60 protein-coding genes and 1 pseudogene (1 of these 61 only partly in view) are annotated in these 54,081 nt (G+C 67.6%); 28 read left to right on the forward strand and 33 right to left on the reverse strand.

Annotation, left to right across the window (positions count from 1 at the left end):
- The 5 genes from BMZ25_RS16875 to BMZ25_RS20955 form a co-directional block, all read left to right on the forward strand.
- Positions 1–971: BCCT family transporter (locus tag BMZ25_RS16875; RefSeq protein WP_177190507.1), on the forward strand; the 971-nt coding region annotated here is incomplete at its 5' end.
- A gap of 285 nt (positions 972–1,256) precedes the next feature.
- The gene (locus BMZ25_RS20545; RefSeq protein ID WP_143071551.1) at positions 1,257–1,541 is read left to right on the forward strand and encodes a hypothetical protein; all 285 of its coding nucleotides are present in this window, start codon (positions 1,257–1,259) and stop codon (positions 1,539–1,541) included.
- A gap of 93 nt (positions 1,542–1,634) precedes the next feature.
- A complete protein-coding gene (locus BMZ25_RS16885; protein ID WP_092695771.1) occupies positions 1,635–2,609 on the forward strand; it encodes a DUF1775 domain-containing protein in 975 nt (324 codons plus the stop codon).
- A 5-nt stretch (positions 2,610–2,614) separates the two neighbouring features.
- Complete coding sequence (locus BMZ25_RS16890) at positions 2,615–3,208, forward strand: SCO family protein (RefSeq protein ID WP_235859918.1); 594 nt, start codon at positions 2,615–2,617, stop codon at positions 3,206–3,208.
- 768 nt (positions 3,209–3,976) lie between these two features.
- Positions 3,977–4,261 carry a hypothetical protein gene (locus tag BMZ25_RS20955; protein WP_177190506.1) on the forward strand — a complete coding sequence of 95 codons (285 nt, stop codon included), beginning with the start codon at positions 3,977–3,979 and terminating at the stop codon, positions 4,259–4,261.
- A 308-nt stretch (positions 4,262–4,569) separates the two neighbouring features.
- Here the strand turns inward: BMZ25_RS20955 and BMZ25_RS16895 are convergent.
- The 6 genes and pseudogenes from BMZ25_RS16895 to ugpB all read right to left on the reverse strand — a co-directional run.
- Positions 4,570–4,812, reverse strand: a pseudogene (locus BMZ25_RS16895) (integrase core domain-containing protein); the annotation flags it as partial.
- A gap of 289 nt (positions 4,813–5,101) precedes the next feature.
- Positions 5,102–5,314, reverse strand: a complete 213-nt coding sequence (locus BMZ25_RS16900; RefSeq protein ID WP_092695775.1) for a hypothetical protein — start codon at positions 5,312–5,314, stop codon at positions 5,102–5,104.
- A 304-nt stretch (positions 5,315–5,618) separates the two neighbouring features.
- Positions 5,619–6,701: a sn-glycerol-3-phosphate ABC transporter ATP-binding protein UgpC gene (gene ugpC / locus BMZ25_RS16905; protein WP_092695776.1), complete on the reverse strand. Its 1,083-nt coding sequence runs from the start codon at positions 6,699–6,701 to the stop codon at positions 5,619–5,621.
- 2 nt (positions 6,702–6,703) lie between these two features.
- Complete coding sequence (gene ugpE / locus BMZ25_RS16910; protein ID WP_092695778.1) at positions 6,704–7,552, reverse strand: sn-glycerol-3-phosphate ABC transporter permease UgpE; 849 nt, start codon at positions 7,550–7,552, stop codon at positions 6,704–6,706.
- 11 nt (positions 7,553–7,563) lie between these two features.
- On the reverse strand, positions 7,564–8,448 hold the full coding sequence (ugpA, locus tag BMZ25_RS16915) for a sn-glycerol-3-phosphate ABC transporter permease UgpA (protein WP_092695780.1): 885 nt from the start codon (positions 8,446–8,448) through the stop codon (positions 7,564–7,566).
- A gap of 85 nt (positions 8,449–8,533) precedes the next feature.
- Positions 8,534–9,850: a sn-glycerol-3-phosphate ABC transporter substrate-binding protein UgpB gene (ugpB, locus tag BMZ25_RS16920; RefSeq protein WP_092695782.1), complete on the reverse strand. Its 1,317-nt coding sequence runs from the start codon at positions 9,848–9,850 to the stop codon at positions 8,534–8,536.
- Between the two features lie 384 nt (positions 9,851–10,234).
- Between ugpB and BMZ25_RS20960 the strand changes: the two genes are divergently transcribed.
- The 5 genes from BMZ25_RS20960 to BMZ25_RS21360 all read left to right on the forward strand — a co-directional run bounded on the left by BMZ25_RS20960 (position 10,235) and on the right by BMZ25_RS21360 (position 13,065).
- Positions 10,235–10,834 carry an SH3 domain-containing protein gene (locus BMZ25_RS20960; protein ID WP_177190508.1) on the forward strand — a complete coding sequence of 200 codons (600 nt, stop codon included), beginning with the start codon at positions 10,235–10,237 and terminating at the stop codon, positions 10,832–10,834.
- Positions 10,831–11,136: a hypothetical protein gene (locus tag BMZ25_RS16930; RefSeq protein ID WP_092695784.1), complete on the forward strand. Its 306-nt coding sequence runs from the start codon at positions 10,831–10,833 to the stop codon at positions 11,134–11,136. Before BMZ25_RS20960 ends, BMZ25_RS16930 begins: the two co-directional genes overlap by 4 nt.
- Before the next feature lie 12 nt (positions 11,137–11,148).
- Entirely contained in the window at positions 11,149–11,487 is a 339-nt protein-coding gene (locus BMZ25_RS16935) for a hypothetical protein (RefSeq protein WP_092695786.1), read from the forward strand.
- On the forward strand, positions 11,484–11,765 hold the full coding sequence (locus BMZ25_RS16940) for a hypothetical protein (RefSeq protein ID WP_092695788.1): 282 nt from the start codon (positions 11,484–11,486) through the stop codon (positions 11,763–11,765). The genes BMZ25_RS16935 and BMZ25_RS16940 overlap by 4 nt, the downstream gene beginning before the upstream one ends.
- 301 nt (positions 11,766–12,066) lie before the next feature.
- Complete coding sequence (locus BMZ25_RS21360) at positions 12,067–13,065, forward strand: helix-turn-helix transcriptional regulator (RefSeq protein ID WP_177190509.1); 999 nt, start codon at positions 12,067–12,069, stop codon at positions 13,063–13,065.
- Between the two features lie 82 nt (positions 13,066–13,147).
- Here the strand turns inward: BMZ25_RS21360 and BMZ25_RS16950 are convergent, their stop codons facing one another.
- Together BMZ25_RS16950 and BMZ25_RS16955 are read right to left on the reverse strand one after the other, a co-directional pair.
- Positions 13,148–14,302 carry an AI-2E family transporter gene (locus tag BMZ25_RS16950; RefSeq protein WP_092695792.1) on the reverse strand — a complete coding sequence of 385 codons (1,155 nt, stop codon included), beginning with the start codon at positions 14,300–14,302 and terminating at the stop codon, positions 13,148–13,150.
- Positions 14,303–14,455: 153 nt separating this feature from the next.
- Entirely contained in the window at positions 14,456–14,677 is a 222-nt protein-coding gene (locus BMZ25_RS16955) for a hypothetical protein (RefSeq protein WP_092695793.1), read from the reverse strand.
- A 151-nt stretch (positions 14,678–14,828) separates the two neighbouring features.
- Here BMZ25_RS16955 and BMZ25_RS16960 point away from each other — a divergent pair, with 151 nt between their 5' ends.
- Positions 14,829–16,466 carry a tetratricopeptide repeat protein gene (locus tag BMZ25_RS16960; protein ID WP_092695795.1) on the forward strand — a complete coding sequence of 546 codons (1,638 nt, stop codon included), beginning with the start codon at positions 14,829–14,831 and terminating at the stop codon, positions 16,464–16,466.
- 13 nt (positions 16,467–16,479) lie between these two features.
- Here BMZ25_RS16960 and BMZ25_RS16965 read toward each other — a convergent pair whose 3' ends face one another.
- The 6 genes from BMZ25_RS16965 to BMZ25_RS16990 form a co-directional block, all read right to left on the reverse strand.
- A complete protein-coding gene (locus BMZ25_RS16965) occupies positions 16,480–17,193 on the reverse strand; it encodes a maleate cis-trans isomerase family protein (RefSeq protein WP_092695797.1) in 714 nt (237 codons plus the stop codon).
- 7 nt (positions 17,194–17,200) lie between these two features.
- Positions 17,201–17,644 (reverse strand): universal stress protein, encoded by a 444-nt coding sequence (locus BMZ25_RS16970; protein ID WP_092695799.1) that lies wholly within the window; start codon positions 17,642–17,644, stop codon positions 17,201–17,203.
- A 12-nt stretch (positions 17,645–17,656) separates the two neighbouring features.
- Positions 17,657–18,943: a TRAP transporter large permease gene (locus tag BMZ25_RS16975; protein ID WP_092695840.1), complete on the reverse strand. Its 1,287-nt coding sequence runs from the start codon at positions 18,941–18,943 to the stop codon at positions 17,657–17,659.
- 3 nt (positions 18,944–18,946) lie between these two features.
- Positions 18,947–19,597: a TRAP transporter small permease gene (locus BMZ25_RS16980; protein ID WP_092695842.1), complete on the reverse strand. Its 651-nt coding sequence runs from the start codon at positions 19,595–19,597 to the stop codon at positions 18,947–18,949.
- Positions 19,598–19,703: 106 nt separating this feature from the next.
- The gene (locus BMZ25_RS16985) at positions 19,704–20,714 is read right to left on the reverse strand and encodes a TRAP transporter substrate-binding protein (RefSeq protein WP_092695843.1); all 1,011 of its coding nucleotides are present in this window, start codon (positions 20,712–20,714) and stop codon (positions 19,704–19,706) included.
- A 325-nt stretch (positions 20,715–21,039) separates the two neighbouring features.
- Entirely contained in the window at positions 21,040–22,191 is a 1,152-nt protein-coding gene (locus tag BMZ25_RS16990; protein WP_092695844.1) for an acyl-CoA dehydrogenase family protein, read from the reverse strand.
- Positions 22,192–22,301: 110 nt separating this feature from the next.
- Between BMZ25_RS16990 and BMZ25_RS16995 the strand changes: the two genes are divergently transcribed.
- Complete coding sequence (locus BMZ25_RS16995; RefSeq protein ID WP_218142562.1) at positions 22,302–22,994, forward strand: winged helix-turn-helix transcriptional regulator; 693 nt, start codon at positions 22,302–22,304, stop codon at positions 22,992–22,994.
- A gap of 9 nt (positions 22,995–23,003) precedes the next feature.
- Here the strand turns inward: BMZ25_RS16995 and BMZ25_RS17000 are convergent, their stop codons facing one another.
- The gene (locus tag BMZ25_RS17000) at positions 23,004–23,801 is read right to left on the reverse strand and encodes an aspartate dehydrogenase (RefSeq protein ID WP_092695845.1); all 798 of its coding nucleotides are present in this window, start codon (positions 23,799–23,801) and stop codon (positions 23,004–23,006) included.
- A gap of 166 nt (positions 23,802–23,967) precedes the next feature.
- On the opposite strand from BMZ25_RS17000, the gene argE reads away from it, so the two are divergent.
- Positions 23,968–25,128, forward strand: a complete 1,161-nt coding sequence (argE, locus tag BMZ25_RS17005; RefSeq protein ID WP_092695846.1) for an acetylornithine deacetylase — start codon at positions 23,968–23,970, stop codon at positions 25,126–25,128.
- A 12-nt stretch (positions 25,129–25,140) separates the two neighbouring features.
- Here the strand turns inward: argE and BMZ25_RS17010 are convergent, their stop codons facing one another.
- A complete protein-coding gene (locus BMZ25_RS17010; protein ID WP_092695847.1) occupies positions 25,141–26,037 on the reverse strand; it encodes a LysR family transcriptional regulator in 897 nt (298 codons plus the stop codon).
- A 145-nt stretch (positions 26,038–26,182) separates the two neighbouring features.
- Between BMZ25_RS17010 and cuyA the strand changes: the two genes are divergently transcribed.
- The 7 genes from cuyA to BMZ25_RS17045 all read left to right on the forward strand — a co-directional run bounded on the left by cuyA (position 26,183) and on the right by BMZ25_RS17045 (position 33,636).
- Positions 26,183–27,202, forward strand: a complete 1,020-nt coding sequence (gene cuyA / locus BMZ25_RS17015) for a D-cysteate sulfo-lyase (protein ID WP_092695848.1) — start codon at positions 26,183–26,185, stop codon at positions 27,200–27,202.
- A gap of 95 nt (positions 27,203–27,297) precedes the next feature.
- On the forward strand, positions 27,298–28,344 hold the full coding sequence (locus tag BMZ25_RS17020) for a TRAP transporter substrate-binding protein (RefSeq protein WP_092695849.1): 1,047 nt from the start codon (positions 27,298–27,300) through the stop codon (positions 28,342–28,344).
- Between the two features lie 82 nt (positions 28,345–28,426).
- Entirely contained in the window at positions 28,427–28,933 is a 507-nt protein-coding gene (locus tag BMZ25_RS17025; RefSeq protein WP_092695850.1) for a TRAP transporter small permease subunit, read from the forward strand.
- A 2-nt stretch (positions 28,934–28,935) separates the two neighbouring features.
- Entirely contained in the window at positions 28,936–30,258 is a 1,323-nt protein-coding gene (locus BMZ25_RS17030) for a TRAP transporter large permease (RefSeq protein WP_092695851.1), read from the forward strand.
- Positions 30,259–30,273: 15 nt separating this feature from the next.
- Positions 30,274–31,683: an amidohydrolase family protein gene (locus BMZ25_RS17035; protein WP_092695852.1), complete on the forward strand. Its 1,410-nt coding sequence runs from the start codon at positions 30,274–30,276 to the stop codon at positions 31,681–31,683.
- The gene (locus BMZ25_RS17040) at positions 31,680–32,477 is read left to right on the forward strand and encodes an alpha/beta fold hydrolase (protein ID WP_143071552.1); all 798 of its coding nucleotides are present in this window, start codon (positions 31,680–31,682) and stop codon (positions 32,475–32,477) included. The genes BMZ25_RS17035 and BMZ25_RS17040 overlap by 4 nt, the downstream gene beginning before the upstream one ends.
- Positions 32,478–32,490: 13 nt before the next feature.
- A complete protein-coding gene (locus BMZ25_RS17045; protein ID WP_092695854.1) occupies positions 32,491–33,636 on the forward strand; it encodes a DSD1 family PLP-dependent enzyme in 1,146 nt (381 codons plus the stop codon).
- 32 nt (positions 33,637–33,668) lie between these two features.
- Here BMZ25_RS17045 and BMZ25_RS17050 read toward each other — a convergent pair whose 3' ends face one another.
- The 12 genes from BMZ25_RS17050 to BMZ25_RS17105 form a co-directional block, all read right to left on the reverse strand.
- On the reverse strand, positions 33,669–33,977 hold the full coding sequence (locus BMZ25_RS17050; protein ID WP_092695855.1) for a hypothetical protein: 309 nt from the start codon (positions 33,975–33,977) through the stop codon (positions 33,669–33,671).
- Positions 33,978–34,103: 126 nt separating this feature from the next.
- Positions 34,104–34,748 carry an NAD(P)-dependent oxidoreductase gene (locus BMZ25_RS17055; protein ID WP_092695856.1) on the reverse strand — a complete coding sequence of 215 codons (645 nt, stop codon included), beginning with the start codon at positions 34,746–34,748 and terminating at the stop codon, positions 34,104–34,106.
- Between the two features lie 70 nt (positions 34,749–34,818).
- Positions 34,819–35,670 carry a metal ABC transporter permease gene (locus BMZ25_RS17060; RefSeq protein ID WP_092695857.1) on the reverse strand — a complete coding sequence of 284 codons (852 nt, stop codon included), beginning with the start codon at positions 35,668–35,670 and terminating at the stop codon, positions 34,819–34,821.
- Positions 35,667–36,560 (reverse strand): metal ABC transporter permease, encoded by an 894-nt coding sequence (locus tag BMZ25_RS17065; protein WP_092695858.1) that lies wholly within the window; start codon positions 36,558–36,560, stop codon positions 35,667–35,669. The genes BMZ25_RS17060 and BMZ25_RS17065 overlap by 4 nt, the downstream gene beginning before the upstream one ends.
- Entirely contained in the window at positions 36,560–37,459 is a 900-nt protein-coding gene (locus BMZ25_RS17070; RefSeq protein ID WP_092695859.1) for a manganese/iron ABC transporter ATP-binding protein, read from the reverse strand. The genes BMZ25_RS17065 and BMZ25_RS17070 overlap by 1 nt, the downstream gene beginning before the upstream one ends.
- 2 nt (positions 37,460–37,461) lie before the next feature.
- The gene (locus BMZ25_RS17075; RefSeq protein WP_092695860.1) at positions 37,462–38,367 is read right to left on the reverse strand and encodes a metal ABC transporter substrate-binding protein; all 906 of its coding nucleotides are present in this window, start codon (positions 38,365–38,367) and stop codon (positions 37,462–37,464) included.
- Positions 38,368–38,464: 97 nt separating this feature from the next.
- The gene (locus tag BMZ25_RS17080; protein ID WP_235859919.1) at positions 38,465–39,571 is read right to left on the reverse strand and encodes a PAS domain-containing sensor histidine kinase; all 1,107 of its coding nucleotides are present in this window, start codon (positions 39,569–39,571) and stop codon (positions 38,465–38,467) included.
- 141 nt (positions 39,572–39,712) lie between these two features.
- Positions 39,713–40,465: an ABC transporter permease gene (locus tag BMZ25_RS17085; protein ID WP_092695861.1), complete on the reverse strand. Its 753-nt coding sequence runs from the start codon at positions 40,463–40,465 to the stop codon at positions 39,713–39,715.
- Between the two features lie 4 nt (positions 40,466–40,469).
- Positions 40,470–41,285, reverse strand: coding sequence for an ABC transporter ATP-binding protein (locus BMZ25_RS17090; protein ID WP_092695862.1), 816 nt, complete (start codon positions 41,283–41,285; stop codon positions 40,470–40,472).
- Entirely contained in the window at positions 41,282–42,100 is an 819-nt protein-coding gene (locus BMZ25_RS17095; protein ID WP_235859920.1) for an ABC transporter permease, read from the reverse strand. Before BMZ25_RS17095 ends, BMZ25_RS17090 begins: the two co-directional genes overlap by 4 nt.
- Positions 42,101–42,159: 59 nt before the next feature.
- Complete coding sequence (locus BMZ25_RS17100) at positions 42,160–43,146, reverse strand: ABC transporter substrate-binding protein (RefSeq protein ID WP_092695863.1); 987 nt, start codon at positions 43,144–43,146, stop codon at positions 42,160–42,162.
- 91 nt (positions 43,147–43,237) lie between these two features.
- Complete coding sequence (locus BMZ25_RS17105; RefSeq protein ID WP_092695864.1) at positions 43,238–43,924, reverse strand: FadR/GntR family transcriptional regulator; 687 nt, start codon at positions 43,922–43,924, stop codon at positions 43,238–43,240.
- A 162-nt stretch (positions 43,925–44,086) separates the two neighbouring features.
- Here BMZ25_RS17105 and BMZ25_RS17110 point away from each other — a divergent pair, with 162 nt between their 5' ends.
- Both BMZ25_RS17110 and BMZ25_RS17115 read left to right on the forward strand, forming a co-directional pair.
- Complete coding sequence (locus BMZ25_RS17110; protein WP_092695865.1) at positions 44,087–44,773, forward strand: fumarylacetoacetate hydrolase family protein; 687 nt, start codon at positions 44,087–44,089, stop codon at positions 44,771–44,773.
- Positions 44,774–44,844: 71 nt separating this feature from the next.
- A complete protein-coding gene (locus BMZ25_RS17115; protein WP_092695866.1) occupies positions 44,845–45,684 on the forward strand; it encodes a sulfite exporter TauE/SafE family protein in 840 nt (279 codons plus the stop codon).
- 43 nt (positions 45,685–45,727) lie between these two features.
- Here the strand turns inward: BMZ25_RS17115 and BMZ25_RS17120 are convergent, their stop codons facing one another.
- Both BMZ25_RS17120 and BMZ25_RS17125 read right to left on the reverse strand, forming a co-directional pair.
- Positions 45,728–46,075 (reverse strand): EF-hand domain-containing protein, encoded by a 348-nt coding sequence (locus BMZ25_RS17120; RefSeq protein WP_092695867.1) that lies wholly within the window; start codon positions 46,073–46,075, stop codon positions 45,728–45,730.
- A 13-nt stretch (positions 46,076–46,088) separates the two neighbouring features.
- Positions 46,089–46,340, reverse strand: coding sequence for a glycine zipper 2TM domain-containing protein (locus BMZ25_RS17125; protein WP_092695868.1), 252 nt, complete (start codon positions 46,338–46,340; stop codon positions 46,089–46,091).
- 371 nt (positions 46,341–46,711) lie between these two features.
- Between BMZ25_RS17125 and BMZ25_RS17130 the strand changes: the two genes are divergently transcribed.
- The 3 genes from BMZ25_RS17130 (at position 46,712) to BMZ25_RS17140 (ending at position 49,154) form a co-directional block, all read left to right on the forward strand.
- Positions 46,712–47,374 (forward strand): helix-turn-helix transcriptional regulator, encoded by a 663-nt coding sequence (locus tag BMZ25_RS17130; protein ID WP_092695869.1) that lies wholly within the window; start codon positions 46,712–46,714, stop codon positions 47,372–47,374.
- 233 nt (positions 47,375–47,607) lie between these two features.
- The gene (locus BMZ25_RS17135) at positions 47,608–48,069 is read left to right on the forward strand and encodes a hypothetical protein (protein ID WP_143071553.1); all 462 of its coding nucleotides are present in this window, start codon (positions 47,608–47,610) and stop codon (positions 48,067–48,069) included.
- A gap of 152 nt (positions 48,070–48,221) precedes the next feature.
- Positions 48,222–49,154 carry a DMT family transporter gene (locus tag BMZ25_RS17140; RefSeq protein ID WP_235859921.1) on the forward strand — a complete coding sequence of 311 codons (933 nt, stop codon included), beginning with the start codon at positions 48,222–48,224 and terminating at the stop codon, positions 49,152–49,154.
- 7 nt (positions 49,155–49,161) lie between these two features.
- Here the strand turns inward: BMZ25_RS17140 and fba are convergent, their stop codons facing one another.
- Together fba and BMZ25_RS17150 are read right to left on the reverse strand one after the other, a co-directional pair.
- Positions 49,162–50,205 (reverse strand): class II fructose-bisphosphate aldolase, encoded by a 1,044-nt coding sequence (gene fba, locus BMZ25_RS17145; protein WP_092695871.1) that lies wholly within the window; start codon positions 50,203–50,205, stop codon positions 49,162–49,164.
- 9 nt (positions 50,206–50,214) lie between these two features.
- Positions 50,215–51,237, reverse strand: a complete 1,023-nt coding sequence (locus tag BMZ25_RS17150) for a class 1 fructose-bisphosphatase (protein ID WP_092695872.1) — start codon at positions 51,235–51,237, stop codon at positions 50,215–50,217.
- 138 nt (positions 51,238–51,375) lie between these two features.
- Between BMZ25_RS17150 and BMZ25_RS17155 the strand changes: the two genes are divergently transcribed.
- Genes BMZ25_RS17155 through derI form a run of 3 tightly spaced genes read left to right on the forward strand, consistent with a single transcriptional unit; the run spans position 51,376 to position 53,400 of the window.
- Complete coding sequence (locus BMZ25_RS17155) at positions 51,376–52,143, forward strand: DeoR/GlpR family DNA-binding transcription regulator (RefSeq protein WP_092695873.1); 768 nt, start codon at positions 51,376–51,378, stop codon at positions 52,141–52,143.
- Between the two features lie 2 nt (positions 52,144–52,145).
- A complete protein-coding gene (locus tag BMZ25_RS17160; protein WP_218142563.1) occupies positions 52,146–52,907 on the forward strand; it encodes a triose-phosphate isomerase in 762 nt (253 codons plus the stop codon).
- 28 nt (positions 52,908–52,935) lie between these two features.
- Positions 52,936–53,400, forward strand: a complete 465-nt coding sequence (gene derI / locus BMZ25_RS17165) for a D-erythrulose-4-phosphate isomerase (RefSeq protein ID WP_092695874.1) — start codon at positions 52,936–52,938, stop codon at positions 53,398–53,400.
- A 65-nt stretch (positions 53,401–53,465) separates the two neighbouring features.
- On the opposite strand, the gene BMZ25_RS17170 is transcribed toward derI, so the two are convergent.
- Positions 53,466–54,081, reverse strand: the 3' portion of a protein-coding gene (locus tag BMZ25_RS17170; protein WP_092695875.1) for a DeoR/GlpR family DNA-binding transcription regulator. Its footprint extends 236 nt past the window's final position; only the last 616 of its 852 coding nucleotides appear in the window; the start codon falls outside the window, past its right edge — the gene reads right to left on this strand; the stop codon is at positions 53,466–53,468.

A 54,081-nucleotide genomic window follows, 5' to 3' on the forward strand; every position in this document is an offset into this window, starting at 1 on the left:
TGGGCGACCGCGTCTGGGGCTGGCCGGGGCACGTCATCGACATCATCGCGGTGTTCGCCACGCTCTTCGGCCTGACGACCTCGCTCGGGCTCGGCGCGCAGCAGGCGACATCGGGTCTGCACTACGTGTTCAACGTTCCGGATTCGCTCAACACGCAGATCCTCGTCATCGCCGGGGTGACGTCCATCGCGCTCATCTCGGTGATCCGCGGCATCGACGGGGGCGTGAAGGTGCTCTCGAACGTCAACATGACCTTTGCCTTCCTGTTGCTGCTCTTCGTGTTCCTCGCCGGTCCCACGCTGCAGATCCTCAAGGACACCTGGAACGGCTTCTCGACCTACGTCATGGATATCGTGCCGTTGTCGAACCCGATCGGCCGCGAGGACGACAGCTTCCGCGAAAGCTGGACCTCGTTCTACTGGGCCTGGTGGATTTCCTGGTCGCCGTTCGTCGGCATGTTCATCGCGCGGGTCAGCCGCGGGCGGTCCGTGCGTGAGTTCATCACCTGCGTGATGCTCATCCCGACCCTCGTCGGTGTCTTCTGGATGGCCACCTTCGGCGGCACCGCGATCAGCCAGGTCGCGAACCTGGGCACCGAGAGCGGCGTCTACCAGAACGTGATCGAGAACTATAACGACTCGCTGGCGATGTTCGCGATGTTCGGGGACATGCCGCTGACGATGATCACGTCGACGCTGGGCATCATCCTGGTGCTGGTGTTCTTCATCACCTCGTCGGACTCGGGCAGCCTCGTGATCGACACGATCACCGCGGGCGGCAAGACCGAGGCGCCGACGGCGCAGCGCGTGTTCTGGGCGACGATCGAGGGTATCGTGGCCATCGTGCTGCTGATCGGCGGGGGCCTGACGGCGCTTCAGGCGATGGTGAATGCCACGGGCATCATCTTCACCGTGGTCCTGCTGTTCCTGTGCTGGGCGATCCTCCAGGGGCTCCGGACCGAGCCGCGATAAGCCGGTGCCGGCCATCGTCGCCTCGGCCCGGGGATCGACGGTGGCCGGCGGCGTCCCGCACGGCGGTAGCGACCTCAATCCGAGCTGATCCGAATTTGCGGTTGCACGACCCAGCGCATCAACGAAAGCGGCGCGTCTTCCACACCTTAGCGGGCGCCAAAGCGCCTGCGACGTTTAGCCATTTTGGCGTCACCTCGTCGGGTGTATAGCTGGCGCATGCTTCGCCGTCGCGCCCGAGCGTTCACAGCTGGTTTTGCCGCACTGCTCCTCGCGGTGCTCAGTACCGTGTCCGCGCATCAGATGGCGCCCGACCGTGAGACGGTCGAGCGGCAGGCCGTCCTGCAGGTCATGGGCGCGACACTCGATGAGATTTGCGGCCTCACCGAGGACGGGCACGAGCATCGCTGTCCGTTCTGTCACAAGCTTCCCGACGCCCCCCGCATGTCCGCCCCGGATAACGGCGCGCGCATCGCCCGCGTCATCGAGCATCGCCTGGGGCGCGATCTCGTGGTCGGACCACAGGATGTCCGGTCCCATGCCCCGCCGCGGGCCCCACCGCGCATCGTCTGATCTCTGACATCTTCCCCCGCCCGTCCTCGGCCGGAGCGGGACGTTCCGGGACGCCGCCAACCGTGCGCGATCCCATACCGAATGGAGACAGACATGTTCATCAAGACGACCCTGACCGCTGCGGCGGCCCTTTTCGCCGTGTCCGGCGCAACCTTCGCACATGCCACCCTCGAACAGACCGAGGCCGCGATCGGCGCGACCACCAAGGTCACGCTGCGCGTGCCGCATGGCTGCGACGGCGCGGCCACGAGCGCCGTGCGCATCGAGATCCCCGAGGGCTTCTACTCGGTGAAGCCGATGCCGAAGGCCGACTGGGAGCTTTCTACCGAAACCGGGGCCTACGAGACGCCCTACGACAACCACGGCACCGAGATGACCGAGGGCGTTCGTGCCGTGACCTGGTCCGGCGGCGACCTGCCGGACGGCTACTACGACGAGTTCACGATCCGCGGTACCGTCGGGTCGCAGCTCGCCGCGGGCGAGACGCTCTTCTTCCCCGCCCTTCAGACCTGCGCGAATGGCACCGCGAACTGGACCGATACCAGCGGGTCCCATGACGTGCCGAACCCCGCGCCGTCGCTCAGCCTCGTTTCAGGGGACGTTGGTCACGGGCACGGGGGCCCCGCCATAACGATGGGAGAGACCGCTACGCTTGGCGATCTCGAGATCGCGGCGCCCTTCGCGCGGGCCACGCTGCCGAACCAGCCCGTTGCCGGCGGCTTCCTGACCATCACCAATACCGGCGCGACGGATGATACCCTGGTCGCTGCAAGTTCCCCGGCTGCCGGTCGGACGGAAGTCCACGAGATGACCATGGATGGCGACGTGATGCGGATGCGCGAGCTGGCAGATGGCCTTCCGGTCCCCGCGGGCGAAACCGTGACGCTCGAACCCGGCGGCTACCACGTGATGTTCGTGGACTTGGCCGGACCGTTGTCCGAAGGCGACGCGACCGAGGTCACGCTGACCTTCGAGGACGCCGGAGCGGTGACGCTGACGATGCCGGTCATGGCGCGCGACGCGACCGGGCCGGAGCACGGCGTCCACAGCGATCATGGGAGCCATTGATGTCCATGATGCGCAAAGTCGCGCTCGTGGCGTGGGGAGGGCTGGCCGTGCTTGCCCTTCTCGCCGCGGGCTGGATTTACGTGCTGGAGCCAAGGCTGAACCGGAGCATTTCGGATAGTCTGGGCCACGGCGACTACGAACTCGTCACCACTGATGGGGGCACGTTCACGCAACGCACGCTCGACGGTGGCCCCACCGCGGTGTTCTTCGGCTTCGCCCATTGCCCCGAAGTCTGCCCGACGACGCTCGGCGATATCGGCGTCTGGCAGGATATTCTGGCCGAAGAAGGGTTGGGGCCGATCCGCACCTTCTTCGTCACGGTGGACCCCGAGCGTGACACGCCGGAGATGCTCGGCGATTACGTGTCCTGGGTCGAGGGCGTGACCGGCGTCTCGGGTTCACCCGAAGAGATCGACAAGGCGATCCGCGCCTTCCGCGTCTATGCGCGACGGGTGCCTCTCGAAGATGGCGGCTACACCATGGACCATTCGTCCATGGTGCTGCTCTTCGACGAGGACGGCCGCTTCTTCGAGCCGATCGGCTACCAGGAAGACACGGACAGGGCCGTGGGCAAGATCCGCCGCCTGCTCTCGGGCTGACCGCTCGAACGGGGTCGAGGGTCCCGAGAACAGCCCCGTCCCGGACCGCATGGTAGCGCCGACGTCGCGCGTTTGATGACGAGATCCGTGACGGGCCGCCCCCGATGTCGCCAATGCGAAGGGATGCCGCGCCGATGCGTGCCCTGGCCAGTGCAACTTGCGATCCTGCTCGGGGACGTCCCTGCCTCTCACGGTGCGCAGCTCGGTGACCGATGTCGGGAATCCGCCGCGATGCGTCGCCCGTGGAGTTTGGGTCCGGATCGGATAGGATTATCTAGTGCATCGTAACGATCACCCTTCGCGAAAGAGCGAGTCCGATGCCCGACACCAAGTATTCCAACCCGTTTCCCGACAGCTATCTCCCCGATGGCAGCCTGTTCCGCGCCATCAAGCGCGCGGTCCTGCGGCTCATGAATCGTCGGTCCGCCAAGGCCTGAACCGCCCCGGCAATCAAGGACATGAGGGCCCCGTCTGGCACGACCGGCGGGGCCTTTTGCTGTGCGGCACCTGGCACGAGTTCCCATGGGGACAGCCGGCAGGCAGGACCGATGCAGCTTGGGGTGGATTCCCCACCAAATGGGAACTGAGCCCGTCGGGCGGACGACGTGGCAAATGGCAGCTGGAGTTTGGAAGCAGCCCATTTCACCTAGTGCTGCGGTCAGCATGAACGGGGGCTTCTCCGGATCTCGCTGCGGGTGGACTTTGCGATGGGCCGGGCCGCTTTGTCGATGTTGGCGGTCGGTTATCAACTTCGTGGCGAGCGTTCGCTTGAGCCTCCGTGGCCGGCGCCGGGTCGCGGCGCAAGCCGGACAGATCACCTTCGAGAAGTTCCGCGACGAGCGCCACGGCGGCGAGGCCGCGCCGGAGGAGGTTCAGCCCGCCATCGCGGCCGACCACAAGGCTCGGGACCGAATCGAGGCGGGAGCCATCGCCCAACATGACTTCTCCAACCGCGCCGCCAGCGAGTTACGGACGCTCCTGGCCGGTTCTTCGCTTGCAGCTGGTGGGGTCGTCTTCCGACAGGCATCGGAGCGCGCCCTTGCACGACGTTGATGCGATGGCGCGCCTGCTTGAGCAACTTCTGGAGATCGCCTGCCTCGACGGCGGCGCCGCGTTGGACCTAGAGACACTCGTCGGAGACATTTGCGCAGGTATTGCAAGCGGCCCCTCCTCGTGTCGGAAGGCTGGCCGGTCGAGGCTGGCGGTCTGGACACGCCGGTCCCCGTGATCGGCGATCCGACTTTGATCGCGCTCGCGCTGTGAAATCTGCTGGAGAACGTCCGCAAGCACACTTCGATCGCTCTCATCGCTGCTGCTCGGTCCGCTATCATGCCCACCTGAGTGGTTCGTAATATTGACGGGGAGCCCTCAAGTTGCTCAAGCGTCCGGCTCGCTGCGAGCGGCGTCTGGTTTCCCAGAGACGAGTGCGGCCTGACGGCGTTGTAATCGTAGCGCCAGAGCGCCAGCTTGCGCCGGGCGTCGTCTTGGGTGTCGAAGCTCTCCTCGTTCAAGAGCTCGTCGCGCAAGCTGCCATTGAAGCTTTCGATGAAGGCGTTCTGCTGTGGCTTGCCCGGGGCGATGTAGTGCCAGAGCACCCTGTTCTTGCCATGATGCTCTCTTGTTGGAGTGCGCCAAGTCACGACCTCAACGCACGGCGATCTCGCAAAAATCAAACTGGGTGACAAGCGCATGGTGTGCCGCCGATACGTTTACGGAACGGCGGCTTCGGCCCGGCGGAAGAGCCAAGACACCGGGCTGGTGACTCAACGTCTTGGCCTTGAGGACGTCGCGCGGTCGCGCCATGCGCAGGGCGCGCTGTTGCGGACCCCTTGTGGTCTTTTCTGTCACCGCGGTCGCGAGACAGCCGTGAAGGGCGAAGAGACCCTCCCGGACTCAGCTGTCTTCCTGGAAGCCCATGCTTTCCTCGGCCTGCGCGGTGCGCAGCTGGGTCATAAGGTCGGCGTAGTCGTCGGTCGTCATCACGACCAGCTCATCGCCGCCTTCCACCTCGACGAGTGTGTGACCTTCGTCGACGCTGTCGATCATTTCCCTGACCTCGTCGGTCATTTCGACCTCGATGCTGGTTGCCGGGCGGATGGTGGACATGGCGGGGTCCTTTCTGCGGTTCGCGTTGCGGGCCTGTTCTGTTGGGAGGCGGGTGTGCCGCGTTCGGTTCCGCGGGACAAGCCGGTCGCGGCGCGGAAGGCGGGCCTCGGCCCCTGGGGATTGCGTACCGGGGCGGTTCGATACGACGCAGGCAGGATCGCGCATCGGGACGGGGCGGGAAAGACGGAGGATGTTCTGCCTGCCCGGAACGGTGATCTGTTGTAGATCGGTGACGGTGGCGGACGCTTCGGCCGGCGGCACCGCTTGCACGGTCCGGCTGCGTCACGTCGCCCCGTGGCCGGGCCTATGCCAACGAACGGATCTGCGCCCGCTGCCAAGCGGTGTCCAGCCGCCGCCCCCGTTCCGCGTCGAAGACATGCAGGGCTTCGGGGTCGAGGTCCAGCGTCATGCGGTCCGCGAGCGGGTGTTCGATCCCCATCTGGCAGACGAGCCTCTGGCCTTCGAGATGGCCGTGCAGCAGGCGGGTGCTGCCCAGTTCCTCGACATAGTCCAGCCGGAAGGCGCCGGAGGTGGAGTCCGGCAGCAGGCGGAACGCCTCGGGGCGCAGGCCGGCGGTGACCGGGCCGTCGGGCACCGGCAGGCGTGCGGCGAGGGGCAGGGAGCCCACGCGAAGGTCCCCGCCCGAGACCCTGGCGGACAGGAGGTTCATCGCCGGTGAGCCGAGGAACGAGGCGACGAAGGTGGTGTCCGGGTGCCGGTAGAGATCCAGCGGCCGTCCCGCCTGTTCGATCCGGCCGCCATTCAGCACCACCAACGTATCGGCCAGCGTCATCGCCTCGAGCTGGTCGTGCGTCACGTAGACCGAGGTCGTGCCGAGCCGGCGCTGAAGCTGCTTGATTTCGCCACGCATCTGCACCCTGAGCTTGGCGTCGAGGTTCGACAGCGGCTCGTCGAAGAGGAAGGCAGCAGGCTCGCGCACGATGGCGCGGCCCATGGCGACGCGCTGGCGCTGGCCGCCCGACAGGGCCTTTGGCCTACGGTCGAGAAAGGCGTCGATCTCCAGGATGCGGGCCGTCTCTTCGACGCGGCGGGCGATCTCGTCGCGGGCCATCCGCCGGTTGCGCAGACCGTAGGAGAGGTTCTGGCGCACGGACATGTGCGGGTAGAGCGCGTAGTTCTGGAACACCATCGCGATGTCGCGGTCGGCTGGTTCGGCATCATTGACGCGACGGCCGCCGATGCGGATCTCGCCGTCCGAGATCGTCTCGAGTCCCGCGATCATCCGCAGCAGGGTGGACTTGCCGCAGCCAGAGGGGCCGACGAGCACGACGAAGCCTCCGTCCTCGATCGGCAGGTCGACGCCCTTCACCGCCTCGACGCCGCCGGGATAGATCTTGCGTACGCTGTCCAGGTCGATCCGAGCCATTGCTATTTCTCCTGCTCCACGAGGCCCTTCACGAAGAGCTTCTGCATTCCGATGACCACGAGGACCGGCGGCACCATCGCCAGGATCACTGTGGCCATCACGTTGTTCCATTGGGGGTCGGCATCGGCGACGTTGGCGAGCCGCTTGATGCCCATCACGATAGTGTATTGGCTCTCGTCCGTGGTCACGAGCAACGGCCAGAGATACTGGTTCCAGCCGTAGATGAAGAGGATCACGAAGAGCGCCGCCATGTTGGTGCGCGACAGCGGCAGCAGCATGTCGCGAAAGAAGCGCATCGGACCCGCGCCGTCGATGCGCGCGGCCTCGACCAGCTCGTCCGGCACGGTCAGGAAGAACTGCCGGAACAGGAAGGTCGCCGTCGCCGAGGCGATCAGCGGGATCGAGAGGCCGGCATAGGTGTCGAGCATCCCGAGGTTCGCGACCACCTCGAAGGTCGGTACGATGCGGACCTCGACCGGCAGCATCAGGGTCACGAAGATCATCCAGAACGCCAGCGCCCGGCACGGAAAGCGGAAATAGACGATGGCGAAAGCCGAAAGGATCGAGATGGCGATCTTCCCGATGGCGATGGAGAGCGCCATGATCAGGCTGTTCGTCATCATCAGCCACAGCGGCGGCGCCCCGGATGTGGACACGCCGCTGAAGAGCATCCGCGAATAGGTCTCGCCCATGTGGTCGCCGGGCACGAGCGGCAGCGTGCCCGACAGAAACGCGCTCGACGGATGGGTCGAGGCGACGAAGGCCAGGTAGACGGGAAAGGCCACCACCGCGACCCCGGCGATCAACGCCAGGTGCGCGAGCAGGGTCAGAAGGGGACGGTTCTCGACCATTGGCGGGCCTCTCAGTACTGCACGCGCCGTTCGATCCAGCGGAACTGGACGAAGGTGAGAGCGATGACGATGAACATGAGGATCACGGACTGCGCCGCCGACGAGCCGAGATTGAGGCTGACGAAGCCGTCGCGGTAGACCTTGTAGACGAGGATGTTCGTGGCCTGCGACGGGCCGCCCTCGGTCGCGGCGTCGATCACGGCGAAGGTCTCGAACATGGTGTAGGTCACGTTGATGACCAGCAGGAAGAACGTCGTCGGTGACAGCAGGGGAAACACGACGGTGAAGAAGCGCTCAACCGGCCCCGCACCGTCGATTGCGGCCGCCTCGCGCAGGCTCTGCGGGATCGCCTGCAACCCGGCAACGAAGAACAGGAAGTTGTAGGAGATCTGTTTCCAGGAGGCGGCGATCACCACCAGGATCATCGCATCCGTGCCGTCGAGGTTGTGGTTCCAGTCATAGCCCAGCTGTTCGAGCGCATAGGGCAGGATGCCGATGGTCGGGTTGAACAGGAACCACCACAGGACTCCGGCCACCGCGGGCGCCACCGCATAGGGCCAGACCAGCAGCGTCGTGTAGCTCTGGTTCGCCCGCAGCACCCGGTCCACCGCCACCGCCAGCAGCAGCGCCAGGCCCATCGACAGCGCAGCCACCGAAACCGCGAACACCGCCGTCACCTGGAAGGCGTTCAGGTAACTCGGGTCCGAGAAGAGCCGGAGGTAGTTGCCGAGACCGACGAACTCGGTCTTCAGGCCGAAGGCGTCCTCGCGCAGGAAGGACTGGCGCACCGCCTGCGCCGCCGGCCAGAGAAAGAAGATAACGGTGATCGCCAGCTGCGGCGCGAGCAGCAGGTAGGGCAGCCAGCGATTGTGAAAGATCGTGCGTTTCGTCTGCATCTCGAGGGTCTGTCGAAAGGACGGCGGGCCCGCGTGGTGACGGGCCCGCCAGGGGCTCCGGGGGCGGCGCCCCGGAGCGCGAGGGTCAGCCGTTCGCCTGGGCGAAGTCGTCGATCAGCTGGTTGCCGCGCTCGACAAGGCTGTCCAGCGCCTCCTGGGCGGTCTTGTCGCCCGAGAGGAGGTTCTGGAACTCTTCGTCGATCACGTTGCGGATCTGGACGTAGTTGCCGAAGCGCAGGCCCTTGGAGTTCTCGGTGGGCGCGTTGAGCGTGATCTGCTCGATCGCCGTGTCCGCGCCGGGGTTCTCGTCGTAGTAGCCCTGGTCCCGGCTCAGCTCGTAGGCCGCCTCGGTGATCGGCAGGTAGCCCGAGAACTGGTGCCAGTCGGCCTGGACCTCGGCCGAGGACAGGTAGTCGAAGAAGTCGGCGACGCCGGTGTATTCCTCGTCGGACTGGCCGCGCAGGACCCACAGGGTCGCGCCGCCGATGATCGAGTTCTGCGGCGCGCCCTCGACGTCGTCGTAGTGGGGCAGCATGCCGAAGCCGACCTCGAAGTCGGTGTTCGCCATCACGCCCGCGCGGCTCGCCGACGAGTTCATGTACATGGCACACTCGCCCGCATAGAAGGCCGGCGGGGCGTCGTCACCGCCGCCGGGACCGCCATAGCGGAACAGGCCCGCTTCCTGCCACTCGGCGAGGTTGTTCCAGTGACGGACCTGCGTTTCGCCGTTCATCGTCAGGTCGGGATCGATGCCGCCGAAGCCGTTCTGCTGCGTGCCGATCGGCAGGTCGTGCCACGCCGAGAAGTTCTCGAGCTGAATCCAGCTGATCCAGCCGCTGGTAAAGCCGCATTCGGCCGCGCCGGATTCCATGATCCGGCGCGAGGCCTCTTCCACCTCGGACCAGGTCTCGGGCGGCTGCTCGGGGTCGAGCCCGGCCTCTTCGAAGACGGCCTTGTTGTAGTATAGGATCGGCGTCGACGAGTTGAACGGCATCGACAGCATGTTGCCGTCGGTGTCGGTGTAATAGCCGACGACGGCCGGCAGGTAGGCCTCGGGGTCGAAGGACTGGCCGGTGTCCTCCATCAGCTCGTAGACGGGATAGATGGCACCCTGGGCGGCCATCATGGTGCCGGTGCCGACCTCGAACACCTGCACGATGTCCGGCTGCTCGCCCGCCCGGAACGCCGAGATCGCGGCAGTCATCGTCTCGGTGTAGGTGCCCTTGTAGACGGGCGAGACCTCGAACTGGTCCTGGCTGTCGTTGTAGCCCTGGACGATCTCTTCCAGCTTGGTGCCGAGCTCGCCGCCCATGGCGTGCCACCAGGTGATCTCGGTCTGGGCCGCCGCGCCGCCGGCACAGAGAGCGGCGAGCGAGGCGCCCGCGAGGAAAGTGCGGTACATCAGAATTTTCTCCGATTGAAAACTTCGGTGACCGCGGGCGTAAGAGCCGTGCGTGACAGTTTGGTTGCAGTTTCACGAAGCCCTCGTGAAGCCGACACCGCGCTTGCGCATTTCGCGCTCGCACGGGCCAAGTCATTGCATGGCGCCGGAATTGCGGACTGCGTCCGTTCCGGCTGACCGGTGAGACGCGGAGGCGCGAAACCACCCCGATTTCGCTTTCCGGCTTCGCTTCCTTCGCGAAACGCATAGCCGACCGTGCCGGCGCACGGGACATTGGGGCGTCGAGACGGCGTTCCGGAGGGGGCGATGACGCGGATCAACGGGCGGTGGGTCAGCCGTGCCCAAACAACAGTGAAAAGACCCCGTCGCGGATCGCTCGCCTCGGTGTTCCGTGGGCTCGGCGCCGCGATGCTGGGGGCGTGCCTGTGCGGTGGCGGCGTCCAGGCACAGGACAGCCGCACCGTGTCCTTCGCACCCGGAGCGACGGGCGCCACGATCACCGACACGATCCGCGGGCAGGAGTATCGCGACCATGTGGTCAATGTCCGCGAGGGGCAGGTGATGATGGTATCGCTCGCCGTGACGTCGACGAATGGCGACGGCTCGGCCTCGTTCAACATCGTGCCGGCGGGGCAGGATTACCCCGCGCTCTACAATGGCAGCATGGAGGTGGACAGCCGCGCCGAGGTGACCGTTCCGGAGAGCGGCGACTGGGCCATCCGCGTCTACCTCATGGGCAACGACCGCGACGCCGACAGGACCGTCGGATACGCGATCGACGTCTCGATCCCGCCGATCTCGGGCAGCGCGTCGCAGGGCGAGCGGATGCAGCGGGCCCGTTTCGTTACGCGTGGCCGCGGGCGCCGGGTGCGCAGACCGGCTTGGGCTGGAACAGGGCGGCGGACAGACGCACCGCCGCGCAGGCTTTCGACGTCATCGCCGGCACCGGCTGACGGGATTTTCAAAGGGAAGGGTGAGACATGAAACGGAAGATCGGGATCGTGACAGGCACCGCCGCGCTGCTCGCGCTGGCGGCCTGCGACGAAGAGATGAGCGCGTCGGAGCAGGGGATGCCCGCCGTCGGCAGCGCCTCGGACCTCTCGGAGTTCGAGGGCGCGCGGGCCGGACAGGCCGAAGGTGGCCTTCAGGCACTGGGATACGAGGCGATCCGCAGCGAGGGGCTCACGACATACTGGTTCAACCGCGATACCGGAGCCTGCGCCCGGATCACCACGTCGGAGGGCCGCTATTCCGACGTGACCATGCTGCCCGCCGAAGATTGCTGAGGGAGATCGGTGATGAATTTTCGTCTCGCCACATTCGCTGCCTTTGTCATGGTCGGCCTGCTGGCCGCCTGCGACGAAGAGATGATGGTCTCGGATCCTGGAACGACCGGTTCGACCGAACCGCGTGCCGTTCCGGGCGACTCGATGGAAGGGCAGGCCCGCAGCGCCTGTGCCGCTGCGGTCCGGGCCGAGACCGGCAACAGCGACGTCAGGGTGCAGAGCTCGTCCTTCTCCGAGGCCGGGACCGAGGTCATCCTGCGCGTCGGCCCCACGGGCACCTGGCGCTGCATCGGCTATCGTGACGGCACGACGGCCGGCATCGAGTCCCTGACCGACGAAGGCGCGCTGTGATCGGCCGCGGCCCCGCCCTCGGTCTGGTTCTCGGTGCGTCGCTTGTGGCCTGCACCGAGAGTTCCGTTCCGCCCGCGGGCGGCGCGGGCGGCCAGTTCGCGTCGATGCGGGCTCCCTGCACCGCGCAGGCGGCCCGCTTCGCCACGCCCGTCGAGATCCGCGACGAAATACAGACCGGCGGCGGGCCGATCCTGACGCTCATGGCCGGGGGGACGCGCTATACCTGCCGGCGCGAACCGGACGGCAGTGTCACCGTGTTCAGCGAATACGCGAACTGACCGGATGCGCCGCCGGGGCGTCAGGGGCGCGCCGGTATCGACCTGATGCCGGCTGTCGCCATCTGTGCGGTGGCGTGGCTAGAGCGCGATCCTCGGGCCAATCGACGCCGGCGGGTGTTCCGCCGCGAGGGACCGCCGCCGATCGCCCGGACGATCCTCACATCGCCGCGGCGGAGCGGACGGGCGCGGGCGTCATCATTTCCTAGGGGGTTCCGCAAGGTAATGCTATGCTCTGGTGGTCGTTCGAAGGCGGCTTTCTCCTCTCGCGCGATCATGCCTGCCGATGCCGCGAGGGCCGAGGATGGAACTGCACAGGACCCTTTACGAAGGTTGCCCGGGCGCCGAACGCGCACTGCGGCCCGGCCTGTTCACCGACACGCATGCCTTCCGCTTCACGGGCGCCCCGGCCTGGATGAAGGTCCAGAGCGTCAGCTTTCCCGGCATCGGCGCCACCGCGGCGCGTGTCATCTCGTCCGGGCACGAGATCGAGCTGACAGAGCGCGAGAGGCTGACCCTGCTGTTTCCGCGCAGCGGTGCGCTCGACATCGAGACGTCGCAGGGCCGCCGCGCGGCCCACGGCGGGCAGCCGATCCTCTGTGCGCCGGAGCATCGCATCACGCGGGCCGGCGCCACGCCCGAGGCGGGCTATGATGCGCTCGTCTTGGTGGTGCCGCCGGCCGCGCTCGGCGTCAGTGACGCGCAGGGCGCCGTGTTGGCCTGCGAGCGCCGGGCGGGGGCGGGCGATCCGCTGCACTCGATCGGAGCCTACCTGCGGTTCCTGTTCGACGACCTGACGGGGCCACGGTCTCTGCTGACAGGCCCCCGCGCCATCGCCACGGCAGAACGCCTGCTGGTCGACATGCTGCGCGAGGCGATGCCCTGCGGGCCGGACCCCTCCGAGGGCGCCGGCGCGTCGGACCGGATGATCGTCGCGCGGGCAGAGGATTTCCTGCGGCACTGCGACGTGTCCTCCGCGCGGCTGAGCGACGTGGCGGAGGCCGCGGGCGTCGGCCTGCGGCGTCTGCAGCAGGCCTTCCGCGCCGTCCGCCGGCAGACCCCGCGGGAACAGCTGGTGGCGCTTCGACTGACCCTGGCGCGGCGAAAGCTGCTCGACACGGCCGAGCCGGGATCGGTCACCGTCATCGCGCTGGATTGCGGGTTCGCGCATCTCGGCCGCTTCGCCGCGAGCTACCGGGCCACCTATGGCGAAAGCCCGTCCGCGACGCTGCGGGCGCGCATCGGGCGTGGCCTGCCGCGACACCCCGAGCCTTTCCCCGTCTTCCCTTCGACGCCAGAGTGATCGATACCGACCCCGCGATGCCTGCCGGGGGACGTTCACCCATGATGACGGAACGTGCCCTTGGCCGCCAATCCGCTGCCCCTCAGGCCGAGACCCGTTCCTCGACCTCGTCGACGGGCTCCGAGGCGCCGTATTCCTTCTTGTCGGACAGGAACTCGCCTAGGCCCTGAAGGCTGTCGACGTAGTTGCAGAGCGTGCGCACCGCCACGAGCACGGGGATGGCGACGATCATGCCGATAAAGGACCACGTCCATGCCCAGAACGACACCGATACGAAGACGACGACCGTGTTCAGCCGCAGGCTTTTTCCCACAAAGGTCGGGGTCACGAACTGGCCCTCCACGAAGGTCGCCATGAAATAGCAGGCGGCGATGATCGGGCTCCACCAGACCCAGTCGAAACTCACCAGCGCCACGGCGGCGGCGATGATGATGCCGCCCACGGCGCCGACATAGGGCACGAAGTTGAACAGAAAGCCGATCAGCCCGAACACGGGGGCGCCCGGCATCCCGAACAGCCACATCAGGCAGCCGATGACCACGCCGAGGCCGGCGTTGATGATGGTGATTGTCAGCAGATAGCGCGACAGCTTCCGCTCGATGTCGAAGGCGGCTTCCATCGCCTTCCGCTTGTCCTTGAAGGTGGGCAGGACGTGGACGATCTTCTGGTGGAACATGTCGCCGGTGGCGAGCAGGAAGAACAGCAGCACGAAGGTGAACACGATCTGCGCCAGCATCCCCGGCACCAGCATCGCCATGCTGAGCGCGGGGTTCGAGTCGTCGAGCTGCACCGTCTGCACATCCGCGTCCGAGCTGTTCATCAGCGACTGAATCCGCTCGTTCGCCTCGAAGACCGCGTCCAGCGCGCCGGAGATCTCGCGCAACTGCGCGCGCACGTCGTACATGATCTGCGGCGCGCGCTCGATCCAGTTGGTGACCGGCAGGGCAAGTGCGCCCATCAGCACGAACAGCCCGATGAACAACAGCATCATGATCCCCATCGCCGTGACCGGCGAGGGCACGCCGCGGCGCGAGAAGAAGCGGCGGATCGGCGAAAAGATCAACGCCAGCAGGATGCCGAACACGATCGGCACCAGCAGCGTCTGGGCATAGCTCAGAAGGAAAACGCTGGCATAGATGAACAGGCCGACGACCGCCCATCTCGGCACGACGTGGCGCAGGCGTCGTCCCCAGCCCGGATCGGTTGCCGGGGCGTCGCGCATCTGCTCGTCAGTCATCTATCCGGCTCCAGTCATCATCGGCTGTGGCGAGTCCCATAGAAAATATCCGGATGTTCGCCGTGTCGATGATAAACCGGGAATAATTTGGTCGCGCTTGTCCGACTTTTGCCTGACCGCGCGTCGCGGTCCGGCCGCGACGGCGCAAGGGTCCTACCAGAGCTGCGTCTTCGGCGGCGGTCCCTGCATCCCGCTGGTGCGGCGGTTCGCCGAGGTCCGGGGCGGCAGGCCGATATCCTCCAGCCGGTCGCACGGCATCGCGTCGAGAAGGTGCCCGTCGCGTACAAGGCGGCGCTCTTCGGAGCGGCGGCCGATCCAGGCGGCGAAAAGCTGGCCGAGCGTGGCGGGGCGGGGGGCGAGGCGGGTGTATGCCATGATCAATGTCTCCGGGGTCAAATGTGTCGATGCCCAGCATGCACTGGCGCCGCAAGCGCAGCGCAATGCGCCGGGCCGTCCGGAGCCCCACGCGCGTCAGAACTCCGTAAAAAGGTCCGACGGCGCGTAACAATTCCTGTATGATACGGGGATGGCACAGCTTGTCCTGCACCTGACCGGACCGTTCCGCATGACAGGCGCCGACGGGCACGCTGAAACCGGTCTCAGCCGGCGGGGATGCGGATTGCTGGCCTATCTCGCCTGTCAGCCCGGATACCGCGCGGAACGGGGCCTGCTCGCCGATCTTCTGTGGTCCGACCGGTCCGAGGCGCAGGCGCGGGCGTCGCTGCGCCAGGAGCTGTCGGTCCTGCGGCGCCGGCTGCCCGACGGCGCGCTGCATGCCGACCGGCAGGCGGTCTGGCTCGACGAGACGGTGGAGGTCGAGGGCGTGGTCGGGCCGGGGACGTTCCTGCAGGGCTTCGACCTGCCGTCGGAGGGGTTCGAGGACTGGCTGCGCGCCACCCGCGCGGCGCGGGACGATGCGGTGCAGCCCGCCGCCAAACCGGTCGCGCCACTTGTCGTCCCGGCGCGGACCGAGCAGCCTTCGCTGGCGGTGGTGCCCTTCGACGAGCTGGGCGTCGATCCCGGCGACATGTTCGCCGACGGCATCGTCGAAGAGATCACCGGCGCGCTCAGCCGGGTGCGGGCCTTCCACGTGGTCGCGCGGCAGTCGGTCTATGCCGTGCCGATCCGGTCGCTGTCGCTTCCCGAGACGGCGCGGGCGCTCGGCGTGGACTATCTGATCGAGGGCAGCTTGCGCCGCAGCCAAAACCGCGTCCGCATCTGGGTGCAGCTGGTGCGGGGGCGCGACGGGCACACGCTCTGGTCTGAGCGGTTCGACGACACTCTGGGCGACCTCTTCGACCTGCAGGACCGGGTCGCCATCCAGGTCGCCGGGCAGCTCGCGCCAAGCCTGCGCGCGGCCGAGATCGCCCGCGCCCGCCGCCACGCGCCCGAAGAGCGGTCGGCCTACGAGCTGACGCTGACCGCGCTGCCGCATTTCTGGGTCCACGACCGGGCCGAGAACGAGCGCGCGATCGCGCTGCTCGACGCGGCACTGCGAAAGCGGCCCGATTATGGCCCGGCGCTGGCGCAGCGGGCATGGTGCCACGCTCACCGCTGCTGTTACCTGTGGAGCGCGGAGCCATCAGCCGCGCGACAGGCGGCCCGCGCCGACTTTGCCGCGGCTCTGCCGCTGGTGGACGATCACGCCCCGGCGCTCACGGCGCTCAGCGCGGCGGCGGCGCTGGCGCTCAGGGATTTCCGGCAGTCCGAGGATCTCGTCCGACGCGCGCTCGCGATCGACCCGAACAACGCCTGGGCATGGCTGCGCCTGGGTTGGGCGTCGTGCTATCTCGGGCGGACGGAAGAGGCGCTGGTGTGTTTCGACCGGGCCGAGATGCTGAGCCCTTACGATCCCTTCAGCTTCAACATCGCCTTCGGCCGATCCGCCTGCCTCAGGGCGCGCAAGGACTTCGACGGCGCCATCGCCCTGATCGAAAAGGGCATGCGCGCCGCGCCCCGCGCGCTCTGGGCCTACCGGATGCTGTTCGGCACGCTCTGGCTCAAGGGCGACAAGGCCGCCGCGATCGAGGCCGGGCGCAAGTGGCGCGCGGCGCATCCCTGGCTGTCGCGGCAGGTGCTGTTGGAATCGCTGCCCTCGTGGGACCACGATCCCGACTACATCGATCTGCTGACCCGTTTCGACGAGCTGATCCCCGAGTCCTAGGCCGGCGGGGCCGTCACCACTTGCAGTAGCGGAACAGCGAACCTGGTCCGGGCCGGTCGCCGGGAATGCGGGCGATGTCGAGGGTCGCCCAGAACACAACCTGGTTCGAGCTAAAGACCGGCTTGCCCAACCGCGCCTCGAGCTCGGCGATCAGCGGCACGGCGGGCAGGGCGGTGCAGCTGAGAAACAGCGCCTCGGCGCGTGGGTCGTCGGCGGCCATCACCCCGTCGATGATCTCGCCGGGCATGAGGCGGGCCATGTCGCGGTCGTCGGCATGGCCCATGGCGTGCCGCGCGACGATCTCGACCCCCTTGGATTCCAGGTGATCCGCGACGAGATCCGCCGTCTCGGGCAGGTAGGGCGTCAACAGGCCGATGCGCGAAATCCCCACCGTCTCAAGCGCGCGAAGAAGCCCGCTGATCGGCGTCACCAGCGGCGTGCGCGCGCCGACTTCCTGCGCCACGCGGTCGCCCAGGGCCGCCGCGGCCGAGGTGCAGCCAAAGATCATCCCGTCCAGCGGCACGCCGGGCAGGATCAGGTCGGCCGCCGCGCGCAATAGCGGCCCGGTGCGGCGCAGGCTCTCCGGCGTGGTCGGGTTCTCGAACGCGATGCGGGTGGTGTGCAGTTGCGTGCCCTGCGGCATCAGTCGCGCCGCGTCGCCCTCGATCGTCATGTCGGTGGCCAGCGCGATCAGGCCGAACCGACGGATGGGATCGCCGGGCCGCATGGCGCGGCTACACCACGAGCACGGGGATGTCGGTCAGGCTGGTGACCTTGTGGCTGACCGAGCCCAGCATGTAGCCCTCGGACGATCCCAGCCCGCGAGAGCCCAGGACGATCAGGTCGCAGCCGTTCTCCTTGGCGAAACTGACGATGGTCCGCGCCGAGGGGCCGCCCTGGATGAAGGCGCTGACTTTCTCCATTCCGGTGTCGGTCAGGTACGTCTTGGCCTGCTCGGCCGTCTCGCGTGCGACGTCCCGCATCACGTCGTCCATGTTGGTGTTCGCCTCGGACGAGCCGCGCACCATCGACAGCGACGCCTCGAGCATCGAATGGTGGCGGTAGACGGTCAGCACCCGGACCTCGGCATCGCAGAGCTTGGCCAGCTCGGCGGCCTTTTCCAGCGCAAGATCGGCGCCCTTGGACCCGTCATAGGCGGCGAGGATCGTGTTGAACATCGGCTGCTCTCCTCACTCAGCGAAGGCCAGGTCACGCAGGAACAGCGCGATCTGCGGGAAGAAGATCAGCAGCACCGCGACCGTGATCAGCATGATGATGAAGGGCGGGGTGCCGCGTATGACCTCGGCATAGGGCCGTTTGAACACCGCGATGGCCGTGAAGATGTCGCAGCCGAAGGGCGGCGTCGCACTGCCGATTGCGACCTGCAGGGTGATGATCGTGCCGACCAGCACCGGGTCCAGCCCGGCCGAGTCGACCACGGGGGCGAAGATCGGCACGAGGATCAGGATCACGACGATCGGATCGACGAACATGCAGCCCACGAAGAACGCGATCGAGATGGTGAACAGGATTGCGTACGGGCCCATGTCGTCGATGCCGATGGCGCCCAGCACCTGCTGCGGGATCTGCGCGAAGCTGATGACGTATGAGAACGCCGCGCCCGCGCCGACGAGGATGAACACCACCGCCGTGATCAGGCCCGTCGACTTGGCCGTGGCGTAGAGCTGCTTCACGTTCATCTCACGGAACACGACCATCTCGAGGATCAGCGCGTACAGAACGCAGGCCGCCGCGGCCTCGGTCGGGGAAAAGATGCCGCCGTAGATGCCGCCCACGATGATGACCGGAAATCCCAGCGGCCAGAGTGCGCGACGCACCGCGCCGACGCGCTCGGACCAGCTCGACTTTGCCTCGGTGGGGACGTCGTACCTCTTGGCGTAGAAATAGGAGTAGACCGAGAACATGATCAGGATCAGCACGCCGGGGCCGATGCCGGCGATGAACAGCTCGGAGATCGAGGTTCCCGAAACGACGCCGTAGATGATCATGCCGATCGAGGGCGGGATCAGGAACGCGATGTCCGAACTGTTCACGATCAGTGCCAGGACGAAGCTGTCGTTGTAGCCGGCCTTCAGCATCCGGGGTCGCAGCGGCCCGCCGACGGCCACCACCGTCGCCTGGGTCGAGCCGGAGACCGCGCCGAACAGCGTGCAGGCCGTCGCCGTCGACACCGCGAGCCCGCCCTTCAGATGGCCCACGAAGGCCATCACGAGGTCGATCAGGCGGTTGGCGGACTGCCCGCGCGTCATGATGTCGGCGGCGAAGATGAACATCGGCACGGCGATCAGGCTGGCCGGGCGGATGCCGCCGAGGATCTGCTGCACCATCGTGTCGAGCTGTCCGAACCCGCCGAACAGGGACACGAACCCGATGAGCGAGCCCGCGATCAGCGGGATCATCATCGGAAAGCCCAGAAGGAGCAGAACGATCATCGTGCCGAATATCATCAGGCTCATGGCTCAGACCTCTTCCTTGCCGGTGTCGTCGTAGCCTTCCATCGTGCTGGTGGAGAGCCAGATGTCCTTGTGGATCAGGTTCTTGATCGCGGTCAGCGCATATTGCAGCCCGGTGAGGAAAAATCCCAGCGGCGCCCAGACGATGATCCACCAGACGGGAATCTGCAGCGCCGGCAGAAGCCGCCCGCGCGAGGCCTGGGTGCCCACATAGGCGATGGAGTACCAGGTCAGCAGGAACATCGCCGCGGCGGTCACCACGGCGATGACGATCATCAGCGGCTTGCGAAGCCGTGGGGGCAGGGCGTCGAAGATCGCCGACATGCGGATGTGCCGCCCGTGCCGCGCGGCGTAGGAGATGCCCGCGAAGGTGATGAGGATGATGAGCGCCTGGTTGAGCTCTTCGGAGAAGAAGATGCTCCGGCCCAACAGGTAGCGGCCGACCACGTTGGCCACCGTGTTCAGCGCCATGAGCAGGACGCCGAGCGCCAGCAGGACCGCCTCGATCCGCGCGATCGACACGTCGATTACCCCGAGCACGCCGGGCAGGCCCGAGACATACGCGGAATCGTCGATGTCGTCGTCCGCCGCGGGGGCGCCGCCCGGCGGGGGCGTGGTCGGCTCATGGTCGGACCGACGATCGTCCTCTGCAGTCATGGCCGCGTTCCTCGATGCATGGATTGGGGAAAGACACACCCGTCCCGGCTACCGGGCCGCCTGGGGGCGGCCCGGTGCGACCGGGTTCGGCGACGTGGGCCGACCATCAGCTTCCCGCGTCGACGGCCTCCAGGTCGGCCTTCATCTGATCGAGGATCTCCTGCGCCTGGTCGCCGCCGATCTCGAGGAATTCCTGCTCGACCTCGTCAGCGGTCTCCATGAAGGGCTGACGCTCCTCTTCGGAGAGCGTGGTGATCGTCATCGAGGGCTTGGCCTCCTTGATCTTCTCCAGCGACTCCTCGGTCAGGCCCTCCTGGTAGTCGATGATGAAGTCGAAGGCGGCATCTATGGCGTCGCTGACCACCGTCTGCTCTTCTTCCGACAGGCCCTCGTAGAAGTCGAGATTGGCCATCACGGCGGTCGTGAAGTTGTTGTGGCCGGTCCGCGTGATGTGGTCGGTCACCTCGTACATCTTCGTCGACTCGATGAAGAAGGCCGGATTTTCCTGGCCTTGGATGATGCCGGTCTGCAGCGCGCCGTAGACCTCGCCCCACGGCAGCGGCGTCGGCGTCGCGCCGAACGCCTGGTAGCTTTCAACCAGCAGCGGGTTGGTCATCACGCGGAACTTGACCTCGTTCAGGTCGTCGGGGCCCTTCACCGGTTCGGTCGTGGTCATCATGACCTCGCCTTCGGGGAACATCGTCAGAAGTTTCAGGCCTTGTTCCTCGTAGAGCGGCGGGAACAGCTCGTTGATGGCCTTGGATTCCTCGAAGAACGTCGCCAGCTTTTCCTCGTCTTGGGGGAGCAGGTAGGGCACGAAGAACACCTGCGCCTCGGGGATCAGCGCGCCGGTGAAGCCCGGCGACTGGTCGACGAACTGCAGGATGCCCGACTGCGCCTGCTCCATGATGTCGGTCGATTCCCCGAGCGTGCCGAACGGGAAGAGCTGGACGGTGTGGTCGGAGTTGGCCTCGACCTCTTCCTTGAACTTCTGCGCGAACTGGCCCTGCACCTCGTCCATCGCCTCTTCAAAGGCGTAACGCCAGGTATCGGCGCTGGCGGCGGTGCCCGCGAAAAGGGCGAGCGTGCTCGCGGCGATGAGGGTCTTGTATGTCATGGTCTGGTCTCCCTGCTTCCGGCGCCCGTGCCATCACTGACCGGCCGGGCCATCGGTTTCGATTGGCGGGACGTTCCCCCGCGGAAAGATGTATTAAGGGTCCGTGGGGCCGAGGGTTGCTGTCAATGTAAATCTTCGCCGATTTGGCGGGCTTATCGGTCTTTCCGCGTCTCGCGATCGAATCCGGACGCGGTGCCTGACCGTTTTGCAGCCCCGCGACGGGCCGGAGAAAAAGTGCTTGATCCTCGGGGCCTTGTCTCGCCCGAAGGTTGAACACGCCGGCGGCCCGGCACGGGGCCGGGCCGCGGAAAGTCGGGCGCCGCAGTCAGTAGATCGCGTCAGTCGGATGGCCGAGCGCGATGGCCCCGGCGAAGGCGGACTGGGTTTCCTTCTGCAGCGGGTGATACCGGGCGGCCTGCACGTCGCGGAACAGCCGCTCGAGCTCGGCCTTGCGGTAGAAACCCGCGCCGCCGGCAAGCTCCATCGCCAGCTCGACCGTGCGGATGGCGTTCTCCTCGACGAGGTGCCGGCCGGTCATCACCTGGTTCACGGTGTCCGCCGAGGGCGCGTTGCGCTCGGCTGTCGCGATCATGTGCGCGTGCGCCAGCCGCGCGGCGGTCAGCGCCGTCTCCATCCGGCCCGCCCGGTCGCGCAGGAGCGGCGAGGGCGTCCGCGCCGCAGCCAACCCGACGGCGATGTCGCGGGCCCGTTCCGCCACGCCCAGGTACACCGCGTAGATCAGCGGGAAGGCCACCGTCGCGAGGATGAAGAACACCGGGTGCCACTGGCCCGCCGGACGCTTCACCGCGACTTTCGCATCCGGAACGAACAGCCCGTCGAGCATCACGTCGTGGCTGCCGGTGCCGCGCATCCCCAGCGTGTGCCAGGTATCGAGGATCGAAACGGCTGGATCCGTCATCGGGCAGGGGAAGTGGATCACCGTGCCGCCATCCTCAGGCGAGACGGCGCTGGTCATCAGGAGGTCGCCGGCCGGGGCGCCCGAGACGAAGACCTTGCGCGCCGTCACCCGGTAGCCGCCCTCGACCGGTTCGGCCTTGCCCGAGCCGCCGATCCAGTCGCCGCCGCCCGAGGACAGCAGGACCAGCTTTTCCGACACGATGCGGCCGAGCAGCGGCTCGGTCTTGTCGCGGGTCTGCGGCTGGTTGTGCCACCGCCATGCCGGAAACGCGACCTGGTGGGTGTGCATCGACAGCGCCAGCGCCGTCGAAGAGCATCCATGCGCCACCCGGCGCAGCATGTCGCACAGGGCGCGGATGTCGGCCCCGCCGCCGCCGAGCTCGGCCGGAACGCCGGCGTCGAGCAGCCCCGCTGTGCGGGCGTGTTCGTAATTGTCGGCGACGAAACTGTCGTCCCGGTCGCGGGCCGCGGCGTCTGCGGCGCAGGCCTCGGCCAGCGCGGTCGCAGTGGGGCCCAGGTCACGCGGTCCGGGGCGGTCGATCTGCTGAATCTCTCCCATCGTCTTGCTCCCTTTCACTGGATGCGAGGGAAAGGATGGCCCGCGCCGGTGCGCCGATAAAGTTCAGAAAGTGGACCTGATCTGCTAGACTGTTCGCTGCGGAGGCTGTCATGGAAATCACGAATCTCTACGGGCAGTTCTGCCCGGTCTCGATGGCGTCCGAGGTGCTCTGCACCCGCTGGACACCTCTCGTCATGCGCGAACTGCTCTGCGGCTCCACCCGGTTCAACGACATCCGCCGCGGCGTGCCCAGGATGTCGCCCAGCCTTTTGTCCAAACGGCTGAAATCGTTGGAGATGGCGGGGGTGGTGGAATCCGTGCCCTCGGGGCGCGGCACGCACGAATACCATCTGACCCAGGCAGGCGAAGAGCTGCGCCCGCTGGTCCTCGGCATCGGCAACTGGGGCCAGCGGTGGGTCGAGTCGCACCTGTCCCTGCGCAACCTCGATCCCTCGCTCCTGATGTGGGACATCCGGCGCAATATCGCCCCCGATCCGTGGCCCGAGACCCGCTGCTCGATACAGTTTCGGTATCCCGAACTGGTGGAAACCATGCGCGACTGGTGGCTGGTGGTCGAGCCGGGCGGCATCGATCTGTGCCGGATCGATCCCGGCTACGACATCGACATCCTCGTGACCGCCGATCTGCGCGCGATGACCGCCGTCTGGATGGGCGTCGCCAAGCTCTCGCGCGAGATGGAGGCCGGCAGAATCGAGATCGACGTCACGCCCACGCTCGAGCGGCAGTTCAAGGCATGGTTCAAGCTCAGCGTCTTCGCCTCGCAGAAGCGCATGGTTGAGTGAGCCGCGCGCTTACATCCGGATCGTCGCGGCGCGGTTCCGGATCACCCGTTCCAGCCCCAGCACGGTGAGGAGCGAGGTCTTGGGATTGTCCGGCGAGGGCGCGTTCGCCATGTCGAGGTGCAGCGTGCCGAAGGCGCCGCGGGCGTCGATCTCGTGGCCGTTGGTGGCGACGTTCGGATCGGCGATGATACGCACCCGCGTCCGGTCGGGGCCAAGACCGGCCAGCGCCACGGTCATCGCGACATTCGCATTCTTGGGATAGAGACGCGCCGCCTCGGCCGCGCTGCCCGCGAAGATCTCGAAAGGCTCGGTCAGCGCATCCAGGTCGCAGCGCGCCTCGGCCGGGGTGTCGCGGAACGCGGCCGGCGTCTTGCGCGCGGTGTATTCCAGCCGGTCGAGCCCGGCGAGTGCCGCCGCCCCCAGCGCGTCGAGCCCGCCGATCGCGCCGGGGCAGAGGTGGACATGGGCGCCGCCCGTCTTTGCCACGCCACGCAGCCGGTCCAGCAGGCCGTCCTCGGCGAAGGCCCCGATCGAGACGACAACCACGTCGATCCCGCGCGCCAGCGGCGTCTCGACATGCTCGGCCACGGCGGCCTGTCCGGCACATTCCACCACCAGGTCCGGGGCGGCCTCGCAGAGCGCGTCGATCGTCCGGTGCGGCCGCGGCGCCCCGGCCAGCCCGTCCGCGCTGCGCCCCTCGCGCAGCAGGACGTCGGTCACCTGCGGCGCCTCTGGGTCGACGGCGAGCCGGGCGGTCAGCGCCCGGCCGATGGCGCCGGCGCCGATCATCGCGATGCGAAGGCTCATGGGCATGATCCCCTTTTGTGTCGGAACGCCCGCATGCTGCGCACCAAACGGCGCGGGGTTCAAAACGAAAATGCGGATCTGCGGTGTCCCTTTCCGCGGCGCCGCTGTAACCATGCGGCAGGTCGCGCCGTGCGGCCGAGCAATGCCCATGAAGAACGGAGGGCGCATGCCCGAGCCCGGACGCAGCCGCGACATCCTCGAGACGCTCGTCGGGTTTCCGACGGTCAGCCGTGACAGCAACCTGCCGCTGATCGACTGGATCGAGGCCTATCTCGACCGCCTGGGCTTTCGCTGTCACCGCGTGTCCGATCCGACCGGGCAGAAGGCGGGTCTTTTCGCGCGGATCGGGCCGGATGGGCCGGGCGGGGTGATGCTGTCGGCGCATACGGACGTCGTCCCGACCGAGGGGCAGGACTGGACCAGCGATCCCTTCACCCTGACCGAGACCGGCGGGCGGCTGGTCGGGCGGGGCGCGGCGGACATGAAGGGCTATCTGGCCTGCGCGCTCCGGGCGGCGGGGATCGCCGCAGACGGCCGGCTGGCCGAGCCGTTCAAGCTGGCGATCTCGTACGACGAAGAGATCGGCTGCGTCGGCATCTCCCACATGGTCGGTCATCTGGACGACAGCATCGGCAGGCCTGACCTGTGCATCGTGGGCGAGCCGACCGAGATGGCGCTGGTGACGGGGCACAAGGGCAAGACCGCGCTGCGCTGCACCTGCCGGGGCAGCGGCGGCCATTCGTCGATGGCGCCGGACTATCAGAACGCGCTGCACCTCGCCGCCGACGTGATGGCCGAGATCCGGCGGCTGCAGGACCGGGTGCGCGAGAGTGGGGCGCAGGATCCCGGCTATGCCGTGCCGTACTCGACGCTGCATGTCGGCCGACTCGAGGGGGGCACGGCGCTCAACATCGTGCCAGACAGCGCGACGCTCGACTTCGAGTTGCGCGCGCTAGCGCAGGAGGCGCCGGAGCCGCTGCTGACGCAGTTGCGTGATGCCGCCGCGCGCCTTGCCGCCGCGGCGCAGGTCGACCATCCCGAGGCGGACATCCGGTTCGAGACGCTGACCTTCTATCCCGGTCTCGAAACGGACCCGTCCGGGCCGGGTGTGCGCCGTGTGATGGACCTGCTGGGCTCGGACGAAGTGAAAAAGGTCAGCTTCGGCACCGAGGCGGGCGTGTTCGCGGCCGCGGGCGTGGAAAGCGTCGTCTGCGGGCCGGGGGCGATCTCGGTCGCGCACAGGGCGGACGAGTACATCGACATCGCGCAACTCGACGCCTGCGACGCCTTCCTCGACCGTCTGGTCGCCTCGATGACGACGGGCTGAGGGTCAGACTACCTACGGCGCGAGCGCTGCGCAGAACCGGTCGAGATCGGCGTCGCCGCTTTCGACGGCGGCATAGAGCGACAGCTGCATCTCGCTCTGCCAGCCGGGATCGCCCAGCTCGACCAGCGCGCCGCTTGCCAGTTCTTCGCGGACCAGCGGCTCGGGCAGCCAGGCGATCCCCGCCCCCCCGAGGCAGAGCGCCTTGATCGCCTCGGCGAAGGCATCGACATGCAGCGTCTTGAGATGCAGCGGCCCGGCACGCGACCCCAGGACATGCGCGACCACCCCGCCCAGGAACGAGTCCCGGTCGTAGGTCAGAAGCGGGGTCGGCGCGTGGGAGGTGCCGGGCAGCGTCCAGCCTCCGTCCCTCAGCGCCTGCGGCTCTGCGACGGGCAGCAGGCGGACGGCGGCGAGGTCCCGGCAGATGAACCGGTCGGGATCCAGCGCCATCGGGATCGCGGGGTGCCGGTAGGTCAGCAGAAGCTCGCAATACCCCTGCGAGAACAGGTCGAAGCACACCACAGCGTTGTCGGAATGGACCCGCGTGCGCAGCTCCGGATCGGCGCGGAACATTTCGGCCAGCCGCCGCGCAAGAAAGTTCGAGGCGATCGAATGGGGCGCCGCGATCCGGATCGTGCGCGCCTCGGGCACGCCGCTTTCGCGGATGTCCTCGCGGGTCTGCTGCAACTGGACGACCATCTGCCGGGCGATAGGCAGAAAGGTTTCTCCGGCGCGGGTGAGGCGGATCGGATAGCTCGTCCGGTCGATCAGCGGCGTGTCGAGCCACGCCTCCAGCGACTTGACCCGGCGGCTCAGCGCGGGCTGCGTGATGTTCCTTTCGCGGGCAGCCTGGGTGAAACTTCGCGAGTTTTCGAGGCAGATGATGTCCTGCAGCCAATCGAGATCCATGCAAAGCCGTCCTAACCTCTTGCTATGCAGTGGTTATGCCGTTTCGACATGAGGATAGAAAGACTCGGAATTTGTGCGCCCGATGGTTTCCGGCCAAGCTTCACCCAACGTGCAGCGATGCACGGGCAACGCACGGAAAGATCGCATGTACATGTCTCGCTTCGACCGCATCAGCCTGGGCCATTTTCCGACGCCGCTCGAACGGCTGGACAACCTGACCGCGCGGCTGGGCGGCCCCGAGATCTGGATCAAGCGGGACGATTGCACCGGTCTTGCGACCGGCGGCAACAAGACCCGCAAGCTCGAGTTCCTCGTCGCCGAGGCGCTGCGCTGGGGCGCGGACACGATCGTGACCCACGGCGCGACCCAGTCGAACCATGTCCGCCAGACCGCGGCCGCCGCCTGCCGGACGGGGCTTGGCTGTCACGCGCTGCTGGAACGGCGCGTGACGAACATGGGCGATCTCTACGACGAGACCGGCAACGTGCTGCTCGACGACGTTTTCGGCTGTAGCTACGAGTTCCGGCCCGAGGGATTGGACATGAACGCCGAGGGGCAGGCCGCGGCCGATGCGTTGGCCGAACGGGGGCGCAAGCCTTATTTCGTGCCCGGTGGCGGCTCGAACCCTGTCGGGGCGCTGGGATACGTGGGATGCGCCGACGAACTGGTCCGGCAACTCGATCTCGATGGGCTGCGCATCGACGCGATCGTCCACGCCACCGGAAGCGCCGGCACGCAGGCCGGCCTGCTGGCGGGCCTGCATGCGATGAGCGTGGACCTGCCCGTCATCGGCGTCTCGGTGCGCGCGCCGGCCGAGCGGCAGCGTGCCAATGTCCACCGCCTCGCCGAGGCCACGGCCGACCATCTGGGCGTGCGCGGCGACCTGCCGCGGGAGCGTGTGCTGGTCGACGACACACAGGTGGGCGAGGGCTATGGCCAGCCCACCGACGAGATGGTCGACGCGATGCAGCTTCTCGCGCGAGAGGAGGGCATCCTTCTCGATCCGGTCTATTCGGGCAAGGGCTTTGCCGGGCTGGTCGCGATGATCCGCCGTGGCGAGTTCACCAAGGGCCAGCGCGTGGTCTTCGTGCATACCGGCGGATCGGCGGCGCTCTTCGCGTATCCGCACCTCTTTTCAGACAAGACGGCCGCCAAGGCCGCATAAGCAAGCGGGCCGGCGCGTCGGGCACCGGCGCGTCCCCTCACGTCCTGCCGCGCCGCAAGAGCGTGGCCTCACACCCCACCAACAGGGAGACTGACATGAAAGAATTTTCGAGACTGCTTGCCGGCGCTCCGGCCCTCGTGGTCGGGCTGGCGATGGCATCGTCCGCACCGGCCCAGAGCCTGACCCTGAGCTTCGCCACCAACACCGCGCCGAACAACATGCGCGGCGAGGCCGAGACGATGTTCATCGAAGAGCTGGAGAAGGCCTCGGACGGCGACATCGCGGTCGTGCCCTATTGGGGCGCGTCGCTGATGGAAGGCGCAGAGATCATGGGCGGCGTGCGCGACGGCGTGGCCGACATGGGTTTCGTCAACATCAACTACTATCCCAACCAGCTGCTGCTCAACAGCGCCTACAACCTGTTCCCGAAGGGCCCCGCCGAGTACGAGAACATCGCGTGGGCCTTTGACCAGATGTACGAGCGCATCCCCGAGCTGGACGAGGAATTCGCCGACCAGAACCAGCGCATCGTCTACAAGTACGGCGTCACGCCCTATGCCGGCGTGTTCAAGAGCCCGGTCGAGACGCTGGACGACATGGAAGGCCTGCGCGTCCGCGCCGCGAGCCGGTGGTACCTGAACCTTCTCGAAGGGGCCGGGGCGACGCCGGTCTCGATGCCGTGGGGCGATCTCTACCAGGGCCTCCAGACCGGCTCGATCGACGGGGTGTTCACCAACATCGACGGCATCCACCGCGCGAGCCTCGATGAGGCGGCGCCGAACGTCTACTTCATGCCGGACCTGTGGCTGGCGATCCCGTTCATCATCACGATCAACGAGGACAAGTGGCAGTCGCTCTCGGCCGAGCAGCAGGAAGCCTTCGCCACCGCCGCCGAGAACGCCGGCGAACGCTTTGCCGATGTCTGGGACGGCACCATCGATCGCATCCTGCAAGAGCAGGAAGAGGCCGGCTACAACATCGTGACGGCCTCGGACGAGGCGGTCGAGACCTTCGCCGGTCTGCCTGAGGTCGAGACCAACCAGGAGATGTGGTCCGAAGAGGCGAGCGCCGCGGGCGCCGAGGATCCGGCCGCGATCCTGTCGCAGTTCGACGAGGTGATCTCCGAGGCCATCGGCCGCTGAGGCGCTACCTCTTACCAGCGTAATCCCGGTGTCGGCCGATCGGGCCGGCACCGGATCGTATTTCCGCGCAACGGAGGCCCGCATGGCCGGAAGACTCCTCGATGCCGTGACCAAACTGCTGGCCGAGCTCTGCGGCTGGCTTCTTCTCATCGTGATGAGCCTCATCGTCATCGACCTCGTCTCGCGCGCGATGTCCACGCCGATCTATGGCGTCTCGGAAAGCGCGATGTTCGTGATGATCGCGATCGTCTATCTCGGCCTTCCCTATGCCGAGAAGATGCAAGCCCATGTCCGCGTCGAGCTGGTGCTCGACAACCTGCCGCCGCAGGTCGCGGCTGTCGTCGATCTCGTGATGTACGTCCTCGTCGCGGCGACGATGCTGATCGTGCTGTACGCGGTCGGCCTGAACGCGCTCGGCTCGTACGAGGGGCGGCAGGCCATCGCCGGACCGACGCCGCTGCTGATCTGGCCGGTGAAGTTCGTCATGGTCACGGCGCTCGCGCTGTTCGTGGTGCGGATCTTCATCAACCTCGTCCACGCGGTCCGCGCCGTCATCGGTGCCGAGACGCCGCGCTACGGAGGCAGCTGAGAATGGACTTCTTCACGACCGTCGGCGTCGGGGCGATCGTCGCGCTGCTCGGGCTTCTGCTGCTGGGGATGCACCTGGCGGTGACGTTCCTGCTCGTCGCGTTCTGCGGCGTCACGATCCTGCTTAATCCCGATGCTGCGCTGTCCCTGATCGGCGAGACGATGTATTCCGCCATCGCCACGCCGACCTACACTGTGCTGCCGCTGTTCGTGCTGATGGGCGCCTTCGCCGCCGCCAGCGGGTTCGCCGAACAGGCCTATCGCTCGATCCACCGGGCCGCGGCGCGGGTGCCGGGCTCGCTCGCCATCGCGACCTCGTTCGGCAGCGCCGCCTTCGCGACGATCTGCGGCTCGTCGCTGGCCACCGCCAGCGTGTTCGGCCGGATCGCCTATCCCGAGATGCGCCGCTACGGCTATGACCGCAGCTTCGCGCTGGGGTCGATCGCCTGTTCGGGCACCTTCGCCAGCATGATCCCCCCGAGCGGCATGTTCATCCTGTTCGCGATCTTCACCGAAACTTCGGTTGGCCGCCTGTTCATGGCGGGGATCGTGCCGGGGGTGCTGACGGCGACGGTCTATGCCGTGTCGATGTATCTGCGTGCTCGCGCGAACCCGAAGCTCGCTCCGATCTCCGACGAGGAGCACGAAGTCACCCCGCGCGAGCGTGTTCGCGCCCTGGGCGGGCTGTGGCAGATCGCCCTGCTGGGCACGGTTGTGATCGGCGGCATGTATGCGGGTTTCTTCACCGCGACCGAGGCCGGTGCCGTCGGCGCCCTCGGCACGCTGCTGTTCGGGCTCGCGAACGGGCCGCTGCGCCGCTTCAGCAACTTCCGCGGCGCGCTGCGGGACTCCGCCCAGATCACCGCGACGCTGTTCTTCATCATCGTCGGCGCGCTGTTCTTCAGCCGGTTCCTGGGCCTGTCGCGCATCCCCTACAACCTGACCGTCTTTCTCGAGAGCTGGGAGGTCCACAGCCACGTGATCCTGGGCCTGATCCTGGTGACTTGGTTCCTCCTGGGGATGCTGATCGTTCAGACGGCGGTGTTCGCGCTGACCCTGCCGATCCTGTTCCCGATCGTGGTGAACCTCGGCTACGATCCGATCTGGTTCTGCGTCATTGCCATGAAGATGAACGAGATCGCGGGCGTCTCGCCACCGGTGGGGCTCAACGCGTTCAGCCTGGCGGGGACCGCGGGCAAGGACGTGCGCGTCGACCACGTCTATCGCGGGGTGCTGCCTTTCATCCTGTGCGATCTGGGCGTGCTGCTGCTGCTGTTCCTTTTCCCCGCGCTGGTGACCTTCCTGCCGGACCTGATGCTTGACTGACAACAAGGACGAGAGATGACACGCGAATACGAAGTGATCCTGCGCAACGGGCTGGTCGTCGATCCCGTCAACGGCCGGCACGAGGTGGCCGACGTGGCACTGGCCGACGGCAAGGTCGCCGCGGTGGGCGAGGTCACGGGGCAGGCCGCGGCCGAGCACGACGTCTCGGGCTGCGTGGTGATGCCGGGCATCATCGACGCGCATGTCCATCTGTCGCCCTGGCTGGGCGGGGCGCCCGGTCACCGGATGCTGGCGCAGGCGGGCGTGACCTTCGCGCTCGAGATGGCCGGGCCGATCGACGGCGTGACGAAGTTCGCCACGACCCACGGCTGCGGTCTGTCCATCGCCTGTATCGACTATGTCCGGCCGGGTCACACCGTCACCAGCAACGACCCCGGCGCGGACGAGTTGCGCGACACTCTGGCACGCGCGCGCGCGGCGGGCGCGATCGGGCTGAAGATCCTCGGCGGTCACTTCCCGCTGACGCGCGAGGCCTCGGCCCGGACGATGGCCGTCGCGGCCGAGCAGGGGGCCTATGTCGCCTTTCATTCTGGCACGGTGCACACGCCGCAGAACGTCGGCGGCATGCGGGAATCCTGCGAACTGGCCGACGGCAATCCGCTGCACCTTGCCCATATCAACAGCTACACCCGCGGGCTCGACGGCTCGGCCCTGGCCGAGGCGGAAGAGGCGATCGACATCCTCGGGCAGCATCCGAACGTGTGGTCGGAATCGTATCTCGCGCCGATCAACGGCAATTCCGGCAAATGCGCCGACGGCGCCCCCGAAAGCGTCGCCACCCAGCGCAACCTCGAGCGGGGCGGCTTCCCCCCGACCGATGCCGGCATGGTCGAGGCGATCCGGGCGGGCTGGGCGCAGGTCCATGTCCTGAAGGACGGTGTGCACGTCCTGACGGGCGGAGAAGAGGGGCTTGCCGCCTGGAAGGCCGCCGGCAGCGATATCGGCATCAGCTTCTATGCCAACCCGCCCGAGCCGCGCATGCACCTCGCCACCGCGAAACGCCCCGACGGCAGCTTCGCCGTCGACGCGCTGGCCACCGACGGCGGCGGCATTCCCCGTAACGATCTGTGCTCGCGCGGGCTAGCGCTGGTGCATCTCGACGCGCTCAGCCTCGACGGGTTCGTGCAGAAGGTCTGCGTCAGCCCGGCGCGGGCGCTCGGCCTGTCGGCACGCAAGGGGCATCTGGGCGTCGGCGCCGATGCCGATGTCACCGTGGTGGACCTGGAGCGCCGCAAGGCGGTCAAGAGCTTCGTCCACGGCGCGCCCGTGCTGATGGACGGCGAGGTCGTCGGGCAGGGGTGCCGGATGCTGGTCCCGCCAGAGGGGGCCGACCATGTCCGCGGCTTGGGGCTCGACGTGCTTATCGCCGAGCCCGGCTCGATGCTGCGACCGCGCGGCGCGTGACGGCCGCGGACGGCATGGTGTGGCGCGAGGGGATTGCCGGGGCGCTGTCTTACCGCGTGGCCGGGACGGGCTCGAACCTGTTGCTGGTGGCGGGGCTGAACGGGCAGGCGCGGTTCTGGGATGCTGTCGCACCGGACCTGGCCCGCAGTGCCACCGTCGCCGCCTTCGACCAGCGTGGCTGCGGCGCGACGCCGGACGACGGCGCGGAGTGGAGCATCGAGACGCTCGCCCGCGACGCCGCCGACGTGGCCGAAGCGGCGTTCGGGTCCGCGCCCTATACCGTCATCGGCCACTCGACCGGCGGCGCAATTGCACAATGCATGGCGGCGACCTGGCCCGACCGCGTGGCGGGGGCGGTGCTGTCGGGCACCTGGATCAGGGCCGACGCATACATGCATGCGCTGTTCGACCTGCGCGTCGCCCTGCTGGAGCGCGCGCCGGACCTCGACCCCGCGCTGAGCGATCTGCTGCGCAATCCGCCCGACGACTTCCGCTCGGACGCCGCGAAGGTGGCACTGGATCCCGGCATCACCATCCGCCGCATCCGTGCGCTGCTGGGCCATGACGGTACACGCTGGCTGGACCGGATCGCGTGCCCGACGGTGGTGATCGGTGCCGAGGACGACCGTATCGTGCCACCGCGTCTAGTCGCGGATCTGCACGCGGCGCTGCCGGGAAGCGGTCTGGAACTGCTGCCCGCGGGCGGCCACTTCTTCCCCCAGACCCAAAGCGCGGCGTTTCTTCGGTGCGTGACCGCGTGGCACGCCACGCTGACCGACGCCACCGCGCGCTGAGAAAGGAACCGAGATGCCCCCGACCGACAGTCGGCTGACCGAACTGACGACGCCCTGCCTGATCCTCGACGAGCGGATCATGCTGCGCAACATCGACCGCCTGGCGCGGCACGCCGCAGATCTGGGCGTGACGCTGCGGCCGCATCTCAAGACCGGCAAGTCAGTGGATATTGCGCGGCGCGTCCTCTCTGGTGGCACCGGCCCGGCGACGGTCTCGACGCTCGCCGAGGCCGAGGTGTTCCACGAGGCCGGCATCTCCGACATACTCTACGCCGTCGGGATCGCGCCGCAGAAGCTCGACCGCGTGGTCGCGCTGCGCCGGGCGGGCTGCGACCTGAGCGTCATCCTCGACTCCCGCGCCCAGGCCGAAGCGGTCGCCGACGCCGCACGCGCAGCAGCCGACCCGATCCCCGTCCTGATCGAGATCGACAGCGACGGGCATCGCGGCGGTCTGCGGCCCGACGACCCCGAACTGGCCGCGATCGGCACGATCCTGCGCGACGGCGGCGCGGCGTTGCGGGGCGTGATGACCCATGCCGGCGAAAGCTATGGCGCCGTCGGCGCCGACGCGCAGGCGGCCTTCGCCGAGCAGGAGCGCAAGGCCGTGGCCGACGCTGCCGACACCCTGCGCGGGGCCGGGCTGGACTGCCCGGTGGTCAGCGTCGGCTCCACCCCAACCGCCCATGCGGCGCGCGATCTCACCGGCGTGACCGAGCTGCGGGCGGGGGTCTATGTCTTCTTCGACCTCGTCATGGCGGGGATCGGGGTCTGCACTACCGACGACATCGCGCTGTCGGTGCTGACGACGGTGATCGGGCACCAGCCCGAGCGGGGCTGGATCATGGTCGATGCGGGCTGGATGGCGATGTCGCGCGACCGGGGCACCGCCAACCAGGCGTCCGACCAGGGCTATGGCGTGGTCTGCGACGAAAACGGCACGGTGCTGCCGGACCTGATCGTCGCCAACGCCAACCAGGAACATGGCACGATCGCCTTGCGGGCCTGTGCGGACAGGCCGCTGCCGGACCTGCCCGTAGGCACCCGGCTGCGCATCCTGCCGAACCACGCCTGCGCCACGGCGGCGCAGCACGACCGGTATAACGTCCTCCGGGTCGAGAGCGGCGCACTGGAAGAGTGGCCGCGCTTCGGCGGCTGGTGAGGGCCGGCCCGGCGCGGGGCCGGTCGTCGTGACTATTGCGCGGGCGTCGCGGCTTTTTCCCAATGGGCGATCACCTCACCGGTCTGCGGTTCCGGCATGCCCTGAAGGTGCTCGCGGAAGTGTCCCCACAGCGCCTTGATGCGCTCGGGATCGGTGTCCTTCGCCGCGGACTCGTCGATCAGCGAGATGACGTATCCGTTGCCGTCCTGTCCCCAGACATTGATGAAGCGGACCATGCCCGGAAGGTCGAGGATGTCCGATTTCAGTTCGTTCATGATCTCGATGGCCGCGTCGCGGCTGTCGGGTTTCATCTTGTAGGGCGTGACCCTGGCCAGCATCATCTTGTCCTCCCTGCGATAAGCGCCTCCGCTCCCATCCTCCACCCGCGCCGAGGATAGCACGCGGGCCGCCCGGGCGGATCCGATCATTCGGTTATCGCCCGTTCGGTCTCGCAGGGGGCAGGGCTGTCACGACCGGCTCAGGACCACGTCCCCGCGGATGTCGAGGTCCTGCTCGACCGCGTCCACGAGATAGCTCGCCACGTCGGCGCGCGAGATCAGGCCATTGTGCCAGCCGGCCGGGTCGCGCAGCACCTTGTAGCGCCCCGATTTCCGCCCGTTCGTCAGGATCACCGGGCGGGCGATCGTCCAGTCCAGCTCGCTCTGCACGATCAGCTCTTCCTGCCGGTCCTTGTCGGCGTAGGGCTTGCCCAGCACGGCGGCGTGGCCTGTCTTCTCGACCCAGCTCATCGCGTCCTTGCTGCGGCCCGCACCGAAACCTGTAACGGCCACGAGGCGGCGCACCTGGCTTGCCATCATCGCCTGCAGCAGGATGCGCGTGCTTTCCGAGAACAGCGTCTCTTCCTGCCACAGCATCGCCACGCGCTCCTTGATGCCGAGGGCGTAGATCACCGCGCGGCTTCCCGTCAGCGCCGCCTGCACGTCGTCGGCGTCCAGCGCGTCCCCGGCGACCGGTTCCAGGTTGGCGGCCGCCGGCATCTCTGCGGCGCTGCGGCCGAAGGCGCGGGCCGTGAGGCCACGCGACAGGATCTCGTCGACCGCCAGCTTGCCGATGCCCGAGGTTCCGCCCATCACAAGTATCGGTGCGCTCATCGTTCCATCTCTCCTCGCTGGTCCGCGCCGAAGGGTAGGGCGCGCGCGCCCCGCTGCCACGATGGCGGCGTCAACGCGCCGAGTCCGGGGCGGCCCGGCGCGAGGCGGCCCGCGTCATCGCCAGGCGCCGGACGAAGGCAAAGACGAACACGCCCGTCAGGATCAGCACCACGGTCGGCGCCGGGGCGCTGTCGAGGTAGAAGCTCAGATAGACGCCCGACAGCATCGCCGCCGTGCAGACGCAGACGGCGACGATCAGCATCCGGCCAAAGCTGCGGACGGCGAGAAAGGCGATGGCGCCCGGCGCGATCAGCAGCGCCACCGCCAGGATCAGGCCAGTGGCGCTGAGCGTGGCGACGATGGTCAGCGACAGGATGGCGAGCAGCCCGTAATGCAGGACGCCGACCGGCAGGCCGCTGGCGCGCGCCTGCGCGGGGTCGAAGGCGTGCAGCAGGAAATCCCTCCACTTCAAACGCAGCACGGCCGACACGGCCAGTGAAATGAGCCCCGCTGTCCACAGATCGCCCGGCTCGACGCCCAGCATGTTGCCGAAGAGGACATGATCGAGATGTTCGTTGGTGTGGACCGAGGTGAACAGGATCAGGCCGATCCCGAACATTCCCGAGAACACGACGCCCATGACGGTGTCCTGTTTCACCCGGCTGTTCTCGCTCAGATAGCCGGTGAGGAGCGCGCAGGTCATGCCCGCGGCGAAGGCGCCGATGATCAGCGGTATCCCGGCGATCCAGGCCAGCACGATGCCCGGCAGCACCGCGTGGCTCACCGCGTCCCCCATCAGCGCCCAGCCCTTGAGCACCAGGAAACAGGACAGCAGCGCCGTCGGCACGGCGACGAGGGCCGCGATCAGGAAGGCGTTCTGCATGAACGGAAACTGGAACGGCAGCAGCAGCGTCTCGATCATTCCACCACCTCCGCTGCCGTCGTGGTGGCCGTGCCGGCCGGGCGGCGCAGCGCGGCGGCCGCCTTGCGCCGCGAGGCCAGCAGACCGTGCTTGGGCGCCAGGACGAAGGCCGTCAGGAAGATCAGCGTCTGCAGCGTGACGATGACACCGCCCGTCGCCCCGTCGAGGAAATAGCTGACATAGGCCCCGACAAAGCTCGTCGTCGCGCCGATCAGCACCGACAGGGCGATCAGCCGCGGAAACCGGTCGCACAGCAGGTAAGCCGTCGCGCCCGGCGTCACGACCATGGCGATCACCAGGAACGCGCCCACGGTCATCATCGCCGCCACGACCGAGGCCGAGAGCAGCACGAAGAACACCGCCTTCAGAAGGTCGGGCCGCAGCCCGATGGAGCGGGCATGGGTCTCGTCGAAGAAGACGACCATTAGGTCCTTCCACTTCAGCAGCAGCACGCCCAGCGACACGATCCCGATCAGCGCCAGCTGCAGTGTGTCGCCGGGCGTGATCGCCAGGATGTTGCCCATGGTGATCGTCTGAATCGACACAGCCATCGGGTTGACCGACACCATGAACAGCCCCAGCCCGAAGAACGCCGTGAAGATCAGGCCGATGACCACGTCGATCTTCAACCCCGAGCGCTCGGACAGGAACAGCATCGACCCCGCGGCCAGGCCGCCCGCGATGAACGCGCCGAGCGCGAAGGGCAGGCCGAGGATGTAGGCCCCCGCGACGCCCGGCACGACCGAGTGGGACAGCGCGTCGCCGATCAGGCTCCACCCTTTCAGCATCAGGTAGGCCGACAGGAACGCGCAGACCCCGCCGACCAGCGCCGACACCCACATGGCGTTCGTCATGTAGCCGTACGAGAAGGGTTCGAGCAGCACCTCCATCAGCCGCCGTCCCCGCGTGTCCTTGTTTCGTCGCCGTAATGCACCAGCGGGCGCTCGTCGTCCGTGAAGATCGTCACCTCGCGCGGGTCGTCGGCGTAATCGTCGTGCAGCGCCTCGCCGCCCAGGGTGAAGTGGCGCAGCACGCCGCCGAAGGCGCGTTCCAGGTTGGCGCGGGTGAATGTCGTCGCGGTCGGCCCGTGGGCCAGAACCGTGCCCTTCACCAGAACGGTGCGGTCGCAGAACTCGGGCACCGAGCCCAGGTTGTGCGTCGAGACGAGCATCACCCGTCCCTCGTCGCGCAGCTCTCGCAGGAGCGCGACGATCTGCTCTTCGGTCTGCACGTCGACGCCGGTGAACGGCTCGTCCAGCAGGATCACCTGTCCGTCCTGCGCCAGCGCGCGGGCGAGGAACACACGCTTGCGCTGGCCGCCCGACAATTCGCCGATCTGGCGGTGGCGGAAGTCGCGCATGCCCACGCGTTCCAGCGCACGGTCGACGGCGTCTCGGTCGGCCTGCGCGGGGCGGCGGAGAAAGCCCATGCGCCCGTAGCGGCCCATCATCACTACGTCCTCGACCAGCACGGGAAAGGCCCAGTCGACCTCTTCGGCCTGGGGGACATAGGCGACGAGGTTGCGGCGCAGGGCTTGTTTCACCGTCAGGCCCAACAGCCGGATCTCGCCCCTGGCGATGGGGAGGAAGCCCATGATCGCCTTGAACAGCGTCGACTTGCCCGCGCCGTTGACGCCGACCAGCGCGGTGATCGTGCCGCGCGGGATCTCGAAGCTGGCGTCATGCAGCGCGGTGTGCCCGTTGCGGTAGGTCACGGTGATGTCGTGGGCGCGGATGCCGCCGTCGGCGGAGTCCGCCGCGGCGGAAGGGGATGCGGTGTCGCGGGACATGGTCAGTTCAGGTTCTCTGACAGGCCACTCGCGATGGTGTCCGAGGTCATGCGCAAGAGGTCCAGGTAGGTCGGGACGGGGCCGCCCGGTTCGGACAGGCTGTCGACATACAGCTCGCCCCCATAGGCGGCGCCGGTCTCTCGCGCGACCTGCTGGGCGGGGGCGGTGTTCACGGTGCTTTCGCAGAAGACGACGGGAATGTCGTTGTCGCGCACCCCGTCGATCACCGCGCGCACCTGCTGCGGCGTGCCCACCTGGTCGGCGTTCATCGGCCAGAGGTAGAGCTCGCGCATCCCGAAATCCCGCGCGAGATACGAGAACGCCCCCTCACAGCTCACCAGCCAGCGCTGTTCCTCGGGGATCGCGGCGATCTCGTCGCGCAGGGGGGCGATGGTGTCGCGGATGCGCTGCTTGTAGGCGTCGGCGTTGGCGCGGTACGTGTCGGCATTGTCCGGGTCGTGCTCGGCCAGGGCCGCGGCGATGTTGTCGACATAGACCATCGCGTTTTCCAGCCCCATCCAGGCATGGGGGTTCGACTCCCCTTCATAGGCGCCCTCGGCGATGGGGATCGGGTCGATCCCTTCGGTCAGCGTGACCGAGGGCACGTCGCCGATATTCGACAGGAACTGCTCGAACCACAGCTCCAGGTTCAGCCCGTTCCACAGGATCAGGTCCGCGTCATGGGCGCGGACGATGTCCTGCGGGGTCGGCTCGTAGCCGTGGATCTCGGCCCCCGGCTTGGTGACGGACACGACCTCGGCCGCCCCGCCGGCGACGTTCTGCGCCATGTCGGCCAGCACGGTGAAGGTGGTGACCACCTTCAGGGGGGGGCCGTCCGCCGCCGCGGTCTGGGAGCACAGCGTCGCCAGCGCGGTCGTCGCGGCAAGGGCAGGGGCAAGGCGTCGCATCGCGGTCTCCTTCTGGGAACTGTGTCCCTGAATTGCTACTGCAAGTCACTCGCAACGGTCAAACAAAAATGCGAGCCGCTCGCAAAAGCGGGGCGCATCATTCCGCGGCGAGCTGGTCCTCGGCCACCAACCGGGTCGCGTCGGCAACGAGCGTGACCCGCAGGCCGTCTGGCGCATAGTCGACATCCACCTTGCCGCTGAACGAGGCGGGCAGGGTCTGGCGGATCAGGCGGCTGCCAAAGCCCTTCGACTTTGGTTCGACCACCTCGGGGCCGTCGCGCTCGCGCCAGGTCAGGCGCAACGTCAGCGCCCCGTCGCTGCCGGTAAGATCCCAGGCGACCAGCACGCTTCCCTCGGCGCTGCCGAGCGCGCCGTACTTGACCGAGTTCGTCGCCAGCTCGTGCAGCGAGAGGCTCAGCGTCGTGACCTGTTCCCGGCCAAGGGACAGGGCAGGCCCGCGAAACTCGAACCGGCGCGGATCGTCGAGAAAGGGGTGCAACGCCCGCCGGGCCACCAGCTCCAGCGTGCCGCGGGTCGAGTTGCCCTCGATCAGCAGGTCCTGCGCACGCACCAGCGCGCCGATGCGGCGCTGCAACTCGTCCCTTATCTCGTGCAGCGAGCCGCTGCCCCGGAAGGTCTGGTTCACCAGCGCCGAGACCAGCGCGTAGGCGTTGCGCGACCGGTGCACCAATTCATGATTGCGCAGGGCCGCGAACTTCTCGGCTTTCACCTTGCCGGTGGTCTCGACCACGGTGTCGAGCATGCCGCACACCGCGCCGGTCTCGTCCCGCACGGGGCTGTAGCAGAAGGTGAAATGCGCCGTATCGAATGTGCCCGACCGGTTCGTCTCCAGCGGGAAGTCCTCGATGAAGGTCGAATGGCCGGCCATCGCGCGGTCGGCGATGGGGCCGATCGTGTCCCGGCCTTCGGCCCAGACCGACAGGAACGGCATGCCGAGGCAGGGATGCTTCCGGTCGAGGATCGGAACGAACGCGTCGTTGTAGATCATCGTCAGGTCCTCTCCCCAGCACAGGCACTTGGGAAAGGCGGAGTTGACCATCGTGCCGACCGTGATCTTCAGGACGGCAGGCCAGTCCTCGATCGGGCCGAGCGGCGTTGCCGCCCAGTCGTGCGACGCGATTTGCCGTCCCATCTTGCCGCCACCGGCAAGAAAAGCCGTGGCGGCGGTCTGCTTCTGACTCAATGCGGCGATCCGGGGAAACGAGTGTCGATACATATTATGACATCGCACCACCCATCCGAATCTCCAAGTCCCTTTTCGGCCCGCGAGGCAAGTTCCCGCGGACCGAAACGGATGTCGTTCGCCGGAGCCCCCGGCGCGGCGTCAGTGACGGGCGCCGGCGTAGTACTCCACGCGCTGCTCGAGCCGCCCGATCAACTCGGCCAGCGAGAGGGCAAAGGCGAACAGGATCAGGATCAGCGCCCAGAAATGGCCCATCAGGAAGTTCTGGCTATAGAGCGAGAACAGCGCGCCGACGCCGATGATCGACACCAGGAGTTGCCCGATCACCACGCCCTTCACGCCGCGGATGACGCCCAGCCGGATGCCGGCCAGGATCTCGGGGAGGGCCGACAGGAGGATGATCTTCAGCCGCTGGGTTCGCGACGCGCCGAAGGACAGCGCCATCTCCTTGAGCGACGTCGAGACATGCTGCACGCCCGCCCGTGCGTCGAGCGCGATGATCCAGACCGCGAACATGAACACGGTGACGATGACCGTCGGCTGGCCCATCCCGAAGAGGATCATGATCACCGGCACCAGCGCCGACAGCGGGGCCGACAGGAAGATGTTGATCCACATGTTCAGAAGCTTGTCCGCCGCCGGCACCAGCCCCATCAGAAGCCCCAGCGAGATGCCGACCACCACCGCCAGGAACAGCCCGGCGAGATAGCAATAGGCCGTCAGCGCCGCCGCGTCGACAAAGCTGGGCGAGGTCACGACGTCGCCGATGGCGACGACCACCTCCGAGAAGGGCGGGAACAGCATCAGCAGCTCGAACTGCCCGACGATTTCCCAGACCACCACCCAGAACAGCAGGGCGACGAACTGGGGGACGTAGATTCCACGGATATACATCGGCTCACTCCACGTATTCGCGCAGGCCACGCCAGATCTCGTCCGTCAGGTCGAGATATTCCGGCGCGCGCCGGATCGCGTCGGGGTCGCCCTTGCGCTCGATCTCGGGGTCGATCACCTGGCCCACGCGGCCGGGGCGGGGCGACAGCAGGACGATGCGGTCGGACAGGTAGACGGCCTCCTCGATAGAGTGTGTGACAAGGATGAAGGTCTTGTTCTCGCGCTCGCGCAGGTGGATCAGGTCCTCTTGGAACTTGCGGCGGGTCTGTTCGTCCACCGCCGAGAACGGCTCGTCCATCAGCAGAACGTCGGCGTCCACCGCCAGCGCCCGCGCCAGCCCGACCCGCTGGCGCATGCCGCCCGACAGCTCGTGGGGATACTTGTCCTCGAACCCCGACAGCCCGACCTCGTTGACGTAGTGGCGGGCGCGCTCCTCGCGCTCGGAGCGGTTCACGCCCTGCAACTCCAGCCCGAAGGCGGCGTTGCGCAGGACGGTGGCCCAAGGCATCAGCGCGAAGTCCTGGAACACGAAGGCGCGTTCGGGGCCGGGGCCGGTGACCGGCTTGCCGTTCACCTCGACCTCGCCCTCGGTGGGCTCCAGAAGGCCGGCGATGATCTTCAGCAGCGTGGTCTTGCCGCAGCCCGAGGGGCCCAGCAGGCTGGTCAGCTCACCGCGCTTGAACTCTAGGTTGATGTCCTTGAGCGCGTGCACGGTGCCGCCATAGACCTTGTGAATCCCGCGGGTGCGCACGATCGGCGTCGCGGGGGCGGAGCCGGCCACGGTGGCAGAGGGCTCGGCTTGAGCAATAGCGTTCATCATTGACCTCTCTTTTCGGGCCGGAAGAGTTTCGTTTCGAGGTGGTAGAGCAGGGACACCGCGATCACCGCGAAGGCCACGATCGACACGATGGTCGCGTACATGTGGCCGAAATTGGCCACCGAGCGGTGATAGGTGATCAGGTCCCCGATCCCCGTCGGCGTAATCAGCAGCTCGGCCAGCACCACGCCGGAAAAGCCCTCGGCCACGCCCAGCCGGATGCCGGCGAACATCATCGGGCTGGCGGCGGGCAGGATGATCCGGGTGATCTGCTGCCAGCGGCTGCCCATGAAGCTGCGCGTCATGTCCAGCAGCGAGCCCGGCACGTTGCGCACCGCCTTGTAGCTGTTGATGGTGATCACCGGCATCGCCAGGAACACCACCGCCAGAACCTTCGAGGCCAGCCCGACCCCGTAGACAAAGGTGATCAGCGGGATCAGCGCGGCCATCGGCGCGGCCTGCATGGTGATGAAGATCGGCAGCGTCAGGAACTCCACGTCCCGGCGCAGGCCCATCGCCACCCCCGCGGCCACCCCCACGCCGAGCGAGAAGGCGAGGCCGACGATCAGCGGCTCGATGGTGCGCAGGTACGCCGCGCCCATGGACCCGTCGAGCACCATCTCTACGAAGGCCGCGAAGGTCTCGGTAAAGGTCGGGAAGGCGGCGTTGAAGTTGCTCTGCCCGGCCAGCTCCCACGCCCCGAAGAACAGGGCGAGTGACAGCAGGCGCCAGAACACCGGCATCTGGGCGAAGCGTGTCATTGCGCCCCCTGTGACGCCGCCGGCGATGGCGGACGGGACGGTGTCGGTCTTGGTCATGACCCCTCACATTCCGGAGAAGATGCGCGCCCGCCACGGGGGGCGGGCGCGGGACGGGCTCAGTTCGACGACTTTGCCGCCTCGAGCGGGCCGAAGTCCCAGAAATCGGTCGGCTCGATGTCCTCGGCGCTGCCCTCGACCTGTCCGGCCGTGGCGAGGAACTCGATGTCGTCCTGCACGTCGGCGGGTTCGCCCCCGTCGGTGGGATAGACGCCGTTCTCGACCGCTTCCTCGTAATAGGGCACCGCCGCCGACGCCGCCTTGTCGGGAAGATCGGGCAGCAGGTTGTACTCGTCGCGCAGCTCGCCCACGATCGACGGGTCTTCCTCGATGTCGCGCCAAGTGCCCAGCAGTTCCTCGACGAACACCTGGATGTCGTCGCTGCGGGCCTCCAGCACCTCGGCACTGGCATAGAGCGCCTCGTCGGTGGCGTTCACGCCCTCGACCGGCAGGCGCATGAACTTGTCGCCGCCTTCCTCCTGCAGCAGCCGGAAGTTCGCCGCGTCCACGATCGACGCGTTCACGTTGCCCTGCAGCATGGCGCCGGCGCGCACTTCCGAGCCGGGAATGTACGAGATGTTCGAGAAGGTGATGCCTTCCTTCTTCTCCATCAGCCGCATCAGCGCCTCGGTGCCCGATCCGCGCGAGTGGACGGTCACTTCCTCACCGTCGAGATCCGCCCATCCCGAATAGACCTCGGAGTTGACCACCGGGAAGAACAGCAGCGTGCTCATCCGGTAGAACATCCGGATCGGCGCGTCCGAGTTCTGGATGAAGGCATAGGGCGCCCCCACGCCGATCTCGGCCTCGCCGCCCAGAACGGCTTGCACCGCGACGTCCTCGGAGTTGAAGTATTGCAGCTCCATCGGCACCCCGCGTTCCTCGGCGCGTTCCATCGCGATCAGCAGGTTCAGGCTTTCAACGCTGGCGATGTCGCCCATCGCCACGCGCAGCGGGTCGCCGTCCTGCGCGGCGGCCGGGCCGGCGCCGGCGAGGGCCGCGGCGAGGATGGCGCCCGTCATCAGGTTCCGTCTGTCAATTGTCATGGTGTCTCCTCCCAGATGTGTGGATGTTGCCGCGCGGGTCCTCCTCCCGGTCTCGCGGCGCCCGTCCCCGGGCCCGGACGCGGCTATCCCGTCATGGGAACAGCCGCGCGGATACGGATTTCAGATGCGTGCGCATGGCGGACCATGCGCCGTCGGGGTCGCGCTCGGCGATCGCGCGGGCGATCGCGTCGTGCTCGTCGAAACTGGTGTGATTCGCCGGCGGCCGGGTGCTGCTGCGGTTCACGGTGCCCCAGGTGACCGCGCGGCGGACCCGGTTGAGCTGATCGAAGACGGACAGCAGCATGGCGTTGTCCGTGGATTCCGCCAGCGTCCGGTGGAACTGGTCGTCCTGCGCCTCGTACTCGGCCCAGGTCGCCGCGGCGCGCGAGCGCTGCAGGATCTGTTCCATCGCGGTCATCTCCTCGCCCGTGGCATGGACGGCCGCCTCGCGCGCCAGCGCCGGTTCGATGCAGATCCGCGCCTGCATCATCCGCATCGGCGTCAGCTGCCGGCCGAGGCTCGTCAGGCTGTCGAGGTCCGGCGCCATGCCCGGCGGGCCCTCGGCGATGAACGTGCCCTTGCCCACGTGCCGCCAGATCGCGCCGGAGCGTTCCAGCGTCTCGAGCGCCTGGCGCAATGCGGCGCGGGTCAGGCCCAATTGGTCGATCAATTGCCGCTCGGGCGGCAGCTTGTCGCCCGCGCCATAACCGCCGGCATCGATATAGTCGCGCAGCAGGGAAAGCGCGTCTGTCTTGCGTGTTTCGGTGTTTTGCAGCATCGCTTCGATTCGCCTGTCGTGTGCTTCACTGTTACACAGGACCGGCCCATTCGCCAAGGAAAGGTTGATCAATCGCGTAAAATGCGCCAATGAGTGGATTAATCCGGATTGATTGATCCGGCTGCGACCGCTAGAGGTGGACCGAAACCAGAGGAGGACCCCGTGACCGACTACGCCATCGACCCGCCCAAACCCGTTGCCCTTCCGATCGAGGGGCAGGCCGCGAAGTTTCCCGTGCGGCGCGTGTACTGCATCGGCCGCAACTACGCCGCGCACGCCGTCGAGATGGGGCACGACCCCGACAAGGAGCCGCCGTTCTTCTTCCAGAAAAATCCCGACAACCTCGACCCGTCGGGCGACTTTCCCTATCCGACGCAAAGCTCGGACGTGCATCACGAGGTCGAGATGGCCGTCGCGCTGAAATCCGGCGGCACCGACATCGCCGTCGAGGATGCGCTCGACCACGTCTACGGCTACGCGGTGTCGATCGACATGACGCGCCGCGATCTTCAGGGCGAGCAGAAGAAGATGGGCCGCCCGTGGGAAATCGGGAAGGCGTTCGAGCGGTCTGCGCCGATCGGGCCGATCTACAGCGCCGAGTCCACCGGCCATCCCAGCGAGGGCCGCGTCGAGCTCAAGGTCAACGGCGAGGTCCGGCAGGAGGGCGATCTGAACCAGATGATCTGGAAGGTGCCCGAGATGATCTCGTATCTCTCCAAGTTCTTCGAACTCGCGCCGGGCGACGTGATCCTGTCCGGCACGCCCGCCGGCGTCGGTCCGGTCAAGAAGGGGGACGAGATCGTCGCCCATGTCGAAGGGTTGGCCGACCTGAGCGTTCGCGTTACGTGAGCGCGGCGCGAAACATACCGCCGGCGCCCGCGCGCGCCGGTGGATCCTGAACGGACGGGAAAGGAGAGGGCATGGGCGGTCTCGAGACCGGGGAGCTTCTGACGCTCGCCGCGGTGGCGATCAGTGCGGGCGTGGGCGGAGGCATCCTCGCCGGCCTGCTGGGCGTGGGCGGCGGCATCGTCATCGTGCCCGCGCTCTACCTCTCGCTGTCCCTGGTTGGGATGGACCCGGCGATCACCATGCAGGTGGCGGTGGGCACGTCCCTGGCAACCATCGTCTTCACCTCGCTCTCCTCGGCCCGCGGGCACCATCGCAAGGGGGCGATCGATTTCGGCCTGTTGCGGCTGTGGGGGCCGTCGATCCTGGTGGGCGTTCTGCTGGGTGCGGCGCTTGGCGGCGTGGTCAGCGGGCTGATCCTGGTGGCGGTGTTCGCGGTTGTCGCGGCGCTCGTCGCGCTCGACATGATCTTCCGCAAGCCCAGCGGGGCGCCCGAACCGCGCTCGTTCTCGCGCCCGGTCTGGGCCGGGCTCGGCGTGCTGGCCGGGGCGGTGTCGGCGATGATGGGGATCGGCGGTGGGACGGTCTGCGTGCCGCTCCTGAACTTCCTCGGCTACGACATTCGCCGCGCGGTGGGCACCTCGGCCGCGATCGGCTTCATCATCGGCCTGCCGGGCGCGTTGATGTACATCATCACGGGTTGGGGCGCCGAGGGGCTGCTGCCGTTCTCGCTGGGTTACGTGAACCTGCTGGCCGCTGCGGTGATCATTCCGCTGACGGTGGTGTTCGCCCGCGTCGGCGTGGCTATCGCCCATGCCATTCCGCCGCGCGCCCTGCGGCTGGTCTTCGGCCTGTTCCTCGGGCTGACGTCGCTGCGGATGTTCGTCGATCTCTACGGCCAGGTCCTGGGCTGACCGCGGACGGGCGCGCGGTGGTCGCGCGCCCGTCGTTCGTTTCTCAGTTCAGCATCCCGTCGCCGTCCTGGTCAGCGGCGGCAAAGTCCTGCGACATGCGCGTGCTGAATTCCTGCGGCGACACGACCCCGTTGCCATCCGTATCTAGGGTGGCAATCGAGTCGGTGGTCAGGTGCGGGTCCAGCTCGGCCTCCGTCAGGCTGCCGTCGCCGTTGGTGTCCATCTGCTGGAAGGCGGCGTTCACGAAGACCGCGAACTCCTCCTGCGAGACGGCCCCGTCGCCGTTTGTGTCGAGCGCGGCCAGGTTGCTGCCGTCCAGCGTCCCTGTCTGCGCGGCCGCCGGCACGGCGGCGGCCATTGTGATCGCGAGTGCGAGAATGCTCTTGCCCATCTTTTCTGTCCCTTCAGCCACAGGAGTACCGCGCACCGGCAGTCGCGCCGGCACCGGCGCCGGCCGCGCGGAAGATGTCCTGACCTCTACCTGATCCAAACGCGTTGCCAACCGCTCCGCCGACCAGCGCGCCGGTGACGGTGCCGCCGATGCAGGCGATCTCGTGTTCGCGTGCGCGCTGCTGCTCGGGCGTCGCCGCCGCGCACCCCTGAAGGAGCAACGCGATCGTGGCGCCTCCGAGTAGCGATTTCGTGGGGAACGTCATTGTTCTCTCCCTGAACGTGAAAAAAGCCGGATGCCGGCGCACCAAGGTCCGTGTGACAACGGGGCGCGGAGCATCCGTGCCAGTACGGCGTCCTGCGATGAGGGCAGAAAGGTCCGGGCCGGTCAATGTGGTTGATCATCCAGGCGCAATTGTCCGAACGGACAGGCAAATTCGCGCCGACGAAAATGGGGCCGATCCGGATGTTTCGCGCGCGAAACACCTCTCCGCGGGCTGTACCCTGACGGCGGGGCATGCCCCAAGTGTTTGGGCCAAAGGCAAAAAATCCGGTCTCAGGCGATTGATTCCAGCCCGTGCCTGTCACAGGTCTGGGGGAACGCCGCGCTACAGAAGCCCCCCGGACCGAGCCAGCCATGCCAGACCCCGCCACGGAAAAGCTGTTCGCGCGATTGGATGAGTTGGCGCCCGAGGGCTACAATTTCGGCTTTCACATTCGCTACAGCCGCCCGGCGCTGGTGCGGAACACCTATCGCAGCGATTGGTCGCGCGAGTATTCCCGGCGCAAGTTCATCCTCAACGATCCCGCCGTGGTTTGGCCGCTGGTCAACGACGGGGCGCGGCGCTGGTCCGAGATCGACATGCCGGATCCACTGGGCGTGTTTCCCGCGGCGGCCGAAGCGGGCTATGCCTACGGCGCCGCGTTCGGCTACGGACCGGTCGAATCGCGCAGCCTCGGCTCCATCGGGCGGGGCGACCGCGAGTTCACCGATGCCGAGATCGCCGAGATCGAGGGGCTGGTCCGCGAACTGCACGTCTTGACCGAAGAGCGCGAGGATCTCAGGCCCCGGCAACGCGCCGCGCTCGAGTTGTTCGCCAGCGGCCGGACCTATGACGCCATCTGCTTCGACCTCGGGATCTCGCGCACCGCGCTGAAGAACCGGTTGCGCGGCGCCCGGCGGGTGCTTAACGCCGAGACCAACACCGAGGCCGCGCAGCGGGCGCAGGAACGCGGGCTGCTCGGGACGGGCAGTTACTTGGGAATTACGTCAGGTCTGCCGCGAAACGATCGGGACTGAATTCAACAAAGTGCATCAGGTATCCCGTGTAAATCTCTGAATAATAATCCGAATCCGGGATCATGCAGGAATGGCGCCGCGGGAAAATAGCCCCACGGGGCATCTTGCGGCGGGGCGGCGCATGTCGTTGAGGTATCAGCAGAGATTATAGCGTAATTTGTGCGATGCCATTCAAGACACGATTGAACGCCCCCGATCGCGGGGCGCGGGAGGGGTCTGTCGACTCCACCCCGATGACTTTCAGCAGCCCCGAGCGGTTGCGACAGACAATGGAGCGGTTGGCGGCCGTCTACATTTCGGCCCCCGCGACAGACCGGCGCGGCCGCGATGCGGCACTGTTCCGCTTTCACGTGGTGGGCAATCTCGTCCGGCTGTCCGCGGCCAAGCGGAACTATCTGATCCTCGATGCGATCGTCCAAGCGGGCCGGAGCGAGACCTATCCCCATCTCGACGGGGTGGACCCGGTGGCCGCGCCCTCCGAGCGGGATTTCCGCATCCCCCTGCCGGGAAGCGAGGTGTCGTATCTCGCCGATGGGAGCGCGGGCGGATCGGGCCTGCAGGTGATCGGGCCGGGGGCCGCGGTCCGGGCGCTGAGGCGGCGCGAGCGTCAGCGCAAGCAGACGGCGCCACCCGTGCGCAGGGCCGCGGCGCGCCTGTCGTCCCGGCGGATAGGAGGCCCGCGCGCCGAGGATTGACCGGGCGGCAGCGCGGCAATAGGCCTGTGTCGCGGCGATTGATGGCGTCAATCTTGTGCGCCCCGCGGGGCACCCGCACCGTATCTCATTCGTCCTGAACGCCCGGACTGACCGACCGCCGCTCGGCGGGGCGGTGGAACAGGAGGTTTGGCATGACCGATACGCCGAGCGAAAAGCCCGCCGACAGCCGTGGCATGGCGGCGATGTGCGTGGCGATGGCGCTGTTGCCGGTGGGCGACGCGATCTCGAAGCTTCTGACCGACGTGGTGCCGCCCTTCGAGGTAACGCAGTGGCGGACGCTGGCGCAGGCGCTGTTCTTCGTTCCGATCGGCCTTGTCATGCGGCACCGCCTGCGTGGCTCGATCCTGTCGCTGCCGGCGCTGTTCTCGGGTGCGCTGATCGTGGTGGTGCTGTTCTGCCTGATCTCGGCGTTCCAGCACATGCCCATCGCCACGGCCATCGCGATCTTCTTCATCGAGCCGCTGTTGCTGACGCTCTTGGCCGGGCCGTTCCTGGGCGAGGTTGCGGGCCCGCGCCGCTATGCCGCCGTCGGGGTCGGGCTGATCGGCGCGCTGGTCGTGATCCGGCCGAACTTTGCCGTGTTCGGGCCGGTGGTGCTGCTGCCGGCGCTCGGGGCGCTGGCCTATGCGGCGAACATGATCGTGCTGCGGATCGCCACGCGCACCCGCTCGGCCGTCACCTTCCAGCTGGGCGCGACGTTCAGCGCGGCGGGGTTGCTCTTGGCGGCCGCGGCGGTGACCGCGCTGCGGGGCGGGAATCCGGCGACTCTTCTGGACGGGCCGGCCTGGGCGATGTGGGCGGTGCTGGCCGCAGGCGCTTTGGCGGCGCTGACCTTTCTTCTGCTGACGGTCGCGTTCAGCCAGACCGAGGCGAGCGTTCTGGCGCCGTTCCAGTATCTCGAGATCGTCGGCGCGACGATCGTGGGCTACGTCGTGTTCGGGGATTTCCCCGACGCGATGACGTGGCTCGGCACGGCGATCATCCTGGGATCGGGGATCTACGTGTTCCACCGCGAGCGGCGCACCGGGCACGAGCCCGAGCGCCGCCCGTCGGCCCGGCGCTGAGCGCCGCTCAGGCCGTAGTGTAGCGACGCGACATCTCGCGCAGCGGCGCGGCGCGCAGGCGCTCGGCGTTGCCGGCGGTGCCGAACGCCTCGAACTTCTCGGTGCAGAGCTGCGTCACCGCCTTCATCGCCGGGCCCATGTACTTGCGCGGGTCGAACTCGCCGGGGGTCTCGCCCAGCGTGGTGCGGATCGCGGCGGTGATGGCGAGCCGGATGTCGGTGTCGATGTTTACCTTGCGCACGCCGTGGCGGATGCCGCGCCGGATCTCTTCCATCGGCACGCCCCAGGTCGGGCGGATCTCGCCGCCATGGGTGTTGATGATCTCGCACAGGTCCTGCGGGACCGAGGACGAGCCGTGCATCACGAGGTGCGTGTCGGGCAGGCGCTTGTGGATCGCCTCGATCACGTCCATCGCCAATACCTCGCCGTCGGGCTCGCGGGTGAACTTGTAGGCGCCGTGGCTGGTGCCCATCGCCACCGCCAGCGCGTCGACGCCGGTGTCGGCGACGAAGCGTTCCGCCTCGTCGGGGTCGGTCAGGAGCTGGTCGTGGGACAGCTTTTCCGTGGCGCCGTGCCCGTCCTCCTGGTCGCCCATGCCGGTCTCGAGCGACCCCAGCACGCCCAACTCGCCCTCGACCGAGACGCCGGCCGCGTGGGCGATCTCGACCACCCGGCGGGTGATGGCGGCGTTGTAGGCATAGTCCGCCGGCGTGCTGCCGTCCTCCTTCAGCGAGCCGTCCATCATCACCGAGGTGAAGCCGTGCTGGATCGCGGTGACACAGGTTGCGACGTTGTTGCCGTGGTCGAGATGCACGCAGACCGGAATGTGCGGGTAAAGCTCGGTCAGGCCGTCCAGCAGCTTGGACAGGATCAGGTCGTTGGCATAGGCGCGGGCGCCGCGGCTCATCTGCAGGATCACGGGCGCGTCCGTCGCGTCGGCGGCGGCCATGATGGCGAGACCCTGTTCCATGTTGCTGATGTTGAAGGCGGGGACGCCGTACTCGTTCGCGGCGGCGTGGTCGAGCAGCTGGCGGAGCGTGATCCGGGCCATGGGGACCTCCTAGTCGGACAGGTAGCGAGAGATCAGGGCGATTTCGTCCGCCGCCCCGAAGAAGAGCGGCGTTTTCTGGTGGGGCGTCTCGGGCACGAGGTCGAGGATCGGCCGAGTGCCGTCGGTGGCGGCGCCGCCGGCATGCTCCATCAGCAGGGCGATCGGCGCGGCCTCGTAGGCAAGGCGCAGGTGGCCGTGCGCGTATTTCGGTCGCGCGTCGGCGGGATAGAGAAAGGCGCCCCCGCGTTGCAGGATGCGGTGCAGGTCGCCCACGGCGGCGGCGATCCAGCGCATGTTCACGTCGCGCCCGCGCGGACCGTCGGCGCCGGCGAGGCAGTCGTCGACATAGGCGCGGAGGCCCGGCGCCCAGTGGCGATGGTTCGAGGCGTTGAAGGCGATCATCCCCGCCTCGGGGGCGATGCGGGCGCGCTCGGTGGTGATGCGGTAGGTGCCGTCGGTGGGGTCGTGGGTCGCGATGGCGACGCCGTTGCCCAGCGTGACGCCCAGATCGACGCTGTGTCCAAAGCAGACATAACCCGCCGCGACCGCGTCGCGGCCGCGACGCAGGATCGTGTGACCGGCGGGGTAGACGCAGAACAGCAAGCCCAGCTGCGCGCCGATGCCGATGCTGCCCGATCCGTCGATCGGGTCGATGGCCACGTCGTAGGCGCCCTCGGGGTCGAGCGTGATCGGCACCGGCGCCTCTTCGGACAGGACCTGCGCGACGCTCGCGCCCGAGAGGGCGGCGAGCATGTGGTCGTGCGCCGCGGCGTCGAGCGCCTTCTGCCGGTCGCCGCTGTCGTTGTGGCCCGTGATCGCCTCGGGGTCGCCGGGCACGGCCCCGCGGGCCAGGCGCGCGGCCAGCGGCAGGGCGGCGTCGGCGATGCGCAGCACCAGCGCGACGAGCAGGGGATCGGCATCCGAGCGTGTGAAATGGTCCGAGAGCGAGGGAAGTTGCACCGCGCCGTCCGCGGGGAGCGTCAGCGGGGCCGCGGGATCGGGCAGGGCGGTCGCGCCGGCGGTGTCGCTCATGTCAGCCTCCCTCAAAGCTGCGGGAAGGTTTACACGACGTCACAGGATATCACAACATTAAATCACAAAATAACATCATCGACGTTGCGAGCGTGGCGAGAAGTGTTATATTCGGGATCAGGCAAGGGAGGCACCGACGTGAGGCCGGAAGACCGCAGGCGGGAAATCATCGAGACGCTGATCGAAGAGGGCTCGGCCTCTCTCGACGCGCTCGCGACGCGTTTCGCGGTCTCGAAGATGACCATTCACCGCGATCTCGACGAGCTTGAGGCCGACGGTCTGCTGCGCAAGGTGCGCGGCGGCGCCACAATCGAGGCCAGTGGCCAGTTCGAGAGCGATTTCCGCTATCGCGCGCGCCTCGCCTCGGACGAGAAGCGGCGGATCGCGGCGAAGGCGGCCGAGTTCGTCGAGCCGGGGATGAGCCTGATGCTGGACGACGGCTCGACCTCCGAGGCGCTGGCCCCGTTCCTGATCGAAAAGCGCCCGCTCACCGTGATCACCAACAGCCTCGCGCTGATGACGGCGCTGTCCGGGGCTGCGGGGATAGAGCTGCTGTCGCTGGGCGGGACCTATTCCGAGAAGTTCAACGGCTTCTTCGGGGTGCTGACCGAGAACGCGCTGGCGGGGTTGCGGGCCGATGCCGTGCTGCTGTCGAGCTCGTCGATCAAGGGGCGTTCGGCCTTTCACCAGAACCAGGAGGTGCTGGCGGTGAAGCGGCGGATGATCGCGTCGTCCCAGCGGCGTTACCTGATGGCGGATCGGCAGAAGTTCGGGCGCACTGCGCTGCACCTGTTCGCCGATCTCAAGGAATTCGACGGTGTCGTCACCAATCGCGGTCTGCCCGAGGGCACGGACGAGGCGCTGCGGCAGGACGGCATCCCCCTATATTACGCAGAGGAGACGTGAGCGTGGCAGAACAACAGGTCTGGATTGGCACCAGCTGGAAGATGAACAAAACGCTCGACGAGGCTATGCGCTTTGCCGACGGTCTGCGCGGCGTGTCGACCGACCCGCGCATCCAGCCCTTCGTGATTCCGCCGTTCACGGCCGTGCGCGAGGTGAAGGCGGCGCTGGCCGGGGCGGACGTGAAGGTCGGCGCGCAGAACATGCACTGGGCCGACGCGGGCGCATGGACGGGCGAGGTCTCGGCCCCGATGCTGACCGATTGTGGGCTCGACATCGTCGAGCTCGGGCACTCCGAGCGGCGCACCCATTTCGGCGAGACCGACGAGACCGTCGGGCTCAAGACCGAGGCCGCGGTCCGGCACGGGCTGATCCCGCTGGTCTGCATCGGCGAACACGCCGAGGACAAGGATGCGGGCCGGGCCGACGCCGTGCTGCGCGCGCAGGTCGAGGGGCTGGCCGCCCGGCTGTCTGAGGCGCAGAAGGCGCAGCCCGTCCTTCTGGCGTATGAGCCGGTCTGGGCGATCGGCGAGGGGGGAACCCCCGCGACGCCCGACTATGCCGAGGACCGGCACGGCCGTATCGCCGAGGTCGCGCAGGAGCTTTTCGGCCGCCGCGTTCCATGCCTTTACGGCGGCAGCGTCAACGCCGAGAATTGCGCCGAGCTGATCGTCCGCGATCACATCGACGGCCTCTTCATCGGGCGCGCGGCCTGGCAGGTCGAGGGCTATCTCGACATCCTCGACCGCTGCGCCGCCGTCATCTGACCATTCCATCTCTGAAGGAGGATACACCATGAAACTCGCAATCGCAGGCGACAGCGCCGGCGCCCCGCTGGCCACGGCCCTGATCGAACACTTCAGCGGCAAGGACGGCCTCGAGGTGACCGAGCTGAGCACGCCGCCCTCCGGCCAGTCCGAATTCTATGCCAACATGTCGGACCGGGTCTGCCAGGGCATCCTGGACGGCACCTATGACAAGGCGATCCTGTGCTGCGGCACCGGGATCGGCGTCGCGATGTCGGCCAACAAGGTGCCGGGGATCCGCGCCGCGCAGACCCACGACACGTATTCCGCCGCCAAGGCGGCCACGTCGAACAACGCGCAGATCATCACGATGGGCGCGCGGGTCATCGGCAGCGAGCTGGCCAAGGACATCGCGGATGCCTTCCTGGGGAACGAATTCGATCCCAACGGCAAGTCGGCCGGCAACGTGAACGCCATCAACGAGGTCGACGCCAAGTACAACGCGACGGCCTGACCGGGCCGGGCGATGCATGATCCTGCCGCCGCGGTCCGAACGGGCCGCGGCGGTTTTTCGTTGTGCTACGCGGTCTCGACCGGGGCGACGACGACCTCGACGCCGGCACTCTGCATCGCGTCGAGCTGATCGGCCGCGATGCCGTCATCGACGATCACGGTGTCCACCTCGGCCAGCCGGCCCAGGCTGTGCAGGGCGCGGCGGTCGAACTTGGTATGATCCACCAGCAGCACGCGGCGCTCGGCGGTATCGAACATCGCGCGCTTGGTCTCGACCATGCCGGGGGACTGGTGAAAGATCATCCCGTCCATCACGGCGGCCATCGAAAAGAACAGCACGTCCGCGCGGAGCCGCCCGATCTCGCCCGTGGTCATGTGGCCCATGAAGGCGTTGCACCAGTTGTGGTACTCTCCCCCGAGGCCCAGCAGCGTGACGTTCCTCAGCGGCGAGATTTCGTTCATCAGCGTGAGCGAATTGGTGATGACAGTCAGCGGCGCCTTGTCCTGAAGCCCCGGCACCATTTGCAGCACGGTGGTGGAATCGTCGCAATAGATCGCCTGTCCCGGTTCCACGAAGGCGAGTGCGGCCTGCGCGATGGCGGCCTTTTCGGCGGCCTGGCGATTGGCGCGGTAGACGTCGCTGGATTCGATCAGGCTGGTGGGGGCGGCGGACACGATGCCG

Source organism: Tranquillimonas rosea, assembly GCF_900111315.1.
GTDB lineage: Bacteria > Pseudomonadota > Alphaproteobacteria > Rhodobacterales > Rhodobacteraceae > Tranquillimonas > Tranquillimonas rosea.

What these genes read in the sequence shown, in the direction of transcription:
- ugpB (WP_092695782.1), bottom strand. Translation starts at nt 9,850, where the DNA reads ATGTACCGCACTTTCCTCGCGGGCGCCTCGCTCGCCGCTCTCTGTGCC.
- BMZ25_RS17020 (WP_092695849.1), top strand. Translation starts at nt 27,298, where the DNA reads ATGAAAGAATTTTCGAGACTGCTTGCCGGCGCTCCGGCCCTCGTGGTC.
- BMZ25_RS16980 (WP_092695842.1), bottom strand. Translation starts at nt 19,597, where the DNA reads ATGACTGCAGAGGACGATCGTCGGTCCGACCATGAGCCGACCACGCCC.
- BMZ25_RS16990 (WP_092695844.1), bottom strand. Translation starts at nt 22,191, where the DNA reads ATGGGAGAGATTCAGCAGATCGACCGCCCCGGACCGCGTGACCTGGGC.
- BMZ25_RS17135 (WP_143071553.1), top strand. Translation starts at nt 47,608, where the DNA reads ATGACTTTCAGCAGCCCCGAGCGGTTGCGACAGACAATGGAGCGGTTG.
- ugpA (WP_092695780.1), bottom strand. Translation starts at nt 8,448, where the DNA reads ATGCAGACGAAACGCACGATCTTTCACAATCGCTGGCTGCCCTACCTG.
- BMZ25_RS17120 (WP_092695867.1), bottom strand. Translation starts at nt 46,075, where the DNA reads ATGGGCAAGAGCATTCTCGCACTCGCGATCACAATGGCCGCCGCCGTG.
- BMZ25_RS17085 (WP_092695861.1), bottom strand. Translation starts at nt 40,465, where the DNA reads ATGTATATCCGTGGAATCTACGTCCCCCAGTTCGTCGCCCTGCTGTTC.
- BMZ25_RS16970 (WP_092695799.1), bottom strand. Translation starts at nt 17,644, where the DNA reads ATGTTCAACACGATCCTCGCCGCCTATGACGGGTCCAAGGGCGCCGAT.
- BMZ25_RS16955 (WP_092695793.1), bottom strand. Translation starts at nt 14,677, where the DNA reads ATGGCATACACCCGCCTCGCCCCCCGCCCCGCCACGCTCGGCCAGCTT.
- BMZ25_RS16900 (WP_092695775.1), bottom strand. Translation starts at nt 5,314, where the DNA reads ATGTCCACCATCCGCCCGGCAACCAGCATCGAGGTCGAAATGACCGAC.
- BMZ25_RS17065 (WP_092695858.1), bottom strand. Translation starts at nt 36,560, where the DNA reads ATGGAGGTGCTGCTCGAACCCTTCTCGTACGGCTACATGACGAACGCC.
- ugpC (WP_092695776.1), bottom strand. Translation starts at nt 6,701, where the DNA reads ATGGCTCGGATCGACCTGGACAGCGTACGCAAGATCTATCCCGGCGGC.
- BMZ25_RS17035 (WP_092695852.1), top strand. Translation starts at nt 30,274, where the DNA reads ATGACACGCGAATACGAAGTGATCCTGCGCAACGGGCTGGTCGTCGAT.
- BMZ25_RS16975 (WP_092695840.1), bottom strand. Translation starts at nt 18,943, where the DNA reads ATGAGCCTGATGATATTCGGCACGATGATCGTTCTGCTCCTTCTGGGC.
- BMZ25_RS17150 (WP_092695872.1), bottom strand. Translation starts at nt 51,237, where the DNA reads ATGAGCGACACCGCCGGCGCGACCGCCCTGCCCGATCCCGCGGCCCCG.
- BMZ25_RS17140 (WP_235859921.1), top strand. Translation starts at nt 48,222, where the DNA reads ATGACCGATACGCCGAGCGAAAAGCCCGCCGACAGCCGTGGCATGGCG.
- BMZ25_RS17025 (WP_092695850.1), top strand. Translation starts at nt 28,427, where the DNA reads ATGGCCGGAAGACTCCTCGATGCCGTGACCAAACTGCTGGCCGAGCTC.
- BMZ25_RS17100 (WP_092695863.1), bottom strand. Translation starts at nt 43,146, where the DNA reads ATGACAATTGACAGACGGAACCTGATGACGGGCGCCATCCTCGCCGCG.
- BMZ25_RS17125 (WP_092695868.1), bottom strand. Translation starts at nt 46,340, where the DNA reads ATGACGTTCCCCACGAAATCGCTACTCGGAGGCGCCACGATCGCGTTG.
- BMZ25_RS17130 (WP_092695869.1), top strand. Translation starts at nt 46,712, where the DNA reads ATGCCAGACCCCGCCACGGAAAAGCTGTTCGCGCGATTGGATGAGTTG.
- BMZ25_RS16930 (WP_092695784.1), top strand. Translation starts at nt 10,831, where the DNA reads ATGAAACGGAAGATCGGGATCGTGACAGGCACCGCCGCGCTGCTCGCG.
- BMZ25_RS16995 (WP_218142562.1), top strand. Translation starts at nt 22,302, where the DNA reads ATGGAAATCACGAATCTCTACGGGCAGTTCTGCCCGGTCTCGATGGCG.
- BMZ25_RS16985 (WP_092695843.1), bottom strand. Translation starts at nt 20,714, where the DNA reads ATGACATACAAGACCCTCATCGCCGCGAGCACGCTCGCCCTTTTCGCG.
- BMZ25_RS16890 (WP_235859918.1), top strand. Translation starts at nt 2,615, where the DNA reads ATGATGCGCAAAGTCGCGCTCGTGGCGTGGGGAGGGCTGGCCGTGCTT.
- fba (WP_092695871.1), bottom strand. Translation starts at nt 50,205, where the DNA reads ATGGCCCGGATCACGCTCCGCCAGCTGCTCGACCACGCCGCCGCGAAC.
- BMZ25_RS17030 (WP_092695851.1), top strand. Translation starts at nt 28,936, where the DNA reads ATGGACTTCTTCACGACCGTCGGCGTCGGGGCGATCGTCGCGCTGCTC.
- BMZ25_RS17010 (WP_092695847.1), bottom strand. Translation starts at nt 26,037, where the DNA reads ATGGATCTCGATTGGCTGCAGGACATCATCTGCCTCGAAAACTCGCGA.
- BMZ25_RS16960 (WP_092695795.1), top strand. Translation starts at nt 14,829, where the DNA reads ATGGCACAGCTTGTCCTGCACCTGACCGGACCGTTCCGCATGACAGGC.
- BMZ25_RS16950 (WP_092695792.1), bottom strand. Translation starts at nt 14,302, where the DNA reads ATGACTGACGAGCAGATGCGCGACGCCCCGGCAACCGATCCGGGCTGG.
- BMZ25_RS17055 (WP_092695856.1), bottom strand. Translation starts at nt 34,748, where the DNA reads ATGAGCGCACCGATACTTGTGATGGGCGGAACCTCGGGCATCGGCAAG.
- BMZ25_RS17075 (WP_092695860.1), bottom strand. Translation starts at nt 38,367, where the DNA reads ATGCGACGCCTTGCCCCTGCCCTTGCCGCGACGACCGCGCTGGCGACG.
- BMZ25_RS17115 (WP_092695866.1), top strand. Translation starts at nt 44,845, where the DNA reads ATGGGCGGTCTCGAGACCGGGGAGCTTCTGACGCTCGCCGCGGTGGCG.
- BMZ25_RS16935 (WP_092695786.1), top strand. Translation starts at nt 11,149, where the DNA reads ATGAATTTTCGTCTCGCCACATTCGCTGCCTTTGTCATGGTCGGCCTG.
- cuyA (WP_092695848.1), top strand. Translation starts at nt 26,183, where the DNA reads ATGTACATGTCTCGCTTCGACCGCATCAGCCTGGGCCATTTTCCGACG.
- BMZ25_RS17000 (WP_092695845.1), bottom strand. Translation starts at nt 23,801, where the DNA reads ATGAGCCTTCGCATCGCGATGATCGGCGCCGGCGCCATCGGCCGGGCG.
- BMZ25_RS17050 (WP_092695855.1), bottom strand. Translation starts at nt 33,977, where the DNA reads ATGATGCTGGCCAGGGTCACGCCCTACAAGATGAAACCCGACAGCCGC.
- BMZ25_RS17070 (WP_092695859.1), bottom strand. Translation starts at nt 37,459, where the DNA reads ATGTCCCGCGACACCGCATCCCCTTCCGCCGCGGCGGACTCCGCCGAC.
- argE (WP_092695846.1), top strand. Translation starts at nt 23,968, where the DNA reads ATGCCCGAGCCCGGACGCAGCCGCGACATCCTCGAGACGCTCGTCGGG.
- BMZ25_RS16885 (WP_092695771.1), top strand. Translation starts at nt 1,635, where the DNA reads ATGTTCATCAAGACGACCCTGACCGCTGCGGCGGCCCTTTTCGCCGTG.
- ugpE (WP_092695778.1), bottom strand. Translation starts at nt 7,552, where the DNA reads ATGGTCGAGAACCGTCCCCTTCTGACCCTGCTCGCGCACCTGGCGTTG.
- BMZ25_RS17045 (WP_092695854.1), top strand. Translation starts at nt 32,491, where the DNA reads ATGCCCCCGACCGACAGTCGGCTGACCGAACTGACGACGCCCTGCCTG.
- BMZ25_RS17090 (WP_092695862.1), bottom strand. Translation starts at nt 41,285, where the DNA reads ATGATGAACGCTATTGCTCAAGCCGAGCCCTCTGCCACCGTGGCCGGC.
- BMZ25_RS17060 (WP_092695857.1), bottom strand. Translation starts at nt 35,670, where the DNA reads ATGATCGAGACGCTGCTGCTGCCGTTCCAGTTTCCGTTCATGCAGAAC.
- BMZ25_RS17095 (WP_235859920.1), bottom strand. Translation starts at nt 42,100, where the DNA reads ATGACCAAGACCGACACCGTCCCGTCCGCCATCGCCGGCGGCGTCACA.
- derI (WP_092695874.1), top strand. Translation starts at nt 52,936, where the DNA reads ATGAAACTCGCAATCGCAGGCGACAGCGCCGGCGCCCCGCTGGCCACG.
- BMZ25_RS17105 (WP_092695864.1), bottom strand. Translation starts at nt 43,924, where the DNA reads ATGCTGCAAAACACCGAAACACGCAAGACAGACGCGCTTTCCCTGCTG.
- BMZ25_RS16965 (WP_092695797.1), bottom strand. Translation starts at nt 17,193, where the DNA reads ATGCGGCCCGGCGATCCCATCCGTCGGTTCGGCCTGATCGCGCTGGCC.
- BMZ25_RS21360 (WP_177190509.1), top strand. Translation starts at nt 12,067, where the DNA reads ATGGAACTGCACAGGACCCTTTACGAAGGTTGCCCGGGCGCCGAACGC.